The following is a 56,280-nucleotide window of genomic DNA, read 5'->3' as shown; positions in this document are numbered from 1 at the left end:
GTGGCAGGAGATGTAGTCGACCTGGTCGTACGCCTCCTCCAGCACGGTCGCCTCCCAGGCGCCGAACGTCGGCATCGAGGAGCTGGAACTGCCGCACGCGACCAGTTCGAGGTCCGGGTCGATCATGCGCATGGCGCGCCCGGTCTCGGCGGCCAGGCGGCCGTACTCGGCGGCGGTCTTGTGACCGGTCTGCCAGGGGCCGTCCATCTCGTTGCCCAGGCACCACATGCGGATGCCGAAGGGGTCCCGGGCACCGTTCTTGATCCGCTGGTCGGACCAGGCGGTGCCGCCGGGGTGGTTGGCGTACTCCAGCAGGTCGAGGGCCTCCTGGACACCCCGGGTGCCGAGGTTGAGGGCCATCATGGGCTCGACGCCGGCCTTGCGGGCCCAGCCGGCGAATTCGTGCAGTCCGAAGGCGTTGGTCTCGGTGCTGTGCCAGGCGAGGTCCAGCCGGGTCGGCCGGTCGGCGACCGGGCCGACGCTGTCCTCCCAGCGGAAACCGGAGACGAAGTTGCCGCCGGGATAGCGCACGGTGGTCACGCCCAGCTCGCGCACCAGCTCCAGGACGTCACGGCGCAGACCGTCCTCGTCGGCCTGCGGATGGCCGGGTTCGTAGATGCCGGTGTACACACAGCGGCCCATGTGCTCCACGAACGAGCCGAAGGTACGGGGGTTGACGTCGGCGACGCGGAAGGCGGGGTCGACGGTCAGGGAAGCGTGCAGCATGGAAGGTCGCTCCGGGGGGTGCGCGGGGTGGCCGGGAAAGGAGGTCGGGCGGGGATCACTTGAGGCTGCCGACGGTCAGACCGCCGCGCCAGTACCGCTGCAACAGGAGGAAGGCGATGACCAGCGGCAGGATCGCCACCAGCGAGCCGACGACGACCAGGCTGAACAGCGCGTTGGCGCCGCTCTGCACCATCGCCCCCTGGTACCAGGACGTAAGGCCCACGGTGAGCGGGAACAGCTTGTCGTTGTTGAGCATCACCAGCGGCAGGAAGAAGTTGTTCCAGGTGCCGACCATGGAGAACAGCAGCACGGTGACCAGGGCGGGCCTCAGCGTCGGCAGGGCCACCGACAGCAGGACGCGCATCTCCCCGGCGCCGTCGACGCGGGCGGCCTCCAGCAGCTCGTCGGGCAGCGACTCCTGCACGTACACCCGCACCAGGTAGACGCCGAACGGGTTGAGCAGCGAGGGCAGGATGACCGCCCACATCGTGTTGGTCAGCTCCACCTTGCTCAGCAGCAGATAGGTGGGGATGGCCAGCGCGGTCGCGGGGACCATGATGGCGCCGAGCAGGCTTGAGAAGAGCAGGTTCCGGCCGGGGAAGCGGTACTTGGCGAAGGCGTAGCCCGCGAGGGTCGCCACGGCGGTGGCGCCCACCCCGCTGACGCCCGCGTAGATCGCGGTGTTGCCGAGCCAGCGCAGGTACTCGCCGTCGTCGTAGGTGAACAGCTGCTGGAGATTGGTGAAGAAGGAACCGGGCGAGCGGAACCACAGGGCGGCGGTGGTGAACAGCGCGTCGTTGTTCTTGGTGGAGGCCACCAGCAGCCACCAGAAGGGCAGCAGGAAGTAGAGGATCATCGCCACCATCACCACGTTGACGGTGACGCGCCCCTTGGCGGCGGTGGGGCGCCGGCGGGGGGCCGGGACGGCGACGGCGGTGGCAGCGGCAGTCGTCACTTCAGTCCGCTCCTTCGGCGCGTGAGGAAGAGGAAGATGTAGGAACCGATGAAGACCACCGCTCCGAGGGCGAAGGAGATGGCGGCGGAGTAGTTGAACTCGGAGTACTGGAACGCCAGGTTGTAGGCGTACAGGTTGGGCGTGTAGTCCGGGGTGATCACCGAGCGGGCGGTCGGCTGCAGGACCCGTGGCTCGGTGAAGAACTGCAGGGTGCCGATGATGGTGAACATCAGCGTGAGCACCAGCGCCGAGGAGATCATCGGGACCTTGATGCGCAGCGCCGTCTGAATCTGGCTCGCTCCGTCGATGCGCGCCGCCTCGTAGACCTCGCGGGGCAGGCCCTGCAGCGCCGCGTAGAGGACGATCATGTTGTAGCCGGTCCACTGCCAGGTCACGACGTTGCCGAGCGACGTCAGCATCAGGTTGTGCGAGAGCAGGTTGACCGATCCGAGCCCCAGGGCGTTGCTGATGGAGTTCACCGGGCCGAACGTCGGGCTGTACAGGAAGCCCCACATCAGCGCGCCGATCACCGCGGGCACGGCGTACGGCATGAACAGCGTCATCCGGAAGACCTTGGCGAGCCTGCTGGTGACCTCGTCGATGATCAGCGCGCCGACCAGGGCGAGGGCGAGCATGACCGGGATCTGCACCAGGCCGAAGACCACCACGCGGCGCACGCCCGACAGGAACTGCGGGTCGGTGAAGGCCTGCTTGTAGTTGGCGAACCAGCTGAAGTGGTCGCCTCCCACCAGGGTCGAGGTCCTCAGGCTCAGCCAGAAGGCATAGCAGAGTGGGGCGATGAGGAAGGCGAGGAACAGCAGCGTGAACGGGGTGACCAGCAGCAGGCCCATGCCGCGGTGCCGGGTCCGGGCCTTCAGCCGCCCGGACCGCGGGCCGGCACCGCGGCCGGCCGGGACATCACGGCCCTTGGCGGCCGCCGCTGCCGAGGGCGCGGCCGCGGCGGCCGCCGGTGACCCCTGTCGGAGCAGGCTCATCAGATCTCCTTGAGCGTTGGGGCAGGGCCCCCGCCGACGGTGAGGAGGCACGGTGGCCGGCGGGGGCGGTAGGCGGGGCGAGACCCCGGAGGGTTACTGGCTGACCTTGAATCCCTGCTTGGACGCGTAGCCCGCCACCTGCTGCTGGATGTTGTCCGCCACGGACGACCAGGGGGTCTGGCCCTGGAGGGCCTTGCCCACCTCACTGGTCTGCGTGTTGTAGGCGTAGTCCTGGAACGGGCTCCAGTCGAAGGTGCCGATGTTGTTCGCCGCGGGCCCGAAGATCTTGTTGACCTGCTGGCCGCCGAAGAAGTCGTACTTCTTGTCCTGGAAGTACGAGCCGTTCAGGATCGGGGTGGCGAGCGGGAACAGGTACGCCTGGTCGATGCCGATCTTCCAGGCGGCCTCGGAGGTGCCGAACAACTCCCGGGCGACCTCGGTGGCCTGCTTCGGGTTCTTGGTCTGGCTGGTGACCGCGAAGGTCGAACCGCCCCAGTCGCCCTGGGCGTTGCCGCCCGCCGTCCACTGCGGCAGCGGGGCGGCACGCCACAGACCGCCGGTCTTCTTGGCCACGCTCTGCAGGTAGCCGGGGCCCCAGCCGGCGGCCAGGTAGGTGGCGTACTTGCCGCTGCTGAGCCCGTTGTAGAAGTCGGTGGTGGCGTACGACGCGGTGTCGACCAGCTTGTTCTTCACCAGGTCGCCCCAGTAGTCGTACACCTTCCTGGCGCCGTCGTCGTTGAGCTTGACGCCGATGTTCGGCAGCTTGCTCGCCGAGTAGGTGTACGGGCGGGCGCCGGCCTGCCACATCAGGCCCTGCAGCCAGCCCGCCGCGGACTCGTCGCTGCCGAAGTCGGTCATGTACGCCTTCGGGTCGGCGGCGTGCAGCTTGGCCGCCTCCTGCTTGTACTCGTCCCAGGTGGTGGGGACCTTCAGCTTGTACTTCTTGAAGATGTCCTCGCGGTACAGCATCGCCATCGGGCCGCCGTCCACGGGGATGGCGTAGACGTGGTCGCCGTCGGAGACCTGGTTCCAGGCCCAGGGAACGTAGTTCTTCTTGTCGTCGTTCGCGCCGTACTTGCCGATGTCCAGCAGGCCCTTGGTGAGCTGGATCGTCGGCAGCTCCTGGAACTCCAGCATGACGACGTCGGGGGCGCCCTGACCGGCCTTCAGCGCCGTCTTCAGCTTGGTGTACTCGTCCTGGCCGACGCCTGCCTGCACCCAGTCGACCTGGACGTCCTTGTGGGTCTTGTTGAACTGGTCCACGACCTGCTTGAAGTCCGGGTACCAGGCCCACACCTTGATGTGCACCGGGCCGCCGCCCGCCGCGCCCGAGCCGCTGCCGCCGCCCGAGCCGCCGGAACCGCAGGCCGCGACGAGCACGCCGGCGAGGGCGGCGGACGCCGCCACGAACCCCCGGCGGAGGAGGCGGGGCTGTCGGCGGGCCACGCGGCGGGAGCCGTCTGTCGGATGCTGTCTGCTGGTAGACATGCGCATTCTCCTGAGTGAGGTGCCTGGGGAGCGGAGGCAGAGGCCGGGGAGAGGAGGGTGCGGGGGAGGAGGTAGGAGGCCGAGGAGGGCGTTCGATATTCCGAACAGCATTCGGAACTCAGGTCATTGACGGATGTTCGGGATGCTGTGCGGGGGGTTCGGTTCAGACCATTTCTGCTACGCTTTTGCAGCGCTGCAGAAGTGTTAACCCACAACTTGCCGCGCTGCAAGAGGTAACGCAGCGGAAACTTCAACCGGCTCGAACCCGGCTGCACCGGACGAAGGTGAGATATGGGAAGAGGCGTGACCCTGCGCGACGTCGCGGCCCGCGCGGGCGTCTCCAGCCGCACCGTGTCCAACGTGGTGAACGGCTACGCACCGGTCTCCGAGGCCACCCGCGCCCGCGTCCAGCAGGCCGTGGACGAACTCGGCTACCGGCCGAACGTGCTGGCCCGCAACCTCGCCGCCGGGCGCTCGGGCCAGATCGCGGTGGTCGTGCCGTATCTCGACACGCCGTACTTCGCCGAACTGCTGCAGGGCATCATCCGCGCGGCCCGGGTACAGGGTTACAACGTCCTGATCGACCAGACCGACGGCGACGCGGAGCACGAGAGGCTGTTCCTCAGCGGCGGCTCCCAGCAACTGCTGTTCGACGGCGTCATCTTCAGCCCGCTCGGCCTCGCCCAGTCCGACCTGGCCGTCCGCGATCCGGTCCTTCCGCTGGTGGTGCTCGGCGAGCGGGTCAGCGACGGCGGCTTCGACCACGTCGGCATCGACGACGTCACCGCCTCCCGCGAGGCCACCGAGCACCTGCTCGGCCTCGGCCGGCGGCGTGTCGCGGCGATCGGCGACCAGCCCTACCGCACCGGTGAGGCGGCCCAGCTGCGCACCCGCGGCTTCCGGCTGGCCCACGAGCGCGCCGGGATCCCCGTACGGGAGGAGCTGATCATCTCCACCCCGCGCTTCAACCGCTCCGACGGCGCCACGGCGATGGCACACCTGCTCGACCTCGAGGAGCCGCCGGACGCGGTGTTCTGCTACAGCGACCTGGTGGCGCTGGGTGCGATGCACACGCTGGCCGCGCGCGGGCTGCGCGTCCCGGAGGACGTGGCGATCGTCGGCTACGACGACATCGAGGACGGCCGCTACTCCAACCCGTCCGTCACCACGGTCTCCCCGGACAAGAAGATGATCGCGGAGACGGCGGTGGAGCGGCTGCTGAAGCGGATCGGCAGCCCGACGCCCGTACCGGGGCTGGAGATCCGGGCGCCGCACCGACTGGTGGTGCGGGAGAGCACGGTGGGCCGGCGGGCGGCGGGGGCGGAGTAGCGAGGGGCTGTGCCGCGGCGCTGGGCCGGCGGGCAGCGCAAGCGAGGGGTTTCAGTCGGCGGTGGTGCGCGCTCTCTGCCGCATGCGGCCGATGTGTCCGCCGTGGGCTTCGCCGACGTGCGGGATGCTCGGACAGAGCCAGGACGTGTCGATCGAGGGGGCGCGCGGGGGGCGGTCCGTTCTCCAGGACGACCTGGCCAGGGGCCGGTGGATGCGGGGGCCCGGAGAGGTGGTGGCCTCCGGCAGGTTCCTGTCCAAGTACGGTCTGCGTCTCGGGCGACTCGTTCACACTGGCCGCGGCGGACGGGCGGCAGGAGCGTGTGACCCTGGTCGGGGAAGTCATGTCCGGGCCTGCGGACTGGATGCGCGCGGACTGGACGACGGTGACCGCCCTGATGCCGGATGCGCAGGCCGACCAGTACTGGGTGCGGCTCACTCCTGGAGCGGATGTCGGCGCCTATGTGACGGCCGTTCGGGCCGCCGATCCCGGCCTGTACCCGAGCGAGAAGACCTCGGTGAACGCCGGGACGGTGACCGTGATCAGTTCCGCGTCCGCGCTGACCGTGATGCTGTCGGTGGTCGCCGCGATGGGGGTGTTCAACACGGTCGTTCCGAGCAGCCGGGAGCGGCGGCGCGACCTGGGGACGCTGAAGTCGATCGGCATGACACCACGGCAGGTCACGGTGATGCTGGTGGTGTCCATGGCCGGGCTCGGCCTGCTCGGCGGGCTCCTGGGGCTGCCGCTGGGAGTCGCGGCCTACCGCCTGGTGATCCCGATGACCGAGCACAGCGCCCATCTCGCCTTCCCGGCACGGATGCTGGACGTGTGGCATCCGGGCTCGGTGGCCCTGCAGGCCCTGGCCGGGGTGGCGATCGCCGCACTGGGCGCGGTGATACCGGCGCGTGCGGCGGCCCGGCAGACCATCGCCCGGGTCCCGCGCACCGAGTGAGGGCGCGCCGCGTCGGACGAGGTGGTCAGGCCTTCTCCGGCAGGTGCCCGCACGCGGGGCCACCCCCTGGGGCGGCCCCGCACCGGGTGCTTCAGGCCAGCGGTCCTGTGACCGACTCCACCGCCGCGAGCAGGCGGCCGTCACGCAGGAACGCGTCCGCCGCCGCGAGGTCCGGGGCCAGGAACCGGTCCGGGCCGGGGCCCTCGGCGCCCGCCTTGCGCAGGGCGGTGATCGCCGCCTGGCTGGCGGGGGCCGGGGTCAGGCCCTCACGCAGTTCGATGGCGCGGGTCGCAGCGTACAGCTCGATCGCGAGGACACGGGTCAGGTTGTCCACCGCCGTACGCAGCTTGCGGGCGGCCGACCAGCCCATGGAGACGTGGTCCTCCTGCATCGCGGAAGACGGGATCGAGTCGGCGGAGGCCGGTACGGCGAGCCGCTTCATCTCGCTGACCAGCGCCGCCTGCGTGTACTGGGCGATCATCAGGCCCGAGTCGACGCCCGCGTCGTCCGCGAGGAACGGCGGCAGGCCGTGTGAGCGGTTCTTGTCGAGCAGCCGGTCCGTGCGGCGCTCGGCGATGGACGCGAGGTCGGCCGCCGCGATGGCGAGGAAGTCCAGCACGTACGCCACCGGCGCGCCGTGGAAGTTGCCGTTGGACTCGACACGCCCGTCGGGCAGGACCACCGGGTTGTCGACGGCCGAGGCCAGCTCGCGCTCGGCGACCAGGCGGGCATGGGCCAGCGTGTCCCGTCCGGCGCCCGCGACCTGGGGGGCGCACCGCACCGAGTAGGCGTCCTGGACGCGCGGCGCGTCGTCCTGGTGGTGGCCCGTCAGACCCGAGTCCTTCAGCACCGCCAGCATGTTGGCGGCCGACGCGCCCTGCCCGGGGTGCGGGCGGATGGCGTGCAGCTCCGGCGCGAGGACCTTGTCCGTGCCGAGCAGCGCCTCCAGGGAGAGCGCGGCCGTGATGTCGGCCGACTTGTACAGGGTGTCCAGGTCGGCGAGGGCCATGAGCAGCATGCCGAGCATGCCGTCGGTGCCGTTGAGAAGCGCGAGGCCCTCCTTCTCGCGCAGCTCGACGGGGGCGATGCCGTGCTCGGCGAGGAGTTCGCCGGCGGGACGTACGACGCCGTCGGGGCCCTCGGCCTCGCCCTCGCCCATGAGGGTCAGCGCACAGTGGGACAGCGGGGCGAGGTCGCCGGAGCAGCCGAGCGAGCCGTACTCGTGCACGACCGGGGTGATGCCGGCGTTGAGAATGTCGGCCATGGTCTGCGCGACCTCGGGGCGCACGCCGGTGTGTCCCGAGCAGACCGTCTTCAGCCTGAGGAACATCAGCGCGCGCACGACCTCCCGCTCCACCCGGGGGCCCATGCCCGCCGCGTGCGAGCGGACGATGTTGCGCTGCAGCTGGGTGCGCATCTCCTGGCTGATGTGCCGGGTCGCCAGCGCGCCGAAGCCGGTGCTGACCCCGTAGACGGGGTCCGGCTTCGCGGCCAGCGCGTCCACGATCCCGCGGGCCGCCGCCAGGGCCGTCAGGGCTTCCTCGGAGAGCTCGATCCGGGCGTCCGCGCGCGCCACGGCGAGAACGTCGGAAGCGGTCACCCCGGACGTCCCCACCACCACAGTGTGCATATCCATATTCAGGAGCGTACGCAGTGAATTCCAAGATGTCACCAGTGGGGTGCGGGTTCACCCCTTACCGACCTCCGCCGGCTCAGTGCCGGCCACGGAACCTGGCCTCCGGGCAGCTCAGTGCCGGCCACGGAACCTGCGGCGTTCCCCGGCGGGCGGCGGCTCGTCGGCCAGGCGCACGACGGGGTCGTCCGGTCCCTCGCGGCCGGCGACCACGGGCTTCGGGGCGTGCAGGGCCTTCGCCCGGTACTGGGCCGCGTCGGCGAGCCGGAACAGCCGGCGGGCCGAGCGGACCGGGCCGATCGGGTCCTGGGTGGAGGCGACCCCGCAGGCGACACCGTCGCCGATCTCCAGTTCGGCGGCCCGGCGGCACACCTCGTCGGCGGCCCGCACCACCTCGTCGGCCGACGGGCCCACCGTCAGCAGGCAGAACTCGTCACCGCCGAGCCGGGCGACCAGCGCACCCGGCAGCATGGCACCGCACAGCGACAGCACCGACCCGAAACGTTCCAGCAGCCGGTCGCCCACGGCGTGTCCCTGTGTGTCGTTGACCCGCTTGAGCCCGTTGACATCGCAGACGACGAGCGAGACCACGACCCCGTCGGCCCGGTGCTGTTCGATCGCCTCCTCCAGACGCACGTCGACGGCACGGCGGTTGGCGAGGCCGGTGAGGGCGTCGGTGAACGCGAGCCTGCGGGCCTCCTCCAGGCGCTCGGTCTGCGCGATGCCGGCGGCCACGACGGAGGCGAGGACGGTGGCGAAGTCGGCGTCGTCGCCGTCGAAGGAGGGCTCACCGGCCGGGCGCGCCACATACAGCTCGCCCCAGGCGCGGCCGTGCAGCACCACGGGCGCGACGACACAGCAGCCCCGGCCGCGCCGCCGCAGCGCCGCGACCCGCTGGTGGCAGTATCCGGCGTGGCCCGCGGCCGGCCCCTCGGCGGTCTCCACCCAGGCGCTCGGGCCGCCGCCGCCCGCCCAGCGCTCGTGCAGGAACTCGGTGATCTCCGGGAACTGGTGCACCGGGTAGGCCTCGTGCTCGGGGAACTCCTCCTCCTCGGGCGCGCGCTCCCCCACGTTGACGAGGACCCGCAGCCGTCCGGCCTCCCGCTCCCACACCGACAGCGCGGCGAAGTTCCCGGCGAGCGCCCGGCACGCGCCCAGCGCGGCGGCCCGCCAGGCCTCGCGCGGAGTGTGCGCCGCCGCCATGCCCTGCGCCAGCGCCACCACGGCCCTCAGCCGACTGTCCTCAGCCACGACTCCAGGCTAGGGCGTGTCCCGAAGGTCCCGCCTGCCTCGCGAGGCCGTGCACCCACTGTCGCCGCGGGCGAAAACCGACGTACGTCCAGTACGAGGGCTTCCGCCCGGCACTCCCCCAAGCCTCTTCGAGCAGGGGGTGCCCCAGGGCAGGCACCTGACGCCGCAAGGCCGCCCTTCGGGCGAACGACGGGACCTCCGCGACACGTCCTGGGCCCGTGTCGCGGACCTTCCCGGCGTCGCGACGCCCGCGCTCGTCCACTACTCCTGGGCCGTGTCGCGGACCTTCGCGGCGTCGCGACGCCCGCGCTCGTCCGCTACTCCCCCGGCCACTGCGGCGTGCGCTTGTCGTTGAAGGCGGCCACGCCTTCCGCACGGTCGCCGGAGAACGCCACCGAACGCCATGCCGCGTCCTCGACCTCCAGCCCGGTGCGCAGGTCCAGGCCGTGGCCGAGCCGCAGGGCGCGCTTCGCGGCGCGCAGGCCGACCGGGGAGTTCGCGGCGATCCGGGCGGCGAGGGCGAGCGCCTCCTCACGGTCCCGGCCCTGCGGTACGAGGTCGTCGACGAGGCCCAGCTCCCGCGCCTCGCCCGCTTCCAGGCGCCGGGCGGTGAAGATCAGCTCCGCGGCGCGCGCGGCGCCCACGCGGCGGGGCAGCAGCTGCGTGCCGCCGCCGCCGGGGATGACCCCCACGGACACCTCGGGAAGCCCCACCACCGCGGTGGAGTCCGCCACGATCAGGTCGCAGGACAGGGCCAGCTCGAAGCCGCCACCCAGCGCGAAGCCGTGCACGGCGGCGATCGTCGGCATCGGCAGCTCCAGGACGCCGGTGTAGGCGGCGCGGGCGAGGGGGCGCTGGCGCATCAGGTCGGCGTCCGTGAAGGAGTTGCGCTCCTTCAGGTCCGCGCCCACGCAGAACGCCCGCTCGTGCGTCGACGTCACCACCGTCACCCGGGCGTCCCGGTCGGCGGACAGATGCGCGCACGCGTCGGCGATCGAGCGGGCCATGTCCGTGGACACCGCGTTCATCGCCTTGGGCCGGTCCAGCGCCAGCTCCGCGACATACCCGTGCCGCCGCACGACGACGTACTCGCCGAACCGCCGCTCGTCCCCCTGCTCCGCCATGACACCCTCCCGGTTAACGCGGGTTAACTACACGACGCCCCGATCATCGCAGCCGAGGCGGCCCCGCGAAAGCCGCCGCGCACCTTCGGCGGGTGTGGGCCATTGACCGGCCCCTGTCCCCGTTCGGGTGAATTCGAGGCACCTCCGCATCGCCCGCCCCCTGTCCCCACATAATCTGCGCACCGCTACGGCACTTGGGGGAGTGCGGGCGACCGGGGAGGGACGGGCGATGACGGACACGGCCACCGACGACACCACGACGACGGTGCACAACGGCCCCGGGCCCCTCTGGTTCCGCCCGATGGGCCGGCACCGCAAGCCCCGCCACCGGCGCCTGGCTCTCGCCGTCGGCGGGTTCGCGCTCGCCGCCGGGGCCCTGAGCCTCGTACGCCTGGCACCCGAGTCGGTGACGGGCGGGGGCGGCACCGCGGAGGCCGAGCCCCGGATCGGCGCCGCCCAGACCGCGGCGACAGCCGGGAGCGTGCCGTCCAGGGGGGCCGCGGGGCCGTCGACGACCGCCCTCAAAGGAAAGGCGAGCGCGGCGCCGGCCCTCTCGGGTGACCCGAGCCCGTCCGGGCGTCCGGCCACGCCGACCCCGCGCGTCACGGATCCCGCGACCGGCATCCCGGAGGCACCCTCGACCCCCACGGCTTCTCGTTCACAGGCCCCCGAGCCCCCGGTCACGACGCCGGCCGCGCCGCCGTCCGCTCCGCCCCCCAACGCGACCACTCAGGCACCCGCGCCGTCGGCACCGGCCACCTCGAACCCCCCGGGGCTGTGCGTGCCGCTCGTGGGGCTGTGCGTCCACGGCCTGTGAAGCCACACCGACCCACACCGACCCACACTGACCGCGAGGACCGGGAGGAGCGCCTACGCCCCCGGCCCGTCCCGCCGGGTCAGCAGCCACGGCTCGATCACACCGAGGCCGCGCACCGGCCGCTGCCACATCGGCTGGAGCGCGAAGCGGTAGGTGGGCGGCTCCTTGCCCTCCTTCTCGGCGGCGGCCGCGGCCTCCGCGGCCTCCGTCTCCGAGGCGGGGGCCTCGGCCGTGCGGATCAGCTCCACTGCGAAGTCGTGGTCCACCAGGACGGCGTCGCGGGGCGCTATCGACGTGAGCCGGCTGGCCAGGTTCACCGTCGTGCCGAAGACATCGCCCATCCGGGTGGTGACCGTGCCGAAGGCGATGCCGACCCGCAACTCCGGCATGGTCTCGTCGTTCGCCATGGTCTCGATCAGGCGCAGGGCGATCTCCGCGGCCGTACCGGCGTCGTCCGCCGCGTAGAGCACCTCGTCGCCGAGCGTCTTGATGAGCCGCCCGCCGTGCGCGGCGACCAGGTCGGCCGCGGTGGTCTCGAACGCCTCGACGAGTTCGCCGAGCTCCTCCTCCTCCATGCGGCGCGTCAGGCGGGTGAAGCCGACGAGGTCCGCGAAGCCGACGGCGAGGCGGCGGTCGACCATCTCCTCGTCGTCCGCGGCCTGCACCACCCGGCCGGTGGCGGCGGCGAGCTGGCGCCGCCAGACGTAGACGAGGAACTCCTCCAGTTCCGGCAGGAGCAGCTCGACCAGCGGGTACGTCACCTCGGTGCGGGTCATGCCGGGCTCGGGCGGCTCGGTCAGGCCCTCCAGGAAGGAGTCGATCTGCCACTCGGCCAGGCGGGCGGTGGTCTGTCCGGTGGAGCGGGCCACCTGTACGGCCATGGCCTCGCTGAGCAGTCCCGCCTCGACGAGACCGGCCAGGCGCCGCAGAGCGAGGACGTCGGCCTCGGTCAGGGCCCTGGCCTGGCCTATGTCGGCGAAGCCCATGGCCCGCCAGAAGCGGGACGCCAGTTCCATCGAGACGCCCGCGCTGCGGGCCGCCTGGAAGGGGGTGTAACGGCGCTCGGCCCCCAGGATGAGCTGCTCGAGGCGGAGCGCGAGGGGGTTCTCCTCGGACTCGGCGTGTGCGTCGCGCCCCGGATCACCGTCGGGGGCGGGGTGTACGCCCGTGCCCGAGCCCGTGTCGTCGACGGTCACGCGTGCTGCCCTTCCGATCTGCCGCGGTCAGGTATCGACCGCGGTCAACTCTACGGCAGGTGTGCGGTAGCTCACTCCCCAGCGGGCTCACCGGGCGCCACGCGGCACGTAGCCGGCGTCGGTGACGGCACCCGGCGTCGGGCTGACCCACCTGGGGCTCCGCCCCGGACCCCCGTGTCGGCCTTCGGCCTCGTCCTCGAACTCCCCCAAGCTCTCCGAGCAGGGAGGGCCCCCGGACGGGCTGAGAGACGCTCACGCAGGCCGCAAGTGCACGACATCCCCGGCACCCACCGGCTCCTGCATCCCTTCCTCCGTCGCCAGTACGAGGCGCCCGTCACCGTCGATCGCCACCGCCTCCCCCGTGATCGAGCGGTTGCCCGGGAGTTCCGCTCGGACCAGGCGGCCCAGGGTCGCGCTGCCCGCCGCGTACGTCTCCTGCAGGCCGCTCGCCGCCGGGTCGCCGTCCGCCGCGCGCCAGCGGCCGTACCAGTCCTCCAAGGAACGCAGTACCGCACGCAGCAGCGGGTCGCGGTCGGTGGTGCGGGCGCCCGCCAGGGCGAGGGAGCCCGCCGTGGGCACCGGCAGCTCGTCCTGGCGCAGGGTGACGTTGATGCCGATGCCGATCACGACCCCCTCGTTCCCGGCCCGTTCGGCGAGGATCCCGCCGGTCTTGCGCTCCTCCTCGCCCACGGTGACCAGCACGTCGTTGGGCCACTTGAGTGCCGTGTCGACGCCGGCCGCCTGCGCGAGTCCTGTCGCGACGGCGACTCCGGCCAGCAGCGGCAACCAGCCCCAGCGGGCCACGGGCACCTCGGCCGGGTTGAGCAGGACCGAGAAGAACAGCCCGGAGCGGGGCGGAGCCGTCCAGACCCGGTCCAGCCGCCCGCGTCCCGCGTTCTGCTCCTCGGCGACCAGGACGGCGCCCTCGGCGGCCTGACCGGCCGTGGCGCGGGCGACCAGGTCGGAGTTGGTGGACCCGGTGCGCTGCACCACGTCGACCCCGGTCCACAGCCCGCCCTCGCGCACCAGCCCCCGGCGCAGCGCGGCGGTGTTCAGGGGTGGGCGGTCCAGGTCGGACCAGCGGCTGCCCTCACCTGCGGCACCGTTCGACCTGTCGTTCGCGTCAGAGGAATCTCGCGGCATCATGCAAGCCACCCTAGGTGTGGTAAACGCCGCACTGCCGATCGGTAGGCACAGCACTACGCTACGGATGAGTAACCGTCCCTTCTTCTGAGCACTTACAGCACCTACAGGTAGCACCTCACCCTCACGTCCCCACTTGAGCAGGCAGGGAGCCGCATCCCGATGTCCGAGCCGGAAGAGATCGACATTCACACGACCGCGGGAAAGCTCGCGGACCTGCAGCGCCGCGTACAGGAGGCGACGCACGCCGGCTCGGAGCGCGCGGTCGAGAAACAGCACGCGAAGGGCAAGCTGACGGCCCGTGAGCGCATCGAACTTCTGCTCGACGAGGACTCGTTCGTCGAGCTCGACGAGTTCGCCCGGCACCGCTCCACCAACTTCGGGCTCGAGAAGAACCGCCCGTACGGAGACGGTGTCGTCACCGGCTACGGGACCGTGGACGGCCGCCCGGTCGCGGTCTTCTCCCAGGACTTCACGGTCTTCGGCGGGGCGCTGGGCGAGGTCTACGGGCAGAAGATCGTCAAGGTGATGGACTTCGCCCTGAAGACCGGCTGTCCGGTCATCGGCATCAACGACTCCGGTGGCGCCCGGATCCAGGAAGGCGTCGCCTCGCTCGGCGCGTACGGGGAGATCTTCCGGCGCAACACGCACGCCTCCGGTGTCATCCCGCAGATCTCACTCGTCGTGGGTCCGTGCGCGGGCGGTGCCGTCTACTCGCCGGCCATCACCGACTTCACGATCATGGTCGACCAGACCTCGCACATGTTCATCACCGGCCCGGACGTCATCAAGACGGTCACCGGCGAGGACGTCGGCTTCGAGGAGCTGGGCGGCGCCCGCACCCACAACTCCACCTCCGGCGTGGCCCACCACATGGCCGGGGACGAGAAGGACGCGATCGAGTACGTCAAGCAGCTGCTGTCGTACCTGCCGTCGAACAACCTCAGCGAGCCCCCGGCCTACCCGGAGGAGGCGGACCTCACCGTCACCGAGGAGGACCGCGAGCTGGACACGCTGGTGCCGGACAGCGCGAACCAGCCGTACGACATGCACACGGTGATCGAGCACGTCCTGGACGACGGCGAGTTCTTCGAGACGCAGCCGCTGTTCGCGCCGAACATCCTCACCGGCTTCGGCCGGGTCGAGGGCCGCCCGGTGGGCATCGTCGCCAACCAGCCGATGCAGTTCGCCGGCTGCCTGGACATCGACGCCAGCGAGAAGGCCGCCCGTTTCGTGCGGACGTGCGACGCCTTCAACGTCCCGGTCATCACCTTCGTCGACGTGCCCGGCTTCCTGCCCGGCGTCGGCCAGGAGCACGAGGGCATCATCCGCCGCGGCGCCAAGCTGATCTTCGCCTACGCCGAGGCCACCGTCCCGCTGATCACGGTGATCACCCGCAAGGCGTTCGGCGGGGCCTACGACGTCATGGGCTCCAAGCACCTGGGCGCCGACCTCAACCTCGCCTGGCCGACCGCCCAGATCGCCGTCATGGGCGCGCAGGGCGCGGTCAACATCCTGCACCGGCGCACGATCGGCGAGGCCGACGACCCGGAGGCGACCCGGGCGCGGCTGATCCAGGAGTACGAGGACACGCTCCTCAACCCGTACGTCGCGGCCGAGCGCGGTTACATCGACGCGGTGGTCATGCCGTCGGACACCCGCCGCCACATCGTCCGCGGCCTGCGTCAGCTGCGCACGAAGCGGGAATCCCTTCCCCCGAAGAAGCACGGCAACATCCCTCTGTAACCCGCGGGACCCTTGGGAGCCGTCATGAACATCAAGGTCATACGGGGCAATCCGACCCCGGAGGAGCTGGCCGCCGCCCTGGCGGTGGTCCGCGTCCGCGCCGCGGCGGCGGCCGCCACGCCGTCCGGCGCGGCGCAGCGGGACTCCTGGGCCGACCCGGCCCGTGTCGCCACCCACCGCGTCCCCCAGCCGGGCCCGACGGCCTGGGCCCGGACCTACTGGCCCGGCTGACCCGCGGCCCCTCGGCCACGTCCGGGGCGTCTGGGCCACCGCCCGCCTCGCCGCGGCGGCGGCCCGAGTGGGCGCGCACACCCGGCACGTCCGCGACGGCTTCCGACGTCCGGCACGTCCGCGACGGCCCAGGCACGTCCGGCCTTCGCGACGGCTTCGGCACGTCCGGCACCTTCGCGACGGCTTCGGCCGTCACCAGCACCCCGCGTCGTCCGGTGCAGGTGACCGCCGAAGCCGTGTGCCGTCGGCAGTCGGCAGTCGGAAGTCGGGCGGCCAGACGGCCTGGCCCGGCGGTCGGCGCCAGAAGTTGAGTACGGGTACTCAGGCGCCGCCGCGGCTGGCCGCCGGACGATGGAAGGCATGCTGTGGTCCGACCCCGAGAACGAGCCGCCCGAGGAACTCCGCGAGACACAGGAGATGTTGAGGCGGCTGGGGGTCCTCATGGCGCTGGCCATGGTGCTGGCGATGATCATCATCGGCACCAGATGAGGGCCGCCTATACGCTGAGCGCATGACCGATCAGCCGCGCCGCCGTCTCGTTCTCGCCTCCCAGTCCCCCGCTCGGCTCGGACTGCTCCGACAGGCCGGGCTCGACCCCGAGGTGATCGTCAGCGGGGTCGACGAGGACGCCGTCACCGCCCCGACCCCCGCCGAACTCGCGCTCGCGCTCGCCGAGGCCAAGGCCTCCGTCGTGGCGGCGAAGCCCGAAGTCAAGGGCGCCCTGGTGATCGGCTGCGACTCCGTGCTCGACCTGGACGGCGAGGCCCTCGGCAAACCCTCGGACGCCGAGGAGGCGACGGCCCGCTGGAAGTCGATGCGCGGCCGGGCGGGCACGCTCCAGACCGGCCACTGCGTCTACGACACGGTCAGCGGGCGGTACGCGTCCGCCACCGCGTCCACCGTGGTCCGCTTCGGTGAGCCGACGGACGAGGAGATCGCCGCCTACGTGGCCTCCGGCGAGCCTCTCCACGTCGCCGGAGCGTTCACGCTCGACGGCCGCTCGGCGCCCTTCATCGACGGCATCGACGGCGACCACGGCAACGTCATCGGCATCTCGCTGCCCCTCATCCGCCGGCTGCTGGCCGAACTGGGCGTGGGCATCACGGAGTTGTGGGCACCGCGGGAGCGGTGAGCGAGGCAAGCCCGGGCTCTGTCGTGACGACAGGGCCCGGCGACGTTCAGGGGGTGACGGGCGCGGGGCCGCCGTCCTCCAGAGGCCCGGCCCGCTCCGGGGACTCGGCGGGCTCCGGGGCCTGCCGCGCGGCCCTGTCGCCGTCCTCCGGGCCGCCGCCGGCGGGCGGCGCACCGGCCGACGCGGCTCCAGGGCGGTCGTACGTCATCAGGGTGAGCACGATCAGTGCGAGCACCAGCATCATGAACCCGAACGCGCCCCAGCCGACCAGGCCCACCACGAACGCCCCGAGCAGGCCGTGCACCACCGCGGCGCTGATCAGCAGGATGCGCCAGACGCCGGACGGCGCTCGGTCGCGCACGGCGACCAGCAGGGCGGCCAGCCCGCACACCGCGAAGTAGAGCCCGAAGACGACACCGGCAGCCTTCGACGACACGGACATGGCGTGCGGATCGACGCCGGCCATGGACATGTTCTGCCGGTCGACGACCACTCCGAGGAACCAGTTCAGCAGCGCGACACCGAACGCCTCCACGAAGAGGACGATCGCCACGACCCATGCCACCGGTCTGCGGACCACCGGCCTCCACCCACCTTCGAGTGCCCTGGGGTTTCCTTCAGCATCGCGAACGCTACTAACGGGTAAACCTTCGGACAAGAGGTCCGGCAGGAGCAAAGATTCGTTGGGCCATTAGTAGGGACTCCACAAAGAAACACGACGGGCGGCGGGACTACTTCATAGAGACCTTCGCCACGTCGGAGGGCTAGGGTTTTCCGGTGGATTCCCATGTGCGGCGGTGCGACAAGGGACTTCGCAGGTTGAGTGAGCCTCGTTTCACGCTCCGTGTGGGCAAGCTCACCACTGGGGATGGGTCGAAACGTCGTGTCGGCAGTCCCTAAACTCGGCTTGTTTCAAGGAGAGGGAGCCAACGTGCGCAAGGTGTTGATCGCCAACCGTGGCGAAATCGCTGTCCGCGTCGCCCGGGCCTGCCGGGACGCCGGGATCGCCAGCGTGGCCGTGTACGCCGATCCGGACCGGGACGCCGTGCACGTCCGCGCCGCGGACGAGGCGTTCGCCCTGGGCGGTGACACCCCGGCCACCAGCTACCTGGACATCGACAAGGTCCTGCAGGCCGCCAAGGACTCCGGCGCGGACGCCGTCCACCCCGGCTACGGCTTCCTCTCCGAGAACGCGGACTTCGCCCAGGCGGTGCTCGACGCCGGGCTGATCTGGATCGGCCCGCCGCCGCAGGCCATCCGCGACCTGGGCGACAAGGTCGCCGCCCGCCACATCGCCCAGCGCGCCGGCGCCCCGCTGGTCGCCGGCACCCCCGACCCCGTCTCCGGGGCCGAGGAGGTCGTCGCCTTCGCCGAGGAGCACGGGCTGCCGATCGCCATCAAGGCCGCCTTCGGCGGTGGCGGACGCGGCCTGAAGGTCGCCCGCACCCTGGAAGAGGTCCCCGAGCTGTATGAGTCGGCGGTGCGCGAGGCGGTGGCCGCGTTCGGCCGCGGCGAGTGCTTCGTCGAGCGCTACCTGGACCGGCCGCGGCACGTGGAGACCCAGTGCCTGGCCGACAAGCACGGCAACGTGGTCGTCGTCTCCACCCGTGACTGCTCGCTGCAGCGCCGGCACCAGAAGCTGGTCGAGGAGGCCCCGGCGCCGTTCCTGAACGAGGAGCAGGTCGCCGAGCTGTACCGCGCCTCGAAGGCCATCCTGAAGGAGGCCGGCTACGAGGGCGCGGGCACCTGCGAGTTCCTGGTCGGCCAGGACGGCACCATCTCCTTCCTCGAGGTCAACACCCGTCTGCAGGTCGAGCACCCGGTCACCGAGGAGGTCGCCGGGATCGACCTGGTCCGCGAGATGTTCCGCATCGCCGACGGCGAGCCGCTCGGTTACGGCGACCCCGAACTGCGCGGCCACTCCTTCGAGTTCCGCATCAACGGCGAGGACCCCGGCCGCAACTTCCTCCCGGCCCCCGGCACCGTGACGACGTTCGCCCCGCCGTCCGGCCCCGGCGTGCGCCTGGACGCGGGCGTGGAGTCGGGATCGGTGATCGGCCCGGCGTGGGACTCGCTGCTGGCCAAGCTCATCGTGACCGGCCGCACCCGCAAGGAGGCCCTGCAGCGGGCCGCCCGCGCGCTGGAGGAGTTCCAGGTCGAGGGCATGGCCACGGCGATCCCGTTCCACCGCAAGGTGGTCACCGACCCCGCGTTCGCTCCGGAGGTGCACGGGCAGGACGGCCCGTTCACGGTCCACACCCGCTGGATCGAGACCGAGTTCGTCAACGACATCAAGCCCTTCACCGCCCCCGCCGAGGCGGAGGCCGAGGAGGAGCCGGGCCGCGAGACGGTCGTCGTCGAGGTCGGCGGCAAGCGCCTGGAGGTCTCCCTCCCGTCGTCCCTGGGCATGTCCCTGGCCCGCACGGGCCTGGCGGCCGGCGCGAAGCCGAAGCGGCGCGCGGCCCGCAAGTCGGGGCCCGTGGCCTCGGGTGACACCCTCGCCTCGCCGATGCAGGGCACGATCGTGAAGGTCGCGGTCGAGGAGGGCCAGGAGGTCAAGGAAGGCGACCTGGTCGTCGTCCTGGAGGCCATGAAGATGGAGCAGCCGCTGAACGCGCACAAGGCGGGCACCATCAAGGGTCTGAGCGCGGAGGTCGGTGCCTCCATCACCTCCGGTGCCGCGATCTGCGAGATCAAGGACTGACGGCACGCTCTGACCGACACGGACGGCACAACGCCCGGCGGACCGGAAGGACCGGACCCGCCGGGCGCCTGCTTGCCTGACGGCTGTCCGTGAGCCGAGTCGTCCGACGGACGAGGAGTCGGGCGGGGCGGGCGCCGTTCGGCGCCGGCCACCCGGATCGTGGCCCCGGCGGGGCCGAACGCCTGCGACCGTGTGTCAGCGGCGGCGCAGGTCCGCCACCCGGGCGCGCTCTCCGGAGGAGTGCTCGCCGAGGGCCGTGGCACTGCGGAGCTGTGGCCCGGGGGCCTGGCCGCGACGGGGCCCGGGGAGGGGCACGTCCCGACGTTGCCGGCCGCCCGCCGGGACCGGATCCGCGGCCGAGGCCCCGGCGACCGCGATCTGCACACCCTGGTCGGCCAGCGCCTGCAGCTCCGTCGCCGCGCGGTCGTCGTGCGCCGGGGGCTCGTCCGTCACCAGTCGGGTGATGACGTCCGTCGGCACGGTCTGGAACATCGTGTCCGCGCCCAGCTTGGTGTGGTCGGCGAGCACGACCACCTCGGCCGCCGCCTGGACCAGCGCCCGGTCCACGGACGCGGACAGCATGTTCGACGTGGACAGGCCGCGCTCGGCGGTGAGTCCGCTCCCGGACAGGAATGCCTTGGAGACCCTGAGACCCTGGAGGGACTGCTCCGCGCCGCTGCCGACAAGGGCGTAGTTCGAGCCGCGCAGGGTGCCGCCGGTCATGACCACCTCGACGCGGTTGGCGTGCGCCAGCGCCTGGGCGACCAGGAGCGAGTTGGTGACGACGGTCAGCCCGGGCACCCGCGCGAGCCGGCGGGCCAGCTCCTGCGTGGTCGTACCCGCTCCGACGACGATGGCCTCGCCCTCTTCGACGAAGCTCGCGGCGAGGTCGGCGATGGCCGTCTTCTCGGCGGTCGCGAGGTGGGACTTCTGCGGGAAGCCGGACTCCCGGGTGAACCCGCCCGGCAGGACCGCACCGCCGTGCCGGCGGTCGAGGAGTCCTTCGGCCTCCAGTGCGCGCACGTCCCGCCGTACGGTCACTTCGGAGGTCTGGACGACGCGGGCGAGCTCACGGAGCGACACTGCCCCGTTGGCCCGCACCATTTCGAGGATCAGTTGGCGACGTTCTGCAGCGAACACGAAACTGACAGTAACCCCAACGACCGTCTGCTTTCAGCAGTTTGCGCCGAATAACAGAAGTTGTTCGCACGGCAGGACGGAAAGTGGTATAGGCGCCCGACCCATGCCCATCCGGGCCGCCCCTGCCGCGCGCATCGTCGGCCGCCCGCCGTGACCAGCCGCCTGACCTGCGGGTCGGCCGGAAAGCGGGCGCCCGGGCCGTCAGCCTTCGCCCGATGTCTTCCGGGTGTGCAGCTGCCGTGCCACCTCGGCGATCGAGCCCGACAAGGACGGGTACACGGTGAAGGCGTTCGCGATCTGTTCGACCGTCAGATTGTTGTCGACCGCGATCGAGATGGGATGGATCAGTTCCGAGGCGCGCGGCGCGACCACGACACCGCCGACGACGATCCCCGTGCCCGGGCGGCAGAAGATCTTCACGAAGCCGTCGCGGATGCCCTGCATCTTCGCGCGCGGGTTGCGCAGCAGCGGCAGCTTGACGACGCGGGCGTCGATCTTGCCCGCGTCCACGTCGGCCTGCGTGTAGCCGACGGTGGCGATCTCGGGGTCCGTGAAGACGTTCGAGGAGACGGTCTTCAGGTTGAGCGGGGCCACCGCGTCGCCCAGGAAGTGGTACATGGCGATACGTCCCTGCATCGCGGCCACGGACGCCAGCGCGAAGACACCGGTCACGTCACCGGCCGCGTACACGCCCGGAGCCGTCGTCCGGGAGACCTTGTCCGTCCAGATGTGCCCGGACTCGCGCAGCTTGACCCCGGCTTCCTCCAGGCCCATCCCGCTGCTGTTGGGTATGGCGCCGACGGCCATCAGGCAGTGCGAGCCGGTGATCACGCGGCCGTCGGAGAGGGTGACCTCGACCCGGTCGCCCACGCGCTTGGCGGACTGCGCACGGGAACGGGCCATGACGTTCATGCCGCGGCGCCGGAAGACCTCCTCCAGGACGGCGGCGGCGTCGGGGTCCTCGCCCGGCAGCACACGGTCGCGCGAGGAGACGAGGGTGACCTTGGACCCGAGGGCCTGGTAGGCGCCGGCGAACTCGGCACCGGTGACACCGGACCCGACGACGATCAGCTCTTCGGGCAGCTCGTCGAGGTCGTAGACCTGGGTCCAGTTCAGGATCCGCTCGCCGTCGGGCTGCGCGTCGGGCAGCTCGCGCGGGTGGCCGCCGGTGGCGATGAGCACGGCGTCGGCGGTGAGCGTCTCCTCGCTGCCGTCCGCGGCGCGCACGACGACCTTGCGCGAGCCGTCCAGGCCCTGCATGCCCTCCAGCCGGCCGCGGCCGCGCAGGACCCGGGCGCCGGCGCGCGTGACGGAGGCGGTGATGTCGTGGGACTGGGCGAGCGCGAGCCGCTTGACCCGTCGGTTGACCTTGCCGAGGTCGACCCCGACCACGCGAGCGGCCCGCTCCAGGGGCGGCGTGTCGTCGGCGACGATGATTCCGAGCTCTTCGTACGACGAGTCGAAGGTGGTCATCACCTCGGCCGTCGCGATGAGTGTCTTGGACGGCACGCAGTCGGTCAGCACCGACGCCCCGCCCAGACCGTCGCAGTCGACGACGGTCACCTCCGCGCCGAGTTGTGCGGCCACCAGCGCCGCTTCGTATCCGCCGGGTCCGCCACCGATGATCACGATCCGAGTCACGTACTCCATTGTCCCGCACCCTTCGGGCGGCGCTCCTCCAGGGGGCGGCCGGTGATGCTTCTGTTACGGCAGAGGCGCCCGAAACGCTGCCGTACCCTCGACTCCATGTCGCTCTACGCCGCGTACGCCGGCAACCTCGACGCGCGGCTGATGACCCGCCGCGCTCCCCATTCGCCGCTGCGCGCCACGGGCTGGCTGAACGGCTGGCGGCTGACCTTCGGGGGCGAGCACATGGGGTGGGAGGGCGCCCTGGCGACGATCGTGGAGGACCCGCTGTCGCAGGTCTTCGTCGCGCTGTACGACATCGCGCCGATGGACGAGGAGTCGATGGACCGCTGGGAGGGCGTGGGCCTCGACGTCTACCGCCGGCTGCGCAGCGTCCGCGTCCACACGCTGGACGGCGAGGAGACGGCATGGACGTACGTCCTCAACGCCTACGAGGGCGGCCTCCCCTCGGCCCGCTACCTGGGCGAGATCGCGGACGCGGCGGAGTCCGCGGGGGCGCCGCACGACTATGTGATGGAGCTGCGCAAGCGGCCCTGCTGACCCGTTTCGCCGCGTTTTCCTCCCTTTCACCGAAAACGGCAAGACAACGATCGCATTGCCGTGACCTCCGTCATCTACGCGCGTAGGCAAAGACCGGCTACCCTCATGCGCGTGAACGCATCTCTTCTTCCGGACGACATCCAGGGCGACCCCTACGCCGCCGCCGACGCCGCCGCCGCGCGCCTGCGCGAGCTGACGGGCGCCGAGACCCACGACGTCGCCCTCGTGATGGGCTCCGGCTGGGCTCCGGCCGTCGACGCCCTCGGCGCACCCGCCGCCGAGCACCACGTCACCGAGCTGCCCGGCTTCCCGCCCCCGGCCGTCGAGGGCCACGGCGGCAAGATCCGCTCGTACCGGATCGGCGACAAGCGTGCCCTGGTCTTCCTCGGCCGGACGCACTACTACGAGGGCCGCGGCGTCGCCGCCGTCGCGCACGGCGTCCGCACCGCCGTCGCCGCCGGCGCCAAGACGGTCGTGCTGACCAACGGCTGCGGCGGCCTGCGCGAGACGATGCGCCCGGGCCAGCCGGTCCTGATCAGCGACCACATCAACCTGACCGCGACCTCCCCGATCGTCGGCGCGAACTTCGTCGACCTCACCGACCTGTACTCCCCGCGCCTGCGCGCCCTGTGCAAGGAGATCGACCCCACCCTCGAGGAGGGCGTCTACGCGCAGTTCACCGGCCCGCACTACGAGACCCCGGCGGAGATCCGCATGGCCCGCACCATCGGCGCGGACCTGGTCGGCATGTCGACGGTCCTCGAGGCGATCGCCGCGCGCGAGGCGGGCGCCGAGGTCCTGGGCATCTCCCTGGTCACGAACCTCGCCGCCGGTATGACGGGCGAGCCGCTGAACCACGAGGAGGTCCTTCAGGCGGGCCGCGACTCCGCCACGCGGATGGGCGCGCTGCTGGCGCAGGTGCTGGAACGGCTGTAGGGCACCGTCGCACGGGGTGCCCTCCCTCTCGGGGCTCCGCCCCCGGATCCCCGGGTCGGCCTTCGGCCTCGTCCTCGAACTCCCCGAGCTCTTCGGGCAGGGGAGACCCCCAGACAGGCTGACTGCGCCGGCCTGGGCCGAGAGGCGCCGACCGACATGCCGCGGCACCCGGCTCCCGCACCTACCCGGCCGCCGTGCTGCACTGGACGGGAAAGCGAATGCCCGACGCACCCGCCCGCCCGACGCACCTGCCCGCCCGACGCACCTGCCCGCCCGACGCACCTGCCCGCCGCCACACACACCCGCCCACACACATACGCAACGCCACCGACCACACGACGAGAGGTTGACCCGACGTGCACGACGAACTCATCGCACGGGCCAAGGCGTGGCTGGCCGAGGACCCCGACGCGGACACCCGTGACGAACTCGCCAAGCTCATCGACGCCGAGGACCACGCCGAGCTCGCCGCGCGTTTCAGCGGCACCCTCCAGTTCGGCACCGCCGGCCTGCGCGGCGAACTCGGCGCCGGCCCGATGCGCATGAACCGCTCGGTGGTCATCCGCGCCGCCGCCGGCCTCGCCGCGTATCTCAAGGCCAAGGGTCACGGCGACGGCCTCGTCGTCATCGGCTACGACGCCCGCCACAAGTCCGCCGACTTCGCCCGGGACACCGCGGCCGTCATGACGGGCGCGGGTCTGCGCGCGGCCCTCCTTCCCCGCCCCCTGCCCACCCCCGTCCTCGCCTTCGCCATCCGGCACCTCGGCGCGGTCGCCGGCGTGGAGGTCACCGCCAGCCACAATCCGCCGCGCGACAACGGCTACAAGGTCTACCTCGGCGACGGTTCCCAGATCGTGCCCCCGGCGGACGCCGAGATCGCGGCCGAGATCGACGCGATCACGACCCTCACCGCTGTCCCCCGCCCGGAAGCCGGCTGGGACACCCTGGACGACAGCGTCCTCGAGGCCTACCTCGCCCGCACGGACGCCGTCCTCGCCGCGGACTCCCCGCGCATCGCCCGCACCGTCTACACGGCGATGCACGGCGTCGGCAAGGACGTCCTCCTCGCGGCCTTCGCCCGGGCCGGCTTCCCCGAGCCGGTCCTCGTCGCTGAGCAGGCCGAACCCGACCCAGACTTCCCGACCGTCGCCTTCCCCAACCCGGAAGAGCCCGGCGCCATGGACCTGGCCTTCGCCAAGGCCCGCGAGACGGACCCCGACCTGGTCATCGCCAACGACCCGGACGCCGACCGCTGCGCCGCCGCCGTCAAGGACGGCACCGACTGGCGCATGCTCCGCGGCGACGAGGTCGGCGCCCTGCTGGCGGCCCACCTGGTCCGGCGCGGCGCGCGCGGCACCTTCGCCGAGTCGATCGTCTCCTCCTCCCTCCTCGGCCGCATCGCCGAGAAGGCGGGCCTGCCGTACGAGGAGACCCTCACCGGCTTCAAGTGGATCGCCCGTGTCGAGGGCCTGCGCTACGGCTACGAGGAGGCGCTCGGCTACTGCGTGGACCCGGACGGCGTACGCGACAAGGACGGCATCACCGCGGCGCTCCTGATCACGGAGCTCGCCTCGCAGCTGAAGTCCGAGGGCCGCACGCTCCTGGACCTCCTCGACGACCTCGCCGTCGAGCACGGCCTGCACGCCACCGACCAGCTCTCGGTCCGCGTCCAGGACCTGTCGCTCATCGCCGCCGCGATGCGCCGCCTGCGCGAGCAGCCTCCGACCGCGCTGGCGGGCCTGCCCATCACGAAGTCGGAGGACCTCACCCGGGGCACGGACACGCTCCCGCCCACGGACGGCCTGCGCTACACGCTCGACGGCGCCCGCGTGATCGTCCGCCCCAGCGGTACGGAGCCGAAGCTCAAGTGCTACCTGGAGGTCGTGGTCCCGGTCACGGCGCACGCCGACCTCCCGGCGGCCCGGGCAAGGGCCACCGAGCTACTGGCGTCGATCAAGCGCGACCTGTCGGCGGCGGCCGGCATCTGACCGGCCTCGGCCGCTCGGTTGCGGCCTGGCCGTGGCTGCCGCGGTGGCGGGTACCTCGCATGGAAGGCTGCCCGCCCCGGGGCCGGGGGCCGGGGTTGCTATGACGCCAACCGCACCCGCAAGGGGGATGGGAGACCGTGCCGCGTGGCGGGCGCCGCCCGCCGGGGTGTCTGCCCGAAAACTGCAACAGAAAGCGCAGATGTGCTGCACTCTGCGCACCCACCCACCCACTACCCACCGGCCGTACGCCGCTTTGCCGACCCGGCGTGCATCCGAGACGCTGATGCGCCGCCCAACCCCCAGCACATTCCAGACACCAGGTTCCTTGAACTCCGCCGGGCCCCCCGTTCCTCCGGGCCGCTCGCTCGCTTCTCACCCGTGCTGGAGCGGGACTGGTCAAGGGTCGGCCGCAGGCCGATCGGCGCAGCCGACGCGGAACGCAGCGCAGCGGAGTGCAGCGCCCTTGACCCGGCCCGCGCAAGCACGACCCTGACAGAGAAGCGAGCGGCCCGACAGCCACTCCCCGACCACCGGACGACCCCAGGCAACCCCCGAGCAACCCCGGCCCCCGGCCTCCGCTCAGCCCACCGCCAGCAGAATCGCCAGCACCACCGCTCCCGCGACCGCCGGCCCGGCGATCTCGTAGGCCCAGCGGACCGTCACCTCGCCCTGAGCCGTCTCCTCGTTCTCTCGGGTCTCGTGCAGCCGGCGCAGGTCATCCATGATCTGGTCGGTCCCGGCGCGGACGGGACCGGTCGGGCCTGCGGGGCCCCCCGGGCCGGCGTCCAGCGCGCCGAGGCCGAAGGGACGAGGCCGCAACTGCCGGTCCCTCCCGGGATCCCCCGCCCCGGCGGCCCGCGCCTGCTGCCGTGCCGCCCTCTTGCGTGCCCGCATCGACACGGGCACAGCCCACAGCTGGTACTTGGTGCCGGACTTGGCGATGACCTCGTTCGAGTAGCCCGAGCGCAGAGCGGCGACCTGGCCCCAGGGCAGGACGATCACGCGGAAGGGGTTGCGGATGCGCAGCCGATCGTCGTTGGCGTACACGGCCGGCCGCAGGGTGAAGGCGACCACCAGCGGTACGACGAGGATCATCGCGGCGAGCACCAGCCACGGGGTGCGGCCGTGGCCGGTGAACAGCGCGTCGAAGCCGAGCCACGCGACGATGACGAGCAGCAGGACACCGCCCGCGATTCCTCCGGACGACCGGTGGACCCGGTCCCTGAACTCGGGGGCCGGCGGCTGCGGCGCTGGTGACTCGTGCTCGGGCGTCGTCATGGTCCCGATTCTGCACGACGGGGCCGGCGCGGTCGTGGGCGGTCTCGCCGGGCATCGCGTCAGCGTTGCGATGCGCACACGGGGGTGTACAGCCGCTACGCGCGTAGATATGCTCGGCTGGTGACCATGCCCACCACTGCACCCACAGCACACGCCCTGTCGGACGTCACCGCGTCCGACAGTACGCTGCGCCGCTTCCTCCACGGGCTGCCCGGCGTCGACGCGGTCGGCCTCGAGGCGCGCGCCGCCTCGCTCGGCACCCGATCCATCAAGACCACCGCGAAGGCGTACGCCATCGACCTCGCCATCTCGATGGTCGACCTGACGACGCTGGAAGGCGCGGACACCCCGGGCAAGGTCCGGGCGCTCGGCGCCAAGGCGGTCCACCCCGACCCGACGGACCGTACGACCCCGACGACCGCGGCGGTCTGCGTCTACCCCGACATGGTGGCCGTCGCCAAGGAGGCCGTCGCGGGCTCCGGCGTGAAGGTGGCCTCGGTCGCCACCGCCTTCCCGGCCGGCCGCGCCGCCCTCGACGTGAAGCTGGCCGACGTGCGCGAGGCCGTCGCCGCGGGCGCCGACGAGATCGACATGGTCATCGACCGCGGGGCGTTCCTCGCGGGCCGGTACCTGAAGGTGTACGACGAGATCACCGCCGTGAAGGAGGCCTGCGGGGCGTCCGCCCGTCTGAAGGTCATCTTCGAGACCGGCGAGCTGTCGACGTACGACAACATCCGGCGCGCGAGCTGGCTCGGCATGCTGGCGGGCGCCGACTTCATCAAGACCTCGACGGGCAAGGTCGCCGTCAACGCCACGCCCGCCAACACCCTCCTCATGCTGGAGGCGGTGCGCGACTTCCGCGCCCAGACCGGCGTCCAGGTCGGCGTGAAGCCGGCCGGCGGCATCCGCACCAGCAAGGACGCGATCAAGTTCCTCGTCCTGGTCAACGAGACCGTCGGCGAGGACTGGCTGGACAACCACTGGTTCCGCTTCGGCGCCTCCTCGCTGCTGAACGATCTGCTGATGCAGCGTCAGAAGCTGGCCACCGGCCGCTACTCCGGCCCCGACTACGTGACGGTGGACTGATCACCATGGCATCCGCATTCGAGTACGCACCGGCGCCCGAGTCCCGCTCGATCGTCGACATCGCCCCCTCCTACGGCCTGTTCATCGACGGCGAGTTCACCGAGGCGGCCGACGGCAAGGTCTTCAAGACGATCTCGCCCAGCACGGAAGAGGTGCTGTCCGAGGTCGCGCAGGCCGGCGAGGCCGACGTCGACCGAGCGGTGAAGGCCGCCCGCAAGGCGTTCGAGAAGTGGTCCGCGCTGCCCGGCTCCGAGCGCGCCAAGTACCTGTTCCGCATCGCCCGCATCATCCAGGAGCGCAGCCGCGAGCTGGCCGTCCTGGAGACGCTGGACAACGGCAAGCCCATCAAGGAGACCCGCGACGCCGACCTGCCCCTGGTCGCCGCGCACTTCTTCTACTACGCGGGCTGGGCCGACAAGCTGGAGTACGCCGGTTTCGGCTCGAACCCGAAGCCCCTCGGCGTCGCGGGCCAGGTCATCCCCTGGAACTTCCCGCTCCTGATGCTGGCCTGGAAGATCGCCCCGGCGCTCGCCACCGGCAACACGGTCGTCCTGAAGCCCGCCGAGACGACGCCGCTGAGCGCCCTGTTCTTCGCGGACATCTGCCGCCAGGCAGGCCTGCCCAAGGGTGTCGTCAACATCCTCCCGGGTTACGGCGACACCGGCGCCGCCCTCGTCGCGCACCCGGACGTGAACAAGGTCGCCTTCACCGGTTCCACGGCCGTCGGCAAGGAGATCGCCCGCACGGTGGCGGGCACGGAGAAGAAGCTCACGCTCGAACTGGGCGGCAAGGGCGCCAACATCGTCTTCGACGACGCACCGATCGACCAGGCCGTCGAGGGCATCGTCACGGGCATCTTCTTCAACCAGGGCCAGGTCTGCTGCGCGGGCTCCCGCCTGCTGGTCCAGGAGTCGATCCACGACGAGCTCCTCGACTCCCTCAAGCGCCGTCTGTCCACGCTCCGCCTGGGCGATCCCCTGGACAAGAACACCGACATCGGCGCCATCAACTCCGCCGAGCAGTTGGCCCGTATCACCGCGCTCGCCGAGCAGGGCGAGGCGGAGGGCGCCGAGCGCTGGTCCCCTGCCTGCGACATCCCGGAGAGCGGCTACTGGTTCGCCCCGACCCTCTTCACGAACGTCACCCAGGCCCACACCATCGCCCGCGACGAGATCTTCGGCCCGGTGCTCTCCGTCCTCACCTTCCGCACGCCGGACGAGGCCGTCGCCAAGGCGAACAACACGCAGTACGGCCTGTCGGCGGGCATCTGGACCGAGAAGGGCTCCCGGATCCTGGCCGTCGCGAACAAGCTGCGCGCCGGTGTCGTCTGGTCCAACACGTTCAACAAGTTCGACCCGACCTCGCCGTTCGGCGGCTACAAGGAGTCGGGCTTCGGCCGCGAGGGCGGCCGCCACGGCCTGGAGGCGTACCTCGATGTCTGAGAAGTCCGAGAAGATCGAGCGGCTGTCGGTCTTCAAGACCTACAAGCTGTACGTCGGCGGGAAGTTCCCGCGTTCCGAGAGCGGCCGGGTGTACGAGGTGACCACGAAGACATCGGCCGCCGACGCGGCGGGCAAGGGCAACTGGCTGGCCAACGCTCCCCTGTCCTCCCGCAAGGACGCCCGTGACGCGGTGGTCGCCGCGCGCAAGGCGTTCGGCGGCTGGTCCGGCGCGACCGCCTACAACCGCGGCCAGGTCCTGTACCGCGTCGCGGAGATGCTGGAGGGCCGCAAGGACCAGTTCGTGCGCGAAGTGGCCGACGCGGAGGGACTGTCGAAGTCCAAGGCGAGCGCGGTCGTGGACGCGACCGTCGACCGCTGGGTCTGGTACGCGGGCTGGACCGACAAGATCGCCCAGGTGATCGGCGGCGCCAACCCGGTCGCGGGCCCGTACTTCAACCTCTCCTCCCCCGAGCCGACGGGCGTGGTCGCCGTACTGGCCCCGCAGAAGTCGTCCCTCCTCGGCCTCGTCTCGGTCGTGGCCCCGGTGATCGCCACGGGCAACACGGCGATCGTGGTCGCCTCCGAGAAGGCCCCGCTGCCCGCCCTGTCGCTGGGCGAGGTGCTGGCCACCTCCGACGTCCCGGGTGGTGTCGTGAACATCCTGTCCGGCCGTACGGCGGAGATCGCCACGCCGCTGGCCGCGCACCAGGACGTCAACGCGATCGACCTGGCCGGCGCCGACGACGTCCTGGCGAAGGAGCTGGAGATCGCGGCGGCGGACAACCTGAAGCGTGTTCTGCGTCCACAGCCTGTGGATTACTTCGAGACGCCCGGCATCGAGCGCATGACGGCCTTCCTGGAGACGAAGACGGTCTGGCACCCGACGGGTTCGCTGGGCGCGTCCGGTTCGTCGTACTGACGCCGGTCCGCGGGACGACCGGCGGACCTCCCGCGCCCACAGACAGCAGAGCCGCGCTTTTCCCCCGTCCGGGGAAAGCGCGGCTCTGCGTCGGTGGCCGCAGGTCGGGAAGCGGTCAGCGCAGCGCCCCGACCACCTGCCCGACCACGGGCACACTGCCGAGCGACTCCGCCTCGGCCACGGGCCGGGTCAGGGAACGGGACGACAGCGGCTTGAAGTCGGCGAGTTGGGTGGCGACGCCGTTGTCGAGCGGGTCGACGCCCGTGCCGGCGAGCGGGTTGGGCTTCAGGCCCGCGAGCGGCCCGGCGGCGTACCGCACGGGCCCGGTGACGTACCCCACGGTTCCCGTCAGTGCCGACACCCCTGCCTGCGGGTCGGCCTTGCCGAGCGACGTGGGCCGGGTCCGCATCACGTCGGCCAGCGGGCCGCCGTCCGCCGCGGACGCCGAGGCGGCGCCCGCCCCCAGGGCGACGCCCGCGGTCGCGAGAGCGACGAGCGCGCGCTGGGCGGTGGGGGACTTGGGGGAGGCGTGTCGTGCCATGGCTGCTGCCACCTTCTGCTGCTGAACGTGAGAATGTCGCCACGCAGCGTAGTTGAGGTGTGATCTGCGCTCCAAACGTCGACCCGCGGGGTCCGCAGGGTGTACGGAATGCGTCACACTGGTGTCTCGTGAGTCTTCATCCTCCGGCCCCCGCCCGCGTCGTGCTGCTGTGCGGCCCCTCCGGCTCCGGCAAGTCCCTCGTCGCCGCCCGCTCCGGCCTGCCCGTGCTGCGGCTCGACGACTTCTACAAGGAGGGTGAGGACCCCACACTGCCCCTGGTGGAGGGGAGTTCGGACATCGACTGGGACCATCCGCAGTCGTGGGACGCGGACGTCGCGGTCGCGGCCATCGCCGAACTGTGCGCCACGGGCCGTACGACGGTGCCGGTGTACGACATCTCCCTGAGCGCGCGTACGGGCGAGGAGACGCTGGACGTCGACCGTGCTCCGGTGGTCATCGCGGAGGGCGTCTTCGCCGCCGAGATCATAGAGCGCTGCCGGGAGCTCGGGGTGCTCGCCGACGCGCTGTGCCTGACCCGCGGACCCCTCACCACGTTCCGCCGCCGCTTCCTGCGCGACCTGAGGGAGGGCCGCAAGTCGGTGCCGTTCCTGCTGCGCCGCGGCTGGCGGCTGATGCGCGCCGAGCGGTCGATCGTGGCCCGGCAGACGGCGCTCGGCGCGTACGCCTGCGACCGGGACGAGGCACTGAGCCGGCTGGCCGCGGCGGCCGCGGGACGGCGGGCGTCGGTGGGTACGGCGGCGTAGCCCGTCCGCCTGAGGACCGCGCAGAAACGAGAAACGGGACTGGTTGGACCCCCCGGCCCTCCAGTCCCGCTCTCTTGTGCTCCCCCGTGTTCCCCCGCGGTTCCCCCGTACCGCTCCCCCGTTCCCCCGTGCTCCCCCGTGTCCCCCCCGTCCCTCAGGCGACGAGCTCGCCGAAGGACTCCTCCTGGTCACGGCCGAAGCTGAGGACCTCGTCCTCGCGCAGCCGGCGGAGCGACCGCCAGATGCTGGACTTCACCGTGCCCACACTGATGTCGAGGATCTCCGCGATCTCCGGGTCCGTGCGGCCCTCGTAGTAGCGCAGGACCAGCATGGTGCGCTGGAGTTCCGGCAGCCGGGCGAGCGCCTGCCACAGGACGGCGCGCAGCTCCGTACCGCGCATCGCGTCCGTGTCGCCGGGCGTCTCCGGCAGCTCCTCGGTCGGGTACTCGTTCAGCTTGCGGCGGCGCCACGCGCTGATGTGCAGGTTGGTCATCGTGCGCCGCAGGTAGCCGCCCACGGCGGCCTTGTCGCTGATCCGGTCCCACGCCCGGTAGGTCGAGAACAGCGCGCTCTGCAGCAGGTCCTCGGCCTCGAAGCGGTCACCGGTCAGGTGGTAGGCGGTGGCGTACAGGGAGGCGCGGCGCTCCTCGACGTAGGCGGTGAACTCCGCCTCCGTCGCAGAGCGGCGCTCCCCCGAGTCCTCCCCGTACGCGGCTCCCCCGTGTGTTTCCCCCGTGTGAGCGTCGACCACCGTCATGAACGCGGTGTGCTGACGCCCGGTGCCGCGGGCGCACCCCCGCCCTCCCCCACGCTCGAACGCGTTCGCGCGGGAGGGACCTGCGTCCGCACCGGACTTCTCCGTGGTCCGGGCGACGTCGTGCAGACGCGTGACCACTGCGCTCGTGGCTGTGCCGTGCAGCGTGTTCATCTCGCGCCCCCCGTCGTGGAGTCCCGGTCGTCGGCTCGCTTCCTTGCCTGTGCCGAAGAGCTTGCCCGGGCCAGTTCATGGCCGTGTCCGTCGACTGTCACAGAGCTGTCACAGGGGTCGTCCGCAGTCGTGCCACAGCCCGCTCACAGAGAAGAGCGATACGGCTACGCAGGCGTTGCGGGCGGTGGCTCCCTGCCGTGCGGGAGGGGCCGGAGCAGCCGGACAGTCGAAACACGGCCACGGCATGGGCCAGAATGACCCCCGTGCCTTCCCTGTTGCTGATCGAGGACGACGACGCCATCCGAACGGCCCTGGAGCTCTCTCTGACGCGCCAGGGGCACCGTGTGGCCACCGCTGCCACCGGCGAGGACGGTCTGAAGCTGCTGCGCGAGCAGCGGCCGGACCTGATCGTGCTGGACGTGATGCTGCCCGGCATCGACGGGTTCGAGGTGTGCCGGCGCATCCGGCGCACCGACCAGCTGCCGATCATCCTGCTGACCGCGCGCAGCGACGACATCGACGTCGTCGTCGGGCTGGAGTCCGGCGCCGACGACTACGTCGTCAAGCCCGTGCAGGGGCGGGTGCTGGACGCCCGGATCCGGGCCGTGCTGCGCCGCGGGGAGCGCGAGGCCAGTGATTCGGCGGCCTTCGGCAACCTGGTCATCGACCGGGCCGCGATGACCGTCACCAAGAACGGCCAGGACCTGCAGCTGACCCCGACCGAACTGCGTTTGCTCCTGGAGCTGAGCCGGCGGCCCGGACAGGCGCTGTCCCGCCAGCAGTTGCTGCGGCTGGTGTGGGAGCACGACTACCTGGGCGACTCGCGGCTGGTCGACGCGTGTGTGCAGCGGCTGCGCGCCAAGGTGGAGGACGTACCGTCCTCGCCCACGCTCATTCGTACGGTCCGTGGGGTCGGATACCGGCTGGACGCCCCTCAGTGACCGATTCACCAGGGGGAATCCGCGGCTGGGCCGCGGCTCGCAGGACCGTACAGTCCCGTCTGCGCTTCACGAGTCTGCGGCTGCGCCTGGTCGTGGTGTTCGGGCTCGTCGCACTGACCGCCGCCGTGTCGGCGTCCGGCATCGCGTACTGGCTGAACCGTGAGGCCGTGCTCACCCGCGCCCAGGACGCGGTGCTGCGCGACTTCCAGCAGGAGATGCAGAACCACGCCAGTTCGCTGCCGCCGCACCCGACGCAGGACGAGCTGCAGCACACCGCCGGCCAGATGGCGAACAGCAGCCAGCGGTTCAGTGTGCTGCTGATCGCGCGGGACGAGCGCGGGAAGACGGTCGTCGGCAACTCCGACCTGGACTCCTTCACGCTGGAGGACGTGCCCGCGTCGCTGCGGAAGGCCGTCGACAAGCAGCAGAAGGTGTCCTCCACCAACAAGTACGCCCACCACCTGTACTGGCAGCGGATCGTGGAGGGCGGCAAGCCGTACCTGGTGGGCGGCGCCAAGGTGATAGGCGGCGGCACGACCGGCTACATGCTCAAGTCCCTGGAGCCGGAGGCCAAGGACCTCGACTCGCTCGCCTGGTCGCTCGGTATCGCCACCGGTCTCGCGCTGATCGGTTCGGCGCTGCTCGCGCAGGCCGCCGCCACGACCGTGCTCAAGCCGGTGCACCGCCTGGGCATCGCCGCCCGGCGCCTGGGCGAGGGCAAGCTGGACACCCGGCTGCGGGTGTCCGGCACGGACGAACTGGCCGAGCTGTCACGGACGTTCAACCGCGCCGCCGAGTCCCTGGAGAAGACGGTCGCGGACATGAGCGCCCGCGAGGAGGCCTCCCGCCGCTTCGTCGCCGACATGTCCCACGAGCTCCGGACGCCGCTGACGGCGATCACGGCCGTCACGGAGGTGCTGGAGGAGGAGCTGGACGCGGAGACCGGCAGCGTGGACCCGATGATCGAGCCGGCCGTGCGGCTGGTGGTCAGCGAGACCCGGCGGCTGGGCGACCTCGTCGAGAACCTGATGGAGGTCACCCGCTTCGACGCGGGCACGGCCCGGCTGGTCCTGGACGACGTGGACATCGCCGACCAGATCACCGCGTGCATCGACGCCCGCGCCTGGCTGGACGCCGTCGAGCTGGATGCCGAGCGCGGCATCATGGCCCGCCTGGACCCGCGCCGCCTCGATGTCATCCTCGCGAACCTGATCGGCAACGCCCTCAAGCACGGGGGTTCGCCGGTACGGGTCTCGGTGCGCGAGGAGGGCGCGGAGCTGCTCATCCGGGTGCGGGACCACGGCCCCGGTATCCCCGAGGACGTCCTGCCGCACGTCTTCGACCGCTTCTACAAGGCGAGCGCCTCCCGCCCGCGCTCCGAGGGCAGCGGCCTCGGTCTGTCCATCGCGCAGGAGAACGCGCACATCCACGGCGGCAGCATCAGCGCCGCGAACTCCCCGGAGGGCGGGGCGGTGTTCACACTGCGCCTGCCGCGCGACGCGTCGCCGCTGGTCGAGCAGGAGACGCGGAACGGGAACGGCACCGAGGAGAAGGCGCGATGAGGGCACGGGGCGGACGCCTGACGGCGATACGGGGCGGTCGCCCGGCGGTGCTGCCGGGCGGACGCCGAGTGGCAGTACGCGGGCCACGCCCGGTGGCCGTACGCGGCACACGCCCGGTGGCCGTACGCGGCACACGCCCGGTGGAGGTGCGCGGCACACGCCCGGTGGAGGTGCGCCGCGCGCGCCGCTGGCTCGCCGTGCCGTTGCTGGCCGCGCTGCTGGCCGGGTGCGGGATCCGGGCCACCCAGGTGCCGACGGACTTCGGGCCGGCGCCGTCCCGGGTGCCGTGCGCGCTGTCCGGTGCGGACCTGGCCACGCAGGCGGGCCGCGGCATTCCCGTCCAGGTCTTCCTGCTGTGCGCCTCGCAGCTGGTGACGGTGGACCGTTCCGTGCACATCCCGGACGGCACGGCCGAGCGGCAGCGCCGGGTGCTGGTGGCGCAGGGGCTGCTCGACCAGCTCGCCATGACGCCGTCGCCCGCGGAGAAGCAGGCCGGCTACACGACGGACGTGGTCGGCGGCATCACGGTGGGCGGCCCGCGCGGCAAGGACCCGGAGGGCACCTTCCGGCTCAGCAGCCGCCCGCAGGACCTCACCCCCTCCGCCCTCGGGCAGATCGTCTGCACGTTCGCCGACTCGGAGGCGACCGCCGCCGACGACGGGACGGTCGTCCTCGGCGGCCCGGACGACCGGCCGCTGCGCCGCTACCGGTGCACGGCTCAGGTGCGCTCGCACCCGGGGGCGGTGCCGCCGCCGTCGACCGAGGTGACCGGCGGGTGAACCGTAGGGGCGTGCCGCTGTCGAGAGGGTGAGCGCGCGGAGGCCCGACGAAGGAGGGCTGAGCACGGTCGCCCTCCCGACACCGGCACAGGCGCCCCGAAGGTGAGCGAGCCGACCAAAAGGGGAACCGATCGTGCCGGGAGCGGCGTCTAGGGGGGCGTGCAGCGTCAAGGCTCAATCGGCGGCAGCGCCGCGATCCGCGTCCGTGTGGCAGGGGGTGTCCTCCTCGTCGCACACCTCGCGCTCGTCGCCTGGATCACGCTGCGCCCGCTGGACGTGCCCTGGGTGAGGCCCGCCAACCTGCATCCGTTCGCCGGTATCAGAGCCGATCTCGCGCTGGGCTGGCCGGCGGCCGCCCGCCGTATCGGCGAGGGGCTCGCGCTGCTCGCACCGCTCGGGGTGCTGCTGCCCGTGACGGGCGGGCGGCTCGTCGTCTCCCCGCTCGCCTCGCTGGCCCGCACGGTCGCCGCGGGAACCCTGATCTCCGTGGGCATCGAGCTGCTGCAGACCGGGGTGCCCGGACAGGTCGTGGACATCGACGCGATCCTGCTGAACACCGTCGGGGTGGCGCTGGCGCACCTCCTGGTCGTGCCCGTGGCACGGTTCCGGCTGCGCCGGCGGATGGAGTCCCACGGCCTGGGCGCCCACCCCCGGGAGGAGCCCGCTCAGGGTCGGACCCCGACGATTCCCAGGGTCGGGATAGCTCCGTAGAGTGACGCTTCGTCCGCTTCGCCCCCGTAGCGTGGAACACGTCGAAAGCGCCGATGAGTTCGGCGCCGGCCCCCGGACTTCCGGCAGCCGCCGGAGCGGGGTTCCACCACGGTTCGCGAAGGAGCCACCATGACCGCCCTGTCCCGCCCCACCCACGGACGGATGATCGGCGGAGTGTGCGCAGCGCTGGCACGGCGCTTCGGCACCTCCGCGACCACGATGCGCGTGATCTTCCTGCTGTCCTGCCTGCTTCCGGGCCCGCAGTTCCTGCTCTACATAGCCCTGTGGATCCTGTTCCCCTCGGAGGACAAGGCGGCGGCCGGCACGGCCTGGTGACCCGCCGAGGGCAGGCACGCCGATGGGCGCCCCGAGCGGGGCGCCCATCGTGGTCGTGGGGGCGGGTTCGCTCAGCCCAGCGGGATGCCGTTCACCGGCAGGCCGTGCGTGGGCAGCCCCTGCACCGGCAGCCCGCCGAGCAGCCCGGCGGCCGGTGCGACGGGGCCGTTGCGGAGGGCCTTCTCGGCGGCGGGCTGCGCGGCGGCCACCACGGTGCCGAGCGCGTTCTGGCCCTGGCCGAGCGCCTGGTCCGCGCCGGGCAGCGTCTTGGCGACGTTGCCCACGGGCAGCGCCTGGGTGACGGAGTCCAGTGCGGCGGTGTCCGGCACGGCGGGGGCCGCGCTCGCGACACCCGCGCCCGCGGCGGCGAAGGCGGCGCCGAGGGCGGCGACACCGAGGGTCCTGGCAGCAGACTGCTTCATGTTGAACGCGTCCTTGGGTCCGTTGACGGAGATCTGAGCGGTCCAAAACCGTAAACACGCGCCGACGGGCTCCGCAAACATACGAATACGGCCGGACGATGATCGCCCGGCCGTACCGAAACAGCCCTCCGTCACTCCTCGGAGGTCCCAGAACCCCTGGTGGAGGCGGTCTGCTGGAACAGCCATTCGGACTTCAACTCGGCGTATCCCGGCTTGATGACGTCATTGATCATCGCCAGTCGTTCATCGAAAGGAATGAATGCTGACTTCATAGCATTGACGGAGAACCACTGAAGGTCGTCGAGCGTGTAACCGAATGCCTCGACCAGGTGGTCGAATTCCCGGCTCATGCTCGTCCCGGACATCAGGCGGTTGTCCGTGTTCACCGTGGCCCGGAAATGCAGCCGCCGCAGCAGCCCGATGGGGTGGTCGGCGTACGAGTCGGCGGCGCCGGTCTGGAGGTTGGAGCTCGGGCACAGCTCCAGCGGGATGCGCTTGTCGCGCACGTACGAGGCGAGGCGCCCGAGCTTGACCGTGCCGTCCTCGAGCACCTGGATGTCGTCGATGATGCGTACGCCGTGCCCGAGCCGGTCGGCGCCGCACCACTGCAGGGCCTGCCAGATGGACGGCAGCCCGAAGGCCTCCCCGGCGTGGATGGTGAAGTGGTTGTTCTCCCGCTTGAGGTACTCGAAGGCGTCGAGGTGCCGGGTGGGCGGGTAACCGGCCTCGGCTCCGGCGATGTCGAAGCCGACGACACCCAGGTCCCGGTACCGGTTGGCGAGTTCGGCGATCTCCAGGGCGCGGGCGGCGTGCCGCATGGCGGTGAGCAGGGCGCCGACACGGATGCGGTGGCCGGCCGCCTTGGCCCGCCGCTCGCCCAGCCGGAAGCCCTCGTTGACCGCCTCGACGACCTCCTCCAGAGTGAGCCCGCCCTCCAGGTGCTGCTCGGGCGCGTACCGCACCTCGGCGTAGACGACACCGTCCTCGGCGAGGTCCTCGGCACACTCGGCGGCCACACGCACCAGCGCCTCGCGGGTCTGCATCACGCCGACGGTGTGGGAGAAGGTCTCCAGGTACCGCTCCAGGGAACCGGAGTCGGCGGCCTCGCGGAACCAGACGCCGAGCTTGCCCGGGTCGGTCTCGGGGAGGTGGGAATACCCGGTCTCCCGGGCGAGGTCGACGATCGTGCCGGGGCGCAGACCACCGTCGAGGTGGTCGTGGAGCAGGACCTTGGGAGCCCGGCGGATCTGGTCCCAGCTCGGGGTGTTCTGGTGCTGGCTCGTCATTGCCGCACCATACGCCCTACGCGCGTAGAGCACGGGGTGCGGCAAGGCGTCGATACGCAAAGGTGACCCATCGGCCAGGTTTCGTACACCGTCGCTTCTGACACTGTTCTGTCATGGCACATCAAGCGACGCCGGTTCGCAGGGCCCGGCTGGGGAGGGCGCTCGGCCCGGAACCGACGGCGGTGAGCGGTGCGGTGCTGCTGCTCCCCGGCGGTGACGAGACGTCCTCCCGAAGACCGCTCCCTGTGATGGCCACCGCCTCGGTCCGCGCGCTCGGCCGCCGGCTGACCCGGGCCGGGCACGGCGAAGGCCTGGTCACGCATGCCGTGCACTACCGCTACCGGGGCTGGAACGGCAGCGAGGCGCATCTGGCGCAGGACGCCGACTGGGCCGCCGAGGAGGTCGTCCGCCGCTACGGGGACGTGCCCGTCTGTCTGGTCGGCGTGGGCATGGGCGGCCGGGCGGCGCTGCACGCGGCCGGGCACACGGCCGTCAACTCCGTTGTGGCGCTGTCTCCTTGGCTGCCCGAGGAGGACGTGGCGGCGCCACCCGAACCGGTGAAACAGCTCGCCGGACGCCGGGTGCTGATCGTGCACGGCACGAACGACGAACGCACGGACCCGGAGCTGTCGTTCCGCCTGGCGGCGCGTGCGAAGAAGGCGAACCGCGACATCTGCCGCTTCGAGGTCCACTCCGACGGCCACGGGTTGCACCAGTACCGCTCGGAAGTCCACGCCCTGGCCGAGGACTTCGTGATGGGCTCGCTGTTCGGACGGGCGTTCTCCCGCCCGGTCCAGGACGCACTGGCGGCTCCGCCGCCGCTGGGGTTGAGGATGCCGCTGGCTGCGGGGTTCGGGAGGTCGTTGAGGAGGTGAAGCCGGGGGGAACCCCTTGAGGGGCGGGGGACTTGCGTCGACGTGCGGCTCCGCCGCGCGGGCGCGAGCGAACACGACGAACCTGTGCCTCAGTCCGGGAGAAGCCGCCCCCTCCTCGACAGCAGAAACTTCTTGAAGGCCGCCACCGGCGGCGTGTCCACGTGCCCCGCAAGCCACGCCACGCCGATCTCCCGGGCCGCCCGCGGCGCGGTGACCGTGAGCTCCACGACCCCGGGCCGAGGCACGGCCGGCGGCGGCAGCAGAGCCACGCCCAGCCCCGCCGCGACCAAGCCGCGCAGCGTCTCGGCCTCCTCGCCCTCGAAGGCGATCCGCGGCTTGAACCCCGCCTCGCGGCACAGGTCGTCGGTGATGCGCCGCATGCCGTACCCGGGCTCCAGGGTCACGAACGTCTCGTCGGCGGCCTCCGCGAGCCGCACGCGCCTGCGGCTCGCGAGCCGGTGGTCGGCGGGCACCACCAGCCGCAGCTTCTGCTCGTCGAGTCGCCGGGCGACCAGATCGGGCGCGTCGGGCACCGGAGAGGTCAGGCAAAGGTCCAGCTCCCCCGCCCGCAGCCGCTCCAGCATCGCCTCGCCGTAGTTCTGCACCAGGCTGAAGCGGACGCGCGGATGGTCGGCGCGGAAGGCGTGGATCAGCCCGGGCACGGTCTCGGCGCCCATCGTGTGCAGAAAGCCGAAGGCGACCTTGCCTGCGGCCGGGTCGGCGTCCGCGCGCACCTCCTCCGCGGCCCGTTCGATCTCGGCGAGGGCGCGCTCGACGGAGGCGAGGAACGTGCGCCCCGCCGGAGTGAGCGCGACCGTGCGGCCACGCCGGGCGAACAGCTCCACGCCCAGGTCCTCCTCGAGCCGTGCCAGGGCCCGGGACAGGGTGGACTGCGGGACCTGCATCTCCTGCGCGGCGCGCGTGACGTGCTCGGTGCGGGCGACGCCCGCGAAGTACGCGAGGCGCGGCGCGAGCAGCGTGACGATGTCTTCTGCGTCACTTGTGTCACTGAACGATGACAGCCGAGCGGCTGACCTCTGCTGATGCATCACAGGAACGATTATGACGGTTCTGTGCATTGGACGGATCAGCGGTCGTGTCCGTACGTTCGAGGCATGCCTGCTGCCGATACCGGGGCGTCCACCGCCGTGGACGCCGATGCCGTCACCGTCCCTGCCCCCGACTCGCGGATGACCCCGAGTGGCCCCGGCTACCGCCGGATGAGCCTCGCGCTCTTCCTCGCCGGCGTCGCCACCTTCGCGCTCCTCTACTCCACGCAGGCCCTGCTGCCGCTCGTCTCCCGCGACTTCGGGGTGACGGCGAGCGCGGCGAGCTGGACGGTGTCCGGCGCGACCGGCGCGCTGGCGCTGTTCGTCCTTCCCATGAGCGCCCTGTCCGAACGCTTCGGACGGCGCACGCTGATGACGGCGTCGCTGGCCGTGGCGGTGACCGTCGGACTGCTCGTCCCCTTCGCCCCGTCGCTGGGCTCCCTGATCGTGCTGCGGGCGGTGCAGGGCGCGGCGCTGGCCGGGCTGCCGGCGTCGGCGACCGCGTACCTGGCCGAGGAGGTACGGCCCAAGGCCCTGGTCACGGCGATCGGCCTGTTCGTGGCCGGGAACAGCGTCGGCGGGATGAGCGGCCGGATCATCACCGGCTGGGTCGCGCAGGAGTGGGGCTGGCGGGTGGCCGTCGGCGCGGTCGGCGTGATCGCGGTCGCGTGCGCGGTGGCGTTCCGTCTGCTGCTGCCGGCGCCCAGGCACTTCACGGCGGGTTCGCTGCGCCCGCGGGTGCTGGCCCGCACGGTCCGCGACCACCTCGCCAACCCGCTGCTGCGCCGGCTGTACGCGATCGGCGCGCTGTTCATGACGGTGTTCGGCGGTGTCTACACGGTGATCGGCTACCGCCTGACGGAGGCGCCGTTCGGGCTGCCGCAGGGCATCATCGGCTCGATCTTCCTGGTGTACCTGGTGGGCACGGTGTCGGCGTCGACGGCGGGGCGTCTGGTGGGCCGTCTGGGCCGTCGCGGGGCGCTGTACCTGGCGGGCGGCACGACCACGGCGGGCCTGCTGCTCTCCCTGGCGCCCTCGCTCCCCCTGGTCCTGCTGGGCCTGGTCCTGATCACGGCCGGGTTCTTCGCGGGCCACGCGGTGGCGTCGTCGGCGGTCAGCCACACGGCGAAGGAGGGCCGCGCGCAGGCGTCGGCGCTCTACCAGTCGGCGTACTACGTCGGCTCCAGCACGGGCAGCACGCTCGGCGCGGTCGCGTTCCACGCGGAGGGCTGGGCCGGAACGGTGGGCATGGGTGTGCTGGCGGTCCTGGGCGTCGTGGTGATCACCCTGTTCGGGTCGCGGGCGGCCCGCGTCGCCGCGCGCCGGGAGCCGGTGCCCGCACACTGAGCCGGGCCGGCCAAGGTCGTCCTCGAAACCCCTGCGACCTGGGTGTTCATGCGCTCCGGGAGCCGTTGTCAGTGGGCTGCTGTAGCTTCCGAAGTGCTGGGGCGCAATGGCGCGCGACAGGAACGGCCACAGGGGTGGGTGGACCATGGGTGAGGGCACGGCGACGGTGGATGACCTCGACGTCCGGCTGGAGAAGCACAGGGTCGAGCTGACGGGGTACTGCTACCGCATGCTCGGCTCGTCCTTCGAGGCCGAGGACGCGGTGCAGGACACGATGGTCCGCGCCTGGCGGAGCTACGAGAAGTTCGAGGGCCGCTCCTCCTTGCGCTCGTGGCTGTACCGGATCGCGACGAACGTCTGCCTGGACATGCTGAACGCGGGCAACAAGCGGGCCCGCCCGATGGACCTGACCGAGGCCACGCCACTGGAGCGGGCCGCCCTCTCCCCGCGACCGGACCACACGTGGCTGGAGCCGATGCCCGACGCCCGGGTACTGCCGACGACCGGGGACCCGGCGGAGGCGGCCGTCGCCAAGGAATCCGTCCGCCTGGCCTTCATGGCGGCCCTGCAGCAGCTGCCGCCCAAGCAGCGCGCGGTCCTCATCCTGCGGGAGGTGCTGGCCTGGAAGGCGAGCGAGGTCGCCGAACTGCTCGGCACCTCGGTCGCCTCGGTCAACAGCGCGTTGCAGCGGGCGCGCGCGACGCTGGCGGAGCGGAGCGGGGACGGCGCCGACGCCGCCGTCTCCGACCCCCTCGACGAGGAGCAGCAGAAGCTCCTGGAGCGCTATGTGGCGGCCTTCGAGGGGTACGACATGGCGGCGCTGACGGCCCTGCTGCACGAGGACGCGGTGATGACGATGCCGCCGTTCGACCTGTGGCTGCGCGGCACCTCGGACATCACCGGTTTCATGACCACGCTCGGCGCCGCCTGCGCGGGCTCGCGGCTGGTGCCGGTCGCGGTGAACGGCCTGCCGGGCTTCGCCCAGTACAAGCCGGACCCGGAGAAGGGCGGCTTCACGGCCTGGGCGGTGCAGGTGCTGGAGACATCAGCCGGCCGGATCTCCGGGTTCCACTGCTTCCTGGACACCCAGCGCTGGTTCCCGTTGTTCGGCCTGCCCCTCCAGCTCGAAGGGCAGGCCGACGAGGTCGAGTAGCGCGCGCAGCGCGGGCGCCGGGTCGCGCAGCCGGATGCGGCCCCCGGCCCGCCGGGCGGCGAGCTGCAGCCGGGCCAGCACCTCCACGGTCGCGAGCTGCACGGGCCTGAGGGCGCCGACGTCGCATACGACGACCCCGCCCCCGCTGTCCTCCAGAAGCCCCCGCACGTCGTCGCCCAGCCGCGCCACCTCGTCGGGAGCGACGAGTCCGGCGAGCACGAGTACAGGGGGTGTGTCGGCGTCCACGGAGGGTTGACCGGGCGGACGCCGGCAAATCATCGGCAGCGGTTTCGCCTCTATCTAGTCGACCGGAAACTCGCTGGTGTCGATGACGAGATCGAAGGGAGCCGGAAGCTTGATGGCCTCACCGAACTTGGCGGTGCTCAGCGGGCGGTAGACGTCACCCTTCGGTTCTCCGTAGAGCGTCGCGGTGGGGCCTTCGGGGGCCCAGCGGTCGACGAGGAGGTAGAGCGGGATGCCTGCGGCGGCGTAGGCGGCGGGCTTGCTGATGCGGTCGTGGCGGGCGTTGGACTTGGAGGTCACCTCGACGACGAGTTCGGCGAGGGCGGCCGGAATGTGGGTGTCTGTTTCCGCGCACAGCGGCACGGGGGCCACCACAAGGTCCGGGATGAGCATGCCCAGGCGCGACGGCACGGCGATGGCCAGCGTCTGGAAGATTCCCCAGTCATCGGGGATCACGGAGTAGAGGCGACGCTGGATGCGTTCCGCGATCACATTGTGGCGCGGGGCCGGAGCAGGTGACACGGTGATGATCCCCTCGATGATCTCCACCTTGCTGCCCTCAGGCCATTCCATCTCCTCCCAGAACCGGACGAGCTCGTCCCAGCTCTGCTCGGGGTCATGGCTGACGGTGAGTGCGCTCATGGCGATCTCCTATCGGTGCGTCACCGATCCCAGCATGCCGAACGGGACCGGCGGCGGTCCACCGATCCCGTTCACCCGAAAGGGGAAACGCCTGGTCAGGCGATACGTTCCAGCACCACCGGCGACGCCGTGAACTCGGTGTCCGCCGCCGCGATGTCGTACGAGCCCTCCACCGCCTCCAGCGCGTACGCGAAGCGCTCGGGGGTGTCCGTGTGCAGGGTCAGCAGGGGCTGGCCCTCCGTGACCGTGTCGCCCGGCTTGGCGTGCATCTCCACGCCCGCCGCCGCCTGCACCGGGTCCTCCTTGCGGGCGCGGCCCGCGCCGAGGCGCCAGGCGGCGACGCCGATGTCGTAGGCGTCGAGGCGGGTCAGGACACCCGACGACGGGGCCTTGATCACGTGCTGCTCCTTCGACCTCGGCAGCGGCGCGTCCGGGTCGCCGCCCTGGGCCGCGATCATGCGGCGCCAGACGTCCATCGCGGAGCCGTCCGCCAGGGCCTTCGCCGGGTCCGCGTCCTTCACTCCGGCCGCGTCCAGCATCTCGCGCGCCAGGGCGATCGTCAGCTCCACCACGTCGGCCGGGCCGCCGCCCGCCAGGACCTCCACCGACTCGCGGACCTCCAGCGCGTTGCCCGCGGTCAGGCCGAGCGGGGTCGACATGTCGGTCAGCAGCGCGATCGTCTTCACGCCGTGGTCCGTGCCGAGGCCCACCATCGTCCGCGCCAGCTCACGCGCGTCGTCCAAAGTCTTCATGAAGGCGCCCGAGCCGACCTTCACGTCCAGGACCAGCGAACCCGTGCCCTCGGCGATCTTCTTCGACATGATGGAGGAGGCGATCAGGGGGATGGCCTCCACCGTGCCCGTCACGTCGCGGAGCGCGTACAGCTTCTTGTCCGCGGGTGCCAGGCCGTCGCCCGCCGCGCAGATCACGGCGCCGACACCGTCCAGGACGGACAGCATCTCCTCGTTCGACAGCAGCGCGCGCCAGCCCGGGATCGACTCCAGCTTGTCCAGCGTGCCGCCCGTGTGGCCGAGGCCCCGGCCCGACAGCTGCGGGACCGCCGCGCCGCACGCGGCGACCAGCGGGGCCAGCGGCAGCGTGATCTTGTCGCCGACGCCGCCCGTCGAGTGCTTGTCGGCCGTCGGGCGGGAGAGGGACGAGAAGTCCATGCGCTCGCCCGAGGCGATCATCGCCGCCGTCCAGCGGGCGATCTCGCGGCGGTTCATGCCGTTGAGCAGGATGGCCATCGCGAGCGCGGACATCTGCTCGTCGGCGACCTCGCCCCGCGTGTACGCGTCGATGACCCAGTCGATCTGCTCGTCGCTCAGCTCACCGCGGTCCCGCTTGGTGCGGATGACGGAGATGGCGTCCATGGCCATGGGTTCCTTCCGGAGGTTCGAAGGACCTTCAGGTCCGAAGGTGTACGGCCCCCCTGAGCCGTAGAGATCAACTCAGAGGGGCCGCACAGGAGTTACTTGGTGAGATGGTCCGGGCCGAAAGCCTGGGGCAGCATCTCCGACAGCGGCAGGACCCCCGCCGGAGAGTCCACCAGCAGATCGGGGCCGCCGAACTCGTACAGCAGCTGGCGGCAGCGACCGCACGGGACGAGCAGCTCGCCCTCGCCGTTCACGCAGGTGAAGTGTGTGAGCCGGCCGCCCCCAGTGTTCTGCAGCTGTGAGACGAGCCCGCACTCGGCGCACAGGCTCAGGCCGTAGGAGGCGTTCTCGACGTTGCAGCCGGTGACGGTCCGCCCGTCCTCGACGAGGGCCGCCACGCCGACCCGGTAGCCGGAGTAGGGGGCGTAGGCGCGGGACATCGCCGCGCGCGCCTCCTCCCTGAGGGCCGCCCAGTCGAACGTCGCGGGCTCGGTCACTTGCCCTGTCCCTTCCGGTACCGCATGCCGTCGGCCTTGGGCATCCGCAGGCGCTGCGCGGACAACGACAGTACAAGCAGGGTGACGACGTACGGGGTGGCGCCGACGAAGTCGCTCGGGACCGTGTCGGTGAGCAGGTACCAGACCAGCACCAGGGCGGCCATGACCAGGCTGACCGCGCCCTGCACCATCGCCTTGCGGTACAGCTTCCAGCCGGCCAGGGCGACGAGCAGGACGATCAGCAGGAGCAGCAGCGCGTGGACGGTCGTACCGCCGTTGCGCAGCTGGAGGGCGTCGGAGTAGCCGAACAGGCCGGCGCCCATCGCCAGGCCGCCCGTGCGCCAGTTGCCGAAGATCATCGCGGCGAGGCCGATGAAGCCGCGGCCACCTGTCTGGCCCTCCAGGTACGTGTGCGAGGTGACCAGCGCCAGGAAGGCGCCGCCGAGGCCGGCGAGGCCGCCGGAGACGGCGACGGCCGCGTACTTGTAGGTGTAGACGTTGACGCCGAGGGACTCGGCGGCGGTCGGGTTCTCGCCGCAGGAGCGCAGCCGCAGACCGAACGGGGTGCGCCACAGCAGCCACCAGCTGGCGAGGAACAGCACCGCTGCCAGGACCGTGATCACGGACAGGTGGGTGACCAGGCCGCCGAGGATGCCGGCGATGTCGGAGATCAGGAACCAGTGGTGGTTCTCGATCGAGTGCAGGCCGTCGGAGAGGCCGGGCACGGTGACGTCGGGCAGGTTCCCGACCGGCGGGGACTGCTTGGGGTTGCCGCCCGCGTTCGCCGCCGCGCCATTGGTGAAGAACAGCTTGGCGAGGTACTGGGTGGCGCCGAGCGCGAGCAGGTTGATCGCGACACCGGAGACGATGTGGTCGACGCCGAAGGTGATGGTGGCGACTCCGTGCACCAGGCCTCCGACGACACCGAAGCCGATGCCCATCAGCAGGCCGAGCCAGGGGCTGGTCTGCCAACCGACCCAGCCGGCGCCGAAGGTGCCGAGGATCATCATGCCCTCGAGGCCGATGTTGACCACACCGGCGCGCTCGGACCACAGGCCGGCGAGACCGGCGAGGCCGATGGGCACGGCGAGGCCGAGGGCGGCGCTGATCTGGCCGGCGGAGTCGAGGTCCTGCGAGCCGGTGATCATGCGGACCGCGGCCAGGAGCAGGAGCGCACCCGCGACGATCATGAGGATCTGGCCGAGCGAGCGGCCGGAGCGCTGGGGCGCGTCGCCCGCCTTGGGCGCCGCGGGCGGCGGCGCGTCGGTCATCGTGGCAGTCATCACGCCACCTCCTGCTTCTTCGTCTGGGCGGCGGCCTGGGCGGCGAGTTCGGCGCCGACCTTCTGCTGCTGGCGCTTCAGGCCGTAGCGGCGTACGACCTCGTAGGCGATGACGACGCACAGCACGATGACGCCCTGGATGACGCCGAGGATTTCCTTGTCGTAGCCCTGGAATTCCAGGTGGTTGGTGGTGCGCTCCAGGAAGCCCCAGAGCAGGGCGCCGAGCGCGATGCCGACCGGGTTGTTGCGGCCGAGCAGCGCGATGGCGATGCCGGTGAAGCCGATGCCCGTCGGGAAGTCACTGCTGAACTGGTAGCTGTCGTTGAGCAGGGTCGGCATGCCGATGAGACCGGCCACCGCACCCGAGATGATCATGCTGGTGACGACCATCTTCTTCACCGACACACCGCTGGCGGTGGCCGCGCTCTCGGACTGGCCGACGGTGCGCAGGTCGTAACCGAACCGGGTGCGGCCGAGCACGAACCAGTACGCGATGCCGACGAGCACGGCGATGAAGATGAAGCCCCACAGGTCACCGGCCGGGCCGGTGTTGATGCTGAAGAAGTGCGAGGCCGAGGGCAGCGGCTTGGTGGCGACGACGGTGCCGCCCTGCTGGAGCTGGGCCAGCTTTCCGGGCTGGAGCAGGTAGGCGATGATCGCCGTGGCGATCGAGTTCAGCATGATCGTCGAGATGACCTCGCTGACGCCGCGGGTCACCTTCAGGATTCCGGCGATGGCCGCCCACACGGCGCCGGTCGCCATGGCGCAGAGCAGGATCAGCAGGATGGAGAGCCAGCCGGGCAGGGTCAGCGCACCGCCGAGGACGGCGGCGAAGAACGCGGCGAGCCGGTACTGGCCGTCGACGCCGATGTTGAACAGGTTCATCCGGAAGCCGATGGCCACCGAGACGCCCGCCAGGTAGTAGGTGGTCGCCTTGTTGAGGATGTAGACCTGGCTGTCGCTGGCGAAGCCGTAGGTCACCATGTCGTTGAAGGCGGGGCCGGGGTTCTTGCCGGTCGCGAGGATCACCAGGGCGGTGACGACGAGCGCGGCGACGACCGCCAGCACCGGCGCGGCGATGCCGAGGAACAGCCGCTCCTTGTCGATCCGTGAGGTCAGCTTGTTCATCGCGCGTCGTCCTCTGTGTGCTCCAGGTGGCCGGTGGCCGCACCGGTCATGGCGGAGCCCAGCTCTTCGGGGGTGATGGTGGCGGGGTCGGCGTCGGCGACCAGACGGCCGCGGTACATCACCCGCAGGGTGTCGGAGAGCCCGATCAGCTCGTCCAGGTCGGCCGAGATCAGCAGCACGGCCAGGCCCTCGCGGCGGGCCTCGCGGATGTAGTCCCAGATGGCCGCCTGGGCGCCGACGTCCACACCGCGGGTGGGGTGGGCGGCGATGAGCAGCTTGGGTTTGTGGCTCATCTCGCGGCCGACGATCAGCTTCTGCTGGTTGCCGCCGGACAGCGAGGCCGCGGTGACGTCGATGCCGGGCGTGCGGACGTCGTAGGCCTGCACGATCCGCTCGGTGTCGGCGCGGGCCGCCTTGATGTCGATGAGGCCGCCGCGCGAGTTGGGCCTCTCGGTGACGTGGCCGAGGATGCGGTTCTCCCACAGCGGGGCTTCCAGCAGCAGGCCGTGGCGGTGGCGGTCCTCAGGGATGTAGCCGATGCCGGCCTCGCGGCGGCTGCGGGTGGGGGCGTGGGAGATGTCGATGCCGTCGAGGGTGATCGCGCCGGTGTCCGGATGGCGCATGCCCATGATCGCCTCGACCAGCTCGGACTGGCCGTTGCCCTCCACACCGGCGATGCCGAGGACCTCGCCCTTGTGGATCGTGAAGGAGATCTCGTCGAGGATGATCCGCTCGACGCCGTCGAGGTCGGTCTGCGTCAGGTGCAGGCCGTCGACCTTGAGCATCGAGACGTCCGTGACGGTGGACTCCGCGGTCTGGGGGGTGGGCAGCTCGCTGCCGACCATCATCTCGGCGAGCTGCTTGGGGGTGGTGCGCGACGGCTCGGCGGTGCCGACCGTCGTACCGCGCCGGATGACGGTGATCTCGTCGGCGACCGACAGCACCTCGCCCAGCTTGTGGGAGATGAAGATGACGGTGAGGCCCTCGGACTTCAGCTCACGCAGGTTGTCGAAAAGCGCGTCGACCTCCTGTGGCACGAGCACGGCGGTCGGCTCGTCCAGGATGAGGGTCTTGGCGCCGCGGTAGAGGACCTTGAGGATCTCCACGCGCTGGCGGTCGGCGACGCCCAGCTCCTCCACGAGCACGTCCGGGCGGACGTTGAGACCGTACGCGTCCGAGATCTCCTTGATCTTCGCGCGGGCCTTGTTCCCGATGCCGTACAGCTTCTCCGCGCCGAGGACGACGTTCTCCAGCACGGTGAGGTTGTCGGCGAGCATGAAGTGCTGGTGCACCATGCCGATGCCGCGGGCGATGGCGTCACCCGGGTTGTGGAAGACGACCTGTTCGCCATTGACCGTGATGGTGCCCTCGTCCGGCTGCTGCATGCCGTAAAGGATCTTCATCAGGGTGGACTTGCCGGCGCCGTTCTCGCCGCACAGGGCGTGGACGGTGCCCGTGCGGACCGTGATGTCGATATCGCGGTTGGCGACGACGCCGGGAAAACGCTTGGTGATGCCGCGCAGTTCGACGGCAGCGGGAGGGCTGGACGCGTTGATGGCGCACTCTCCTCGGGGAAAGGGGCTGCGTGGGGGAGGTGGCGGGCGTCGGCGACGCTAGCGCGGCAACTCTGCGCTACACGCGTAGAGTTGACACATTGTTATGGCTCGGCGGGGGGCTTGCGCAAGCCGCCCCCGCGCCGAGCCTGAAATCCGGCGGTCCGGCCGGATCGCCTGATCGGCGGGCCGGCCGGACCTGTCAGGTCACGGGGTCGTCTTGACCTTGATCTGACCGTCGACGATCTTCTTCTTCGCGGCGTCCAGCTTGGGCTGGATGTCGCTGATGAAGCCGCCGCTGGTGGCCAGCGAGACACCGCCCTTGGCCAGCGAGTAGACGTTGTTGCCGGTCAGCGGCTTGCCGTCCTTGACGGACTTGATGAAGTCGTACACACCGACGTCGACGTTCTTGACCATCGAGGTCAGGATCGAGCTCTTGTACTGGGCCAGACCCGGGATGTTGTACTGGTCGGAGTCCACGCCGATGGCCCAGGCGCCCTTGGTGCCGTGCACGGCCTCGATCGCGCCGTTGCCGGAGGAGCCGGCGGCCGTGTAGATCACGTCGGCGCCGTTGTCCAGCATGCCCTGCGCGGCCTGCTGGCCCTTGTCGGGGCTGGAGAAGCCGGAGAAGTCCTGACCGTGGGACAGGTACTGGACGTCGACCTTGACCTTCGGGTTGGTGTCGTGCACGCCCTGGACGTAACCCGCCTCGAACTTCTTGATCAGCGGGTTGTCGACGCCGCCGATGAAGCCGACGTGGTCCTTCTTGGTCTTCAGCGCCGCGGCGACACCGGCGAGGTAGGAACCCTGCTCCTCGGTGAACGTGATGCTGTTGACGTTCGCGCCCTGGACGACCGAGTCGACGAGGCCGAAGCTGGTCTTCGGGAACTTCGCGGCGATCTTGGTCACAGCAGGGGCGTAGGAGAAACCGACGGCGACGATCGGGTTGTAGCCCGCGTCCGCCAGGTCCTGCAGGCGCTGCTCGCGGTCGGCCTCGGTGTCCGAGGTCTTGGCGGTCAGCTCCTTTATGGAGCCGCCCAATTCCTTCTCGGCCTTGTCGGCACCACGCGCGGCGGAGTCGTTGAAGGAGCGGTCACCACGGCCGCCGACGTCGTAGGCAAGGCCGATCTTGAGGCCCTTGCCGCCGCTGGAGGACGACGAGCTGCTGTTGTCGGAGGAGGTGCTGCCACAAGCAGTGGCAGTCACGGCGAGGGCTGCGGTCGCGATACACGCAGCGGAAAGCTTGGCCACCCGGCGCATGGAATGAGACTCCTTTGTGCGAGCGCCCAATCCAGGCGCTGGTTCCGCGGCAGCGTAACGCGCGTAGACAATCCGGAAAACCCCTCATTGCCAGAGCGTTATCCGACCGTTTTGAACCGTGTGCCCCCGGACCTGCATTCACACGGCAGACCCGCCGCCCTCGGCGCTCGGACGTGATGTACGCGATAGTTGCGCCACCAAGATCCTCCTCGGGCCGGATCTTCTCGCGGCCGCCCACCGCCAGTATCCCTCAGCGAGACGCGTCCCCGCAGGTCGGACCGGCCTGCGGGGCCCTCGGACGGGGTTCCCTCACGTCCACGGGCGCCGTGCCCAGGGGTGCGGTCCGATGCCCCGCACGATCCCTGCGGTCGTGCGGGGGCGGTTCCGTCCTTGCCCGATGCGGTGATCAACGACTTCTGGTGAGGACCTCTAACGCTCCTGCGCGTCCAGCAGTGCCGCCGCCGTGAACAGTTCCACGCCCACCGTGATGGCGTGCTCGTCCGCGTCGAAGTCACCCTGGTGCAGGTCCCGCACCACGCGGTCCCCGGGGCGGCGGACGCCGAGGCGGGCCATGGCGCCGGGCACCTTCTCCAGGTACCAGGAGAAGTCCTCGCCGCCGAGGCTCTGCTCGGTGTCCTCCACGGAGTGGGCACCGCGCCGTGCGGTCATCGCGTCGCGCAGCAGTTCGGTCACGCCGGCCTCGTTGACGACCGGGGGCACCCCGCGGACGTAGTTGATCTCGGGCTTGGCCTTGTACTGGTTGGCGATCTCGTCGACCGCCGCGTGCACCAGGTCCGGCGCCTGCCGCCAGGCGTCGAGGTCCAGGCAGCGTACGGTCCCGGAGATCTCGGCGTGCTGGGGGATGACATTGCAGGCGTGCCCGGACTCGATGCGCCCCCAGGTGACCGAGAGCCCGCTGCGCGCGTCGACGCGGCGCGCGACCATCCCCGGCACCTCGGCGGCGACACGCGCGGCGGCCAGCACCAGGTCCGTGGTGAGGTGCGGGCGCGCGGTGTGGCCGCCCGGGCCGTCGAGCGCGACCTCGAGCCGGTCGCAGGCGGAGGTGATGGGACCGTGCCGCAGCCCGATGCGCCCGGCGTCGACCTTGGGGTCGCAGTGCACGGCGATGATCCGCCCGACCCCCTCCAGGACCCCGGACTCGATGGCGTCGGCGGCCCCGCCCGGCAGGACCTCCTCGGCGGCCTGGAAGACCAGTCGCACCGGCCGCGGCAGCCGCCCCTCGCGGTGCAGCTCGGCGAGGACGAGTCCGGCGCCGAGGACGACCGTGGTGTGCACGTCGTGGCCGCAGGCGTGGGCGCGGTCCGGCACGGTGGACCGGTAGGTGCAGTCGGTCTTGGTGTCCGGGATGGGGAGCGCGTCGATGTCCGCGCGGAGCGCGAGCATCGGGCGTACGCCGTCCGGGTCGCCGATGTCACACACGAGTCCGGTCCCGGTGTCGAGGACGCGCGGCGTGAGACCCGCCTGCTCCAGGCGGGCCTTGATCGCGGCGGTCGTACGGAACTCCTGGTGACCGAGTTCCGGGTGCATGTGCAGGTCGCGACGGAAGGCGACGAGTTCGGCGTGCAGCGCCTCGGACAGCGCGCCGGGAAGCACCGCTTCCCCCGGGTGATCGGCCTCGGACTCTAGGGACATCAATTGGTTCACCCTTTGAAGGGTAAGGCGATCGGGCGGCCGACCTCCCTGCGGTCAACAAAACTTCAGCCCGTCAGGGGAGAAAAATCTAGCCGCACGCCGCATGGTCGGCTGTGGGGATGGGTAAACTCGCCGGGCTTTCCGGGCGACGGAATCGGGCCGGGGGTCGAGAGCGGGGCCGCGGGGGTGACCGCGGCGGCGTCCCGGCGCCGTGGGGGGCGCCCGGTGATCCCAGTACGGGACCGCTTCCGTGTACGAGCGTCCCGTTACGTGAACGCTCGAAGGGTTCCGAGCGATTCCCGTACACCACGGATACCACGTCACGCCGCCTTCCCGTCGTGGAAGCGTCACCTCCCCTACGACTCCCCCACCCGGGCGGGGCCTCACATGGCGAAGTGGCAAGCGCTTGAAAGCAGCCCTTTGCCCGTGCGCCCGCGCGGGTGGGGCCGCCCGCCGTGAACGCCGGTAACCGGACTTCGTACGGACCACCCGGGCGTCGTACGACGCATGGTCCCCGGGCGCCGTACGGCGCATGGCCCCCGAGGCGTCGTATGACGCATGGCCCCTGACTGCGCCGACCGCTTCCCCGACGATCCGGCGGGACTCCGGTCCGGCCGCAGGTCTATCCCGCCGCCACGTCCTGCTCGGCGGCCGCCACGTCCGGTGGCCCCCCTGTCCCCGACGACACCCGGTCCACGTCCCGCGCGGTGTCCGTCACCCCCGACAGGAAGCCCTGCGCCCGGGGCGAGGCGTGGTCCGTGAGCCAGGCGGGGTCGATGTCGCACACCGCGACGCGGACCTCCGTGCCGACCAGGGCCAGCGGCAGGGTGTGGACGACCGTGGAGGGGAAGCTGAGGATCGTACGGCCGACGGGGCCGCGGCGGGCGATCAGTTCCAGGGGGAGATCGGGGCGGACCACCTCCAGCCCCGTCTCCACCGCCAGCTTGTGGAGTTTCTCGGGGCTTTCCCGGCGGTGGGCGAAGTAGCGGGTCGCCCCGTGCGCCGTGGCGAGCGACCGCACCGCCTCCAGATAGCGCTCGCCGTCCACCACGCCCGTCTCGACGAGGGAGGTGCCGACCAGGTCCGCGCCCTTGGTCAGGCGTGGCGGGCCGAAGCGGGCCCTGGTCCAGGCGAAGTCGTTCGGCGTGATCGTGACCCCGGCCGGGGCCTCGTCGATCGGCATGGAGGAGAAGACCTCCACCGTGCGCCGGGTGCCCGGCGTCAGCCTGCGGCGCGCCGAGGACGACACGGGGGCGAACAGCAGGTCCCGGGGGCCCCGGCGGCTGCCCTTGCGGTGCCAGCGCACCAAACGTTCACCGCGGGCGAGCTGGGCGACGAACTCCATGGTCGCGGTGCCGTCGTCCACCACCACCAGCTCCCGGGCCCCGGTGATGGTCAGCAGCAGCTGGACGTAGCGGGAGAACGGGTCCCCCATCACCACCCGGTGCGCCCGGCGCAGCAGCGGGGTGAGGCCGCCGATGGTGTGGAAGGGGGCCAGGGCACCGCCCCGCGCCTCCTCCCAGCGGACCTGGTACCCCTCGTCACGGGCCAGTTCCGCCATGCGGCGCAGCTGGCCCCGGGTCATCGGGTCGGTGGGCGCCAGCACCACGAGGGTGAGCCCCTCCGGCGCCGTACCGTCCCGCGCGCCCCCGTCCCGCGACGCCGTACCGTCCGCCGCGCCCCCGTCCTGCGGCGCCGTACCGTCCGGCCCTCCGCTGTTCCCCGCCGCGCCCGCGCCGTCCCCCGTCGTACCGTGCGGCTCCCCGCCGTCCCCCGCCGTACGCCCCGCGCCGGAACCCCGGCCCCCCTGCGCGGGAATCCCGCGCGGCCGCCGGCGCCCCTGCGCGGGGATCGCCGCCGCGCGCCCGGGCGCGGTGCCCCCCGCGGTGCCCAGGGCGTGCGCGTGGGCCCACTCCAGCACGTTCAGGAGCTGTACCGGGCTCTCGACGAAGGCGAGCGTGGAGTGGGGGTGGCCGGCGGATCCGGCGCGGGGGCTCATCGGCTCACGACCGTCCCGTAAGGCGCTCAGACCGCCACCGGCTCGCCGGCGGCCGCGGCGATCTCCGCCTCGGCGACGACGCCGGTGACGCGGCGCAGCTTCTTCATCGGGCCGAGCTCGGAGTCGTAGACCTTCTTCACGCCGTCGCCGAGCGCCGCCTCGATGGTGCGGATGTCGCGCACCAGGCGCGTCAGGCCCTGCGGCTCGACCGAGGCCGCCTGGTCGGAGCCCCACATGGCGCGGTCCAGGGTGATGTGGCGCTCGACGAACACCGCGCCCAGGGCGACCGCGGCCAGCGTGGTCTGCAGGCCGGTCTCGTGGCCGGAGTAGCCGATCGGGACGTTCGGGTACTCCTTCTCCAGCGTGTTGATCACGCGGAGGTTGAGCTCCTCGGCCTTCGCCGGGTAGGTCGAGGTGGCGTGGCACATGAGGATGTTGTCGCTGCCGAGCACCTCCACCGCGTGGCGGATCTGCTTCGGGGTCGACATGCCCGTGGACAGGATGATCGTGCGGCCGGTCGCGCGCAGGGCGCGCAGCAGCTCGTCGTCGGTGAGGGACGCGGAGGCGACCTTGTGGGCCGGGAGGTCGAACTTCTCCAGGAAGGCGACCGCCTCGGTGTCCCACGGGGACGCGAACCAGTCGATGCCCTTCTCCTTGCAGTACTCGTCGATCCGGCGGTACTCGTCCTCGCCGAACTCCACGCGGTGGCGGTAGTCGATGTAGGTCATCCGGCCCCAGGGGGTGTCGCGCTCGATGTCCCACTGGTCGCGCGGGGTGCAGATCTCGGGGGTGCGCTTCTGGAACTTCACGGCGTCGCAGCCGGCCTCGGCCGCCACGTCGATCAGCTTGAAGGCGTTCTCCAGCTCGCCGTTGTGGTTGATGCCGATCTCGCCGCAGATGTAGACGGGCTTGCCCGGGCCGACCTCGCGGGATGCGAACGTACGCAGACGGGAGTTGGTGCTCATGGCAGGAACTGTCCTTACTTGTGGAGGGAATCGAGAGAGGGGCCGAGGATCCAGCTGGCGATCTCTCGGATCGCGCCGTCGCCACCGGGGACGGTGGTGACCGCACGGGCGGCGCCGCGTACCACGTCGTGGGCGCTCGCGACCGCCACGGGCCAGCCGACGAGGGCGAGGCAAGGGAGGTCGTTGACGTCGTTGCCGACGTAGAGCACGCGCTCGGGCGCGATGCCCTGCTCCTCGCACCACTGCTTCAGCGCGAGGTCCTTCCGGTCGATGCCGTGCAGGACCGGGATCTTGAGCTTCCGGGCCCGTGCGGCGACGACCGGGTTCACTTCCGTGGAGAGGATCAGCATCTTCAGCCCGCTCTTGCGCAGGGCCGCGATGCCGAGTCCGTCCCCGCGGTGCACGGAGACGAACTCCTTTCCATCGGCGTCGATCAGCACCCGGTCGTCGGTCTGGGTGCCGTCGAAGTCCAGTACGACTGCGTCGACGTCGTCAGCCGTGGGCAGCGAACCGGGGAGGTCCGCGTCGAAGAGGGGCGCCAGAGCCCGTGCCCGCGCCAGGTCGTGCGGGTCGTCGATCTCCAGGACCCGCG

53 protein-coding genes (2 of these 53 only partly in view) are annotated in these 56,280 nt (G+C 71.5%); 23 read left to right on the top strand and 30 right to left on the bottom strand.

From position 1 onward, the window contains the following. From ACIRC0_RS09890 to ACIRC0_RS09875, 4 genes are all read right to left on the bottom strand, one after another. Positions 1-726, bottom strand: partial view of an alpha-N-arabinofuranosidase gene (locus ACIRC0_RS09890; protein WP_403613658.1) — the beginning only. The gene continues 798 nt to the left of window position 1, outside the view; 726 of the gene's 1,524 nt are visible here — the first part of the coding sequence; its start codon is at positions 724-726; the stop codon falls past the left edge of the window. 55 nt (positions 727-781) lie between these two features. Next, positions 782-1,681, bottom strand: coding sequence for a carbohydrate ABC transporter permease (locus tag ACIRC0_RS09885; RefSeq protein ID WP_236041366.1), 900 nt, complete (start codon positions 1,679-1,681; stop codon positions 782-784). After that, positions 1,678-2,676, bottom strand: coding sequence for a carbohydrate ABC transporter permease (locus ACIRC0_RS09880; RefSeq protein ID WP_403613656.1), 999 nt, complete (start codon positions 2,674-2,676; stop codon positions 1,678-1,680). Before ACIRC0_RS09880 ends, ACIRC0_RS09885 begins: the two co-directional genes overlap by 4 nt. Positions 2,677-2,769: 93 nt before the next feature. Continuing rightward, a complete protein-coding gene (locus tag ACIRC0_RS09875) occupies positions 2,770-4,164 on the bottom strand; it encodes an ABC transporter substrate-binding protein (protein WP_403613653.1) in 1,395 nt (464 codons plus the stop codon). A gap of 291 nt (positions 4,165-4,455) precedes the next feature. Between ACIRC0_RS09875 and ACIRC0_RS09870 the strand changes: the two genes are divergently transcribed. Together ACIRC0_RS09870 and ACIRC0_RS09865 are read left to right on the top strand one after the other, a co-directional pair. Further along, complete coding sequence (locus ACIRC0_RS09870) at positions 4,456-5,493, top strand: LacI family DNA-binding transcriptional regulator (protein ID WP_403613651.1); 1,038 nt, start codon at positions 4,456-4,458, stop codon at positions 5,491-5,493. A gap of 341 nt (positions 5,494-5,834) precedes the next feature. Further along, positions 5,835-6,443, top strand: a complete 609-nt coding sequence (locus tag ACIRC0_RS09865; RefSeq protein ID WP_403613649.1) for an ABC transporter permease — start codon at positions 5,835-5,837, stop codon at positions 6,441-6,443. Positions 6,444-6,534: 91 nt separating this feature from the next. On the opposite strand, the gene hutH is transcribed toward ACIRC0_RS09865, so the two are convergent. From hutH to ACIRC0_RS09850, 3 genes are all read right to left on the bottom strand, one after another. Then, entirely contained in the window at positions 6,535-8,073 is a 1,539-nt protein-coding gene (gene hutH, locus ACIRC0_RS09860) for a histidine ammonia-lyase (protein WP_403614698.1), read from the bottom strand. 117 nt (positions 8,074-8,190) lie between these two features. Beyond that, positions 8,191-9,327: a diguanylate cyclase domain-containing protein gene (locus ACIRC0_RS09855; RefSeq protein ID WP_403613646.1), complete on the bottom strand. Its 1,137-nt coding sequence runs from the start codon at positions 9,325-9,327 to the stop codon at positions 8,191-8,193. 317 nt (positions 9,328-9,644) lie between these two features. Then, a complete protein-coding gene (locus ACIRC0_RS09850; RefSeq protein ID WP_403613644.1) occupies positions 9,645-10,451 on the bottom strand; it encodes an enoyl-CoA hydratase/isomerase family protein in 807 nt (268 codons plus the stop codon). A 229-nt stretch (positions 10,452-10,680) separates the two neighbouring features. On the opposite strand from ACIRC0_RS09850, the gene ACIRC0_RS09845 reads away from it, so the two are divergent. Then, positions 10,681-11,268 carry a hypothetical protein gene (locus tag ACIRC0_RS09845; RefSeq protein ID WP_403613641.1) on the top strand — a complete coding sequence of 196 codons (588 nt, stop codon included), beginning with the start codon at positions 10,681-10,683 and terminating at the stop codon, positions 11,266-11,268. A 53-nt stretch (positions 11,269-11,321) separates the two neighbouring features. Here the strand turns inward: ACIRC0_RS09845 and ACIRC0_RS09840 are convergent, their stop codons facing one another. Next, positions 11,322-12,464, bottom strand: a complete 1,143-nt coding sequence (locus ACIRC0_RS09840) for an adenylate/guanylate cyclase domain-containing protein (protein WP_403613639.1) — start codon at positions 12,462-12,464, stop codon at positions 11,322-11,324. Between the two features lie 252 nt (positions 12,465-12,716). After that, positions 12,717-13,610 carry a biotin--[acetyl-CoA-carboxylase] ligase gene (locus tag ACIRC0_RS09835; protein ID WP_403613636.1) on the bottom strand — a complete coding sequence of 298 codons (894 nt, stop codon included), beginning with the start codon at positions 13,608-13,610 and terminating at the stop codon, positions 12,717-12,719. 159 nt (positions 13,611-13,769) lie between these two features. Here ACIRC0_RS09835 and ACIRC0_RS09830 point away from each other — a divergent pair, with 159 nt between their 5' ends. From ACIRC0_RS09830 to ACIRC0_RS09815, 4 genes are all read left to right on the top strand, one after another. After that, positions 13,770-15,353: an acyl-CoA carboxylase subunit beta gene (locus tag ACIRC0_RS09830; RefSeq protein ID WP_403613633.1), complete on the top strand. Its 1,584-nt coding sequence runs from the start codon at positions 13,770-13,772 to the stop codon at positions 15,351-15,353. 24 nt (positions 15,354-15,377) lie between these two features. Continuing rightward, on the top strand, positions 15,378-15,584 hold the full coding sequence (locus tag ACIRC0_RS09825) for an acyl-CoA carboxylase epsilon subunit (protein ID WP_403613631.1): 207 nt from the start codon (positions 15,378-15,380) through the stop codon (positions 15,582-15,584). A 360-nt stretch (positions 15,585-15,944) separates the two neighbouring features. Further along, entirely contained in the window at positions 15,945-16,073 is a 129-nt protein-coding gene (mmpB, locus tag ACIRC0_RS09820) for a morphogenic membrane protein MmpB (protein WP_258053440.1), read from the top strand. Positions 16,074-16,095: 22 nt separating this feature from the next. Further along, entirely contained in the window at positions 16,096-16,716 is a 621-nt protein-coding gene (locus tag ACIRC0_RS09815) for a nucleoside triphosphate pyrophosphatase (RefSeq protein WP_103840055.1), read from the top strand. Between the two features lie 46 nt (positions 16,717-16,762). Here ACIRC0_RS09815 and ACIRC0_RS09810 read toward each other — a convergent pair whose 3' ends face one another. Further along, a complete protein-coding gene (locus tag ACIRC0_RS09810; RefSeq protein WP_403613627.1) occupies positions 16,763-17,296 on the bottom strand; it encodes a hypothetical protein in 534 nt (177 codons plus the stop codon). Positions 17,297-17,647: 351 nt separating this feature from the next. On the opposite strand from ACIRC0_RS09810, the gene ACIRC0_RS09805 reads away from it, so the two are divergent. After that, positions 17,648-19,420 carry an acetyl/propionyl/methylcrotonyl-CoA carboxylase subunit alpha gene (locus ACIRC0_RS09805; protein WP_403613624.1) on the top strand — a complete coding sequence of 591 codons (1,773 nt, stop codon included), beginning with the start codon at positions 17,648-17,650 and terminating at the stop codon, positions 19,418-19,420. Positions 19,421-19,615: 195 nt separating this feature from the next. Here ACIRC0_RS09805 and ACIRC0_RS09800 read toward each other — a convergent pair whose 3' ends face one another. Continuing rightward, entirely contained in the window at positions 19,616-20,560 is a 945-nt protein-coding gene (locus tag ACIRC0_RS09800) for a DeoR/GlpR family DNA-binding transcription regulator (RefSeq protein WP_403613622.1), read from the bottom strand. Positions 20,561-20,761: 201 nt separating this feature from the next. Further along, positions 20,762-22,210: an NAD(P)H-quinone dehydrogenase gene (locus tag ACIRC0_RS09795; protein WP_403613619.1), complete on the bottom strand. Its 1,449-nt coding sequence runs from the start codon at positions 22,208-22,210 to the stop codon at positions 20,762-20,764. Between the two features lie 96 nt (positions 22,211-22,306). On the opposite strand from ACIRC0_RS09795, the gene ACIRC0_RS09790 reads away from it, so the two are divergent. The 3 genes from ACIRC0_RS09790 to ACIRC0_RS09780 all read left to right on the top strand — a co-directional run bounded on the left by ACIRC0_RS09790 (position 22,307) and on the right by ACIRC0_RS09780 (position 25,671). Beyond that, on the top strand, positions 22,307-22,747 hold the full coding sequence (locus ACIRC0_RS09790) for a gamma-glutamylcyclotransferase (RefSeq protein ID WP_103837389.1): 441 nt from the start codon (positions 22,307-22,309) through the stop codon (positions 22,745-22,747). Positions 22,748-22,858: 111 nt separating this feature from the next. Next, on the top strand, positions 22,859-23,683 hold the full coding sequence (locus ACIRC0_RS09785) for a purine-nucleoside phosphorylase (RefSeq protein WP_200418981.1): 825 nt from the start codon (positions 22,859-22,861) through the stop codon (positions 23,681-23,683). 356 nt (positions 23,684-24,039) lie between these two features. Next, entirely contained in the window at positions 24,040-25,671 is a 1,632-nt protein-coding gene (locus ACIRC0_RS09780) for a phospho-sugar mutase (protein ID WP_403613616.1), read from the top strand. A 579-nt stretch (positions 25,672-26,250) separates the two neighbouring features. On the opposite strand, the gene ACIRC0_RS09775 is transcribed toward ACIRC0_RS09780, so the two are convergent. Beyond that, positions 26,251-26,949 carry a PH domain-containing protein gene (locus ACIRC0_RS09775; protein WP_403613614.1) on the bottom strand — a complete coding sequence of 233 codons (699 nt, stop codon included), beginning with the start codon at positions 26,947-26,949 and terminating at the stop codon, positions 26,251-26,253. A 126-nt stretch (positions 26,950-27,075) separates the two neighbouring features. Here ACIRC0_RS09775 and deoC point away from each other — a divergent pair, with 126 nt between their 5' ends. Genes deoC through ACIRC0_RS09760 form a run of 3 tightly spaced genes read left to right on the top strand, consistent with a single transcriptional unit; the run spans position 27,076 to position 30,396 of the window. Continuing rightward, complete coding sequence (gene deoC, locus ACIRC0_RS09770; RefSeq protein ID WP_403614697.1) at positions 27,076-28,035, top strand: deoxyribose-phosphate aldolase; 960 nt, start codon at positions 27,076-27,078, stop codon at positions 28,033-28,035. A gap of 5 nt (positions 28,036-28,040) precedes the next feature. Next, a complete protein-coding gene (locus ACIRC0_RS09765; RefSeq protein WP_403613611.1) occupies positions 28,041-29,477 on the top strand; it encodes an aldehyde dehydrogenase family protein in 1,437 nt (478 codons plus the stop codon). Further along, on the top strand, positions 29,470-30,396 hold the full coding sequence (locus ACIRC0_RS09760) for an aldehyde dehydrogenase family protein (protein ID WP_403613609.1): 927 nt from the start codon (positions 29,470-29,472) through the stop codon (positions 30,394-30,396). The genes ACIRC0_RS09765 and ACIRC0_RS09760 overlap by 8 nt, the downstream gene beginning before the upstream one ends. Before the next feature lie 115 nt (positions 30,397-30,511). Here the strand turns inward: ACIRC0_RS09760 and ACIRC0_RS09755 are convergent, their stop codons facing one another. Further along, positions 30,512-30,937 carry a hypothetical protein gene (locus ACIRC0_RS09755; protein ID WP_403613606.1) on the bottom strand — a complete coding sequence of 142 codons (426 nt, stop codon included), beginning with the start codon at positions 30,935-30,937 and terminating at the stop codon, positions 30,512-30,514. A 128-nt stretch (positions 30,938-31,065) separates the two neighbouring features. Between ACIRC0_RS09755 and ACIRC0_RS09750 the strand changes: the two genes are divergently transcribed. Continuing rightward, positions 31,066-31,701, top strand: coding sequence for a uridine kinase (locus ACIRC0_RS09750; protein ID WP_403613604.1), 636 nt, complete (start codon positions 31,066-31,068; stop codon positions 31,699-31,701). 154 nt (positions 31,702-31,855) lie between these two features. On the opposite strand, the gene ACIRC0_RS09745 is transcribed toward ACIRC0_RS09750, so the two are convergent. Continuing rightward, complete coding sequence (locus tag ACIRC0_RS09745; RefSeq protein ID WP_403613601.1) at positions 31,856-32,629, bottom strand: SigE family RNA polymerase sigma factor; 774 nt, start codon at positions 32,627-32,629, stop codon at positions 31,856-31,858. 263 nt (positions 32,630-32,892) lie between these two features. Here ACIRC0_RS09745 and afsQ1 point away from each other — a divergent pair, with 263 nt between their 5' ends. The 5 genes from afsQ1 to ACIRC0_RS09720 all read left to right on the top strand — a co-directional run bounded on the left by afsQ1 (position 32,893) and on the right by ACIRC0_RS09720 (position 36,958). Beyond that, positions 32,893-33,570 carry a two-component system response regulator AfsQ1 gene (gene afsQ1 / locus ACIRC0_RS09740; RefSeq protein WP_103837555.1) on the top strand — a complete coding sequence of 226 codons (678 nt, stop codon included), beginning with the start codon at positions 32,893-32,895 and terminating at the stop codon, positions 33,568-33,570. Further along, positions 33,567-35,132 carry an ATP-binding protein gene (locus tag ACIRC0_RS09735; RefSeq protein WP_403613597.1) on the top strand — a complete coding sequence of 522 codons (1,566 nt, stop codon included), beginning with the start codon at positions 33,567-33,569 and terminating at the stop codon, positions 35,130-35,132. Before afsQ1 ends, ACIRC0_RS09735 begins: the two co-directional genes overlap by 4 nt. Before the next feature lie 164 nt (positions 35,133-35,296). Then, positions 35,297-35,911, top strand: coding sequence for a hypothetical protein (locus tag ACIRC0_RS09730; RefSeq protein ID WP_403614694.1), 615 nt, complete (start codon positions 35,297-35,299; stop codon positions 35,909-35,911). Positions 35,912-36,070: 159 nt separating this feature from the next. Next, on the top strand, positions 36,071-36,622 hold the full coding sequence (locus tag ACIRC0_RS09725) for a VanZ family protein (protein ID WP_403613594.1): 552 nt from the start codon (positions 36,071-36,073) through the stop codon (positions 36,620-36,622). A 129-nt stretch (positions 36,623-36,751) separates the two neighbouring features. Then, entirely contained in the window at positions 36,752-36,958 is a 207-nt protein-coding gene (locus tag ACIRC0_RS09720) for a PspC domain-containing protein (RefSeq protein ID WP_200418970.1), read from the top strand. 71 nt (positions 36,959-37,029) lie between these two features. Here ACIRC0_RS09720 and ACIRC0_RS09715 read toward each other — a convergent pair whose 3' ends face one another. Both ACIRC0_RS09715 and ACIRC0_RS09710 read right to left on the bottom strand, forming a co-directional pair. After that, entirely contained in the window at positions 37,030-37,380 is a 351-nt protein-coding gene (locus tag ACIRC0_RS09715; protein WP_103837400.1) for an ATP-binding protein, read from the bottom strand. A gap of 131 nt (positions 37,381-37,511) precedes the next feature. After that, complete coding sequence (locus ACIRC0_RS09710; RefSeq protein ID WP_403613591.1) at positions 37,512-38,666, bottom strand: adenosine deaminase; 1,155 nt, start codon at positions 38,664-38,666, stop codon at positions 37,512-37,514. Between the two features lie 113 nt (positions 38,667-38,779). On the opposite strand from ACIRC0_RS09710, the gene ACIRC0_RS09705 reads away from it, so the two are divergent. Beyond that, entirely contained in the window at positions 38,780-39,541 is a 762-nt protein-coding gene (locus ACIRC0_RS09705; protein ID WP_403613588.1) for an alpha/beta hydrolase, read from the top strand. 89 nt (positions 39,542-39,630) lie between these two features. Here ACIRC0_RS09705 and ACIRC0_RS09700 read toward each other — a convergent pair whose 3' ends face one another. Continuing rightward, positions 39,631-40,593, bottom strand: coding sequence for a LysR substrate-binding domain-containing protein (locus tag ACIRC0_RS09700; RefSeq protein ID WP_403613585.1), 963 nt, complete (start codon positions 40,591-40,593; stop codon positions 39,631-39,633). Positions 40,594-40,656: 63 nt separating this feature from the next. On the opposite strand from ACIRC0_RS09700, the gene ACIRC0_RS09695 reads away from it, so the two are divergent. Both ACIRC0_RS09695 and ACIRC0_RS09690 read left to right on the top strand, forming a co-directional pair. Then, positions 40,657-41,937, top strand: a complete 1,281-nt coding sequence (locus ACIRC0_RS09695; RefSeq protein ID WP_403613582.1) for an MFS transporter — start codon at positions 40,657-40,659, stop codon at positions 41,935-41,937. Between the two features lie 145 nt (positions 41,938-42,082). Beyond that, complete coding sequence (locus tag ACIRC0_RS09690) at positions 42,083-43,090, top strand: sigma-70 family RNA polymerase sigma factor (RefSeq protein ID WP_403613580.1); 1,008 nt, start codon at positions 42,083-42,085, stop codon at positions 43,088-43,090. Here ACIRC0_RS09690 and ACIRC0_RS09685 read toward each other — a convergent pair. The 12 genes from ACIRC0_RS09685 to ACIRC0_RS09630 all read right to left on the bottom strand — a co-directional run. Continuing rightward, a complete protein-coding gene (locus ACIRC0_RS09685; RefSeq protein ID WP_403613577.1) occupies positions 42,983-43,369 on the bottom strand; it encodes an STAS domain-containing protein in 387 nt (128 codons plus the stop codon). The two genes, ACIRC0_RS09690 and ACIRC0_RS09685, sit on opposite strands and share 108 nt — an antisense overlap. 21 nt (positions 43,370-43,390) lie before the next feature. After that, positions 43,391-43,975, bottom strand: coding sequence for a Uma2 family endonuclease (locus ACIRC0_RS09680; RefSeq protein ID WP_403613574.1), 585 nt, complete (start codon positions 43,973-43,975; stop codon positions 43,391-43,393). Between the two features lie 95 nt (positions 43,976-44,070). Next, positions 44,071-45,354 carry a thymidine phosphorylase gene (locus ACIRC0_RS09675; protein ID WP_403613571.1) on the bottom strand — a complete coding sequence of 428 codons (1,284 nt, stop codon included), beginning with the start codon at positions 45,352-45,354 and terminating at the stop codon, positions 44,071-44,073. Positions 45,355-45,446: 92 nt separating this feature from the next. Next, entirely contained in the window at positions 45,447-45,848 is a 402-nt protein-coding gene (locus tag ACIRC0_RS09670) for a cytidine deaminase (protein ID WP_403613568.1), read from the bottom strand. Then, a complete protein-coding gene (locus tag ACIRC0_RS09665) occupies positions 45,845-47,131 on the bottom strand; it encodes an ABC transporter permease (RefSeq protein WP_403613565.1) in 1,287 nt (428 codons plus the stop codon). The genes ACIRC0_RS09670 and ACIRC0_RS09665 overlap by 4 nt, the downstream gene beginning before the upstream one ends. Further along, on the bottom strand, positions 47,131-48,258 hold the full coding sequence (locus ACIRC0_RS09660; RefSeq protein WP_403613562.1) for an ABC transporter permease: 1,128 nt from the start codon (positions 48,256-48,258) through the stop codon (positions 47,131-47,133). The genes ACIRC0_RS09665 and ACIRC0_RS09660 overlap by 1 nt, the downstream gene beginning before the upstream one ends. Next, complete coding sequence (locus ACIRC0_RS09655) at positions 48,255-49,781, bottom strand: ABC transporter ATP-binding protein (protein WP_403614692.1); 1,527 nt, start codon at positions 49,779-49,781, stop codon at positions 48,255-48,257. The genes ACIRC0_RS09660 and ACIRC0_RS09655 overlap by 4 nt, the downstream gene beginning before the upstream one ends. 237 nt (positions 49,782-50,018) lie before the next feature. After that, entirely contained in the window at positions 50,019-51,071 is a 1,053-nt protein-coding gene (locus ACIRC0_RS09650; RefSeq protein ID WP_403613559.1) for a BMP family protein, read from the bottom strand. Between the two features lie 429 nt (positions 51,072-51,500). Continuing rightward, positions 51,501-52,724, bottom strand: a complete 1,224-nt coding sequence (locus ACIRC0_RS09645; RefSeq protein WP_403613557.1) for an amidohydrolase — start codon at positions 52,722-52,724, stop codon at positions 51,501-51,503. Between the two features lie 622 nt (positions 52,725-53,346). Continuing rightward, positions 53,347-54,723, bottom strand: coding sequence for a hypothetical protein (locus tag ACIRC0_RS09640; RefSeq protein ID WP_403613554.1), 1,377 nt, complete (start codon positions 54,721-54,723; stop codon positions 53,347-53,349). 26 nt (positions 54,724-54,749) lie between these two features. After that, a complete protein-coding gene (locus ACIRC0_RS09635; protein WP_403613551.1) occupies positions 54,750-55,688 on the bottom strand; it encodes an N-acetylneuraminate synthase family protein in 939 nt (312 codons plus the stop codon). A gap of 14 nt (positions 55,689-55,702) precedes the next feature. Beyond that, positions 55,703-56,280, bottom strand: the 3' end of a protein-coding gene (locus ACIRC0_RS09630) for a cytidylyltransferase domain-containing protein (protein WP_403613548.1). Its footprint extends 697 nt past the window's final position; the window shows 578 of its 1,275 coding nt (coding positions 698-1,275); its start codon lies beyond the right edge, outside the window; its stop codon occupies positions 55,703-55,705.

Source organism: Streptomyces sp. NPDC093984, from assembly GCF_044764595.1.
GTDB classification, from domain to species: domain Bacteria; phylum Actinomycetota; class Actinomycetes; order Streptomycetales; family Streptomycetaceae; genus Streptomyces; species Streptomyces cynarae.
This window is presented reverse-complemented; position numbering and strand designations above follow the sequence as displayed.

Bases quoted from the DNA above. Each gene is read 5' to 3' on its own strand.
- ACIRC0_RS09880 (WP_403613656.1), bottom strand. From the start codon at position 2,676: ATGAGCCTGCTCCGACAGGGGTCACCGGCGGCCGCCGCGGCCGCGCCC.
- ACIRC0_RS09875 (WP_403613653.1), bottom strand. From the start codon at position 4,164: ATGTCTACCAGCAGACAGCATCCGACAGACGGCTCCCGCCGCGTGGCC.
- ACIRC0_RS09870 (WP_403613651.1), top strand. From the start codon at position 4,456: ATGGGAAGAGGCGTGACCCTGCGCGACGTCGCGGCCCGCGCGGGCGTC.
- ACIRC0_RS09865 (WP_403613649.1), top strand. From the start codon at position 5,835: ATGTCCGGGCCTGCGGACTGGATGCGCGCGGACTGGACGACGGTGACC.
- hutH (WP_403614698.1), bottom strand. From the start codon at position 8,073: ATGCACACTGTGGTGGTGGGGACGTCCGGGGTGACCGCTTCCGACGTT.
- ACIRC0_RS09850 (WP_403613644.1), bottom strand. From the start codon at position 10,451: ATGGCGGAGCAGGGGGACGAGCGGCGGTTCGGCGAGTACGTCGTCGTG.
- ACIRC0_RS09845 (WP_403613641.1), top strand. From the start codon at position 10,681: ATGACGGACACGGCCACCGACGACACCACGACGACGGTGCACAACGGC.
- ACIRC0_RS09835 (WP_403613636.1), bottom strand. From the start codon at position 13,610: ATGATGCCGCGAGATTCCTCTGACGCGAACGACAGGTCGAACGGTGCC.
- ACIRC0_RS09830 (WP_403613633.1), top strand. From the start codon at position 13,770: ATGTCCGAGCCGGAAGAGATCGACATTCACACGACCGCGGGAAAGCTC.
- ACIRC0_RS09825 (WP_403613631.1), top strand. From the start codon at position 15,378: ATGAACATCAAGGTCATACGGGGCAATCCGACCCCGGAGGAGCTGGCC.
- mmpB (WP_258053440.1), top strand. From the start codon at position 15,945: ATGCTGTGGTCCGACCCCGAGAACGAGCCGCCCGAGGAACTCCGCGAG.
- ACIRC0_RS09815 (WP_103840055.1), top strand. From the start codon at position 16,096: ATGACCGATCAGCCGCGCCGCCGTCTCGTTCTCGCCTCCCAGTCCCCC.
- ACIRC0_RS09795 (WP_403613619.1), bottom strand. From the start codon at position 22,210: ATGGAGTACGTGACTCGGATCGTGATCATCGGTGGCGGACCCGGCGGA.
- ACIRC0_RS09790 (WP_103837389.1), top strand. From the start codon at position 22,307: ATGTCGCTCTACGCCGCGTACGCCGGCAACCTCGACGCGCGGCTGATG.
- ACIRC0_RS09775 (WP_403613614.1), bottom strand. From the start codon at position 26,949: ATGACGACGCCCGAGCACGAGTCACCAGCGCCGCAGCCGCCGGCCCCC.
- deoC (WP_403614697.1), top strand. From the start codon at position 27,076: ATGCCCACCACTGCACCCACAGCACACGCCCTGTCGGACGTCACCGCG.
- ACIRC0_RS09765 (WP_403613611.1), top strand. From the start codon at position 28,041: ATGGCATCCGCATTCGAGTACGCACCGGCGCCCGAGTCCCGCTCGATC.
- ACIRC0_RS09760 (WP_403613609.1), top strand. From the start codon at position 29,470: ATGTCTGAGAAGTCCGAGAAGATCGAGCGGCTGTCGGTCTTCAAGACC.
- ACIRC0_RS09755 (WP_403613606.1), bottom strand. From the start codon at position 30,937: ATGGCACGACACGCCTCCCCCAAGTCCCCCACCGCCCAGCGCGCGCTC.
- ACIRC0_RS09745 (WP_403613601.1), bottom strand. From the start codon at position 32,629: ATGAACACGCTGCACGGCACAGCCACGAGCGCAGTGGTCACGCGTCTG.
- ACIRC0_RS09720 (WP_200418970.1), top strand. From the start codon at position 36,752: ATGACCGCCCTGTCCCGCCCCACCCACGGACGGATGATCGGCGGAGTG.
- ACIRC0_RS09715 (WP_103837400.1), bottom strand. From the start codon at position 37,380: ATGAAGCAGTCTGCTGCCAGGACCCTCGGTGTCGCCGCCCTCGGCGCC.
- ACIRC0_RS09710 (WP_403613591.1), bottom strand. From the start codon at position 38,666: ATGACGAGCCAGCACCAGAACACCCCGAGCTGGGACCAGATCCGCCGG.
- ACIRC0_RS09705 (WP_403613588.1), top strand. From the start codon at position 38,780: ATGGCACATCAAGCGACGCCGGTTCGCAGGGCCCGGCTGGGGAGGGCG.
- ACIRC0_RS09695 (WP_403613582.1), top strand. From the start codon at position 40,657: ATGCCTGCTGCCGATACCGGGGCGTCCACCGCCGTGGACGCCGATGCC.
- ACIRC0_RS09690 (WP_403613580.1), top strand. From the start codon at position 42,083: ATGGGTGAGGGCACGGCGACGGTGGATGACCTCGACGTCCGGCTGGAG.
- ACIRC0_RS09685 (WP_403613577.1), bottom strand. From the start codon at position 43,369: ATGATTTGCCGGCGTCCGCCCGGTCAACCCTCCGTGGACGCCGACACA.
- ACIRC0_RS09680 (WP_403613574.1), bottom strand. From the start codon at position 43,975: ATGAGCGCACTCACCGTCAGCCATGACCCCGAGCAGAGCTGGGACGAG.
- ACIRC0_RS09675 (WP_403613571.1), bottom strand. From the start codon at position 45,354: ATGGCCATGGACGCCATCTCCGTCATCCGCACCAAGCGGGACCGCGGT.
- ACIRC0_RS09665 (WP_403613565.1), bottom strand. From the start codon at position 47,131: ATGACTGCCACGATGACCGACGCGCCGCCGCCCGCGGCGCCCAAGGCG.
- ACIRC0_RS09660 (WP_403613562.1), bottom strand. From the start codon at position 48,258: ATGAACAAGCTGACCTCACGGATCGACAAGGAGCGGCTGTTCCTCGGC.
- ACIRC0_RS09650 (WP_403613559.1), bottom strand. From the start codon at position 51,071: ATGCGCCGGGTGGCCAAGCTTTCCGCTGCGTGTATCGCGACCGCAGCC.
- ACIRC0_RS09645 (WP_403613557.1), bottom strand. From the start codon at position 52,724: ATGTCCCTAGAGTCCGAGGCCGATCACCCGGGGGAAGCGGTGCTTCCC.
- ACIRC0_RS09640 (WP_403613554.1), bottom strand. From the start codon at position 54,723: ATGAGCCCCCGCGCCGGATCCGCCGGCCACCCCCACTCCACGCTCGCC.
- ACIRC0_RS09635 (WP_403613551.1), bottom strand. From the start codon at position 55,688: ATGAGCACCAACTCCCGTCTGCGTACGTTCGCATCCCGCGAGGTCGGC.